The following is a 57,671-nucleotide window of genomic DNA, read 5'->3' as shown; positions in this document are numbered from 1 at the left end:
CCGCTCGACGCCGGGCGCGACGCATCCTGTCTCTACCCGCTGTCGCATGACGAGCACACGAATGCCACCTGGGTCGATATGAAGGTTGGCCCGTTCGCCAGCGAGCAATGTTTCGCCGACCACGTCGCCGAACTGGTGGCCGACAAGAAACGCGCCTTCTTTGCCGTCGCCGGCCTCGACGACAAGCCGCTGGGGTGGCTCTGCCTGATGGAGGCGAGACCCGCCCATCATGTCGTCGAGCTCGGCTATGTGCTCTACACGCCGCCGCTGCAACGCACACGGCTCGCCACCGAGGCGCTCTACCTGATCCTGCGCCATGTCTTCGACGATCTTGGCTACCGGCGCCTCGAATGGACCTGCACCTCGACCAACCTGCGCTCGCGCAAGGCGGCCGATCGGCTCGGCTTCGTCTATGAGGGCACGCTGCGCCAGGGCCTGTTCCTGAAGGGCAAACCTTGCGACATCTGTGTCTATTCGATGCTTTCCAGCGAATGGCCGGACCATCGCTCAGCTTTTGAGGCCTGGCTTGATCCCGGAAATTTCGACGCCGGGCGGCAGCTTCGCTCGGTTGCCGAGATCAGGAGCGGCCTCGGCGCTAAAGGGTTATGCTAGCGAAAGCGTATCATGCAGCGCCTAGTCCTCTAGCATCTTTTGCCCGGCGGCAACGGACCGGCCTGTTCGCTTTCGTTACAGCCAACTAGGCCAGTATTCGGCGATCTATTTTATCAACGCGGACAACCCCGGTCAGGCCCATTGTCACTTCGAATTCTTTACGGATGAGATCGATGGCCTTGGCGACGCCTTGTTCGCCGGCAGCACCCAGACCGTGAACATAGGCCCGGCCGATCATGCACGCCTTTGCCCCAAGAGCCAAAGCTCGCATGACGTCTTGGCCGGAGCGAACGCCTCCATCTACCAGAACCTCAAGGTCGGCCCCCACCGCATCCGCAATTTCGGGCAGCACAGAGATCGTTGACCTGCCGCCGTCAAGTTGACGTCCCCCATGGTTCGAAACCACTAGGCCATGCGCCCCAATTTTCGCCACGTCACGCGCATCCCTGGCGTCGCCGATGCCTTTGATGATCAGTTTTCCAGGCCATATGCTCCGAACCCACTCAACGTCCTTCAAAGTTGGGCTCGTATTGAATTGCTCATTCATCCAGGCGGCAAGCGATTCCATTTTCGAGTTGCCGGATTGTCCGGCGAGATTTCCGAACGTTTTCCTCTTGCTGCGCATTACGCTGGAAACCCATGCCGGCTTGCTCGCAAAGTCGACGAATTTGCCGAAAGTCCACCTCGGCGGCACCGTCATGCCGTTCTTAATATCGGCATGGCGTTGCGCCAACACAGGCAAGTCTACCGTCAAGACAATTGCGTCGCATTTCACGGCAATCGCGCGTTCTACAAGCGATTTGACGAAGCCGCGGTCCTTTAGCAAACTCAGCTGAAACCAGAAGGGCTTTTTGACAGCACCTGCAACATCCTCCATCGAGCAGATGGACATGATCGATAATGTATAGGGGATGCCCGCCGCCTGCGCCGCGCGACACGCATGGATCTCTCCGTCGGCATATTGAAGCCCTCCCAAGCCGACAGGCGCCAGAACCAGCGGCATTGAAATTGCCTCGCCCAGGAGCACGGTAGACGTGCTCCTGTTGGATACGTCGACGAGGACCCGCTGCCTAAATTTGATCTTTTCGAAATCCGCTCGATTCGCGTGCAAGGTCTGCTCGCTATACGAACCGCGGTCGACATAGTCGAAAAATGCTTTTGGCACCCTTTTCTTATGAAGCTGCCGGAGATCTTCGATACAAGTGATCGTTTTTGAGTTCATGTCTTTTTCCTCCCGCTCGGCTGAGAAGGACTGTCCATCCACCCGACAAGTTCCATCACCTGCATGGCCGCGCTCAATACGTCCGCATCGGCTCCCCTTGCGCCGACAATCTGAAACCCGATCGGAAGTCCTCTATTTGTTAGACCAATTGGCACAGAGCATGCGGGCTGCTGACTGAGGTTTATGGGAAAGTTGAAGCATGCCCACTCGGTCCATTCCTGATAAACGGATCCAGGCGGGACATCGTGCATGAGCGGAAACGCCGCGACCGGCGTGGTCGGCGAGATCACCAAATCGTAGATCCTGAGAAGCTGATCCATTTCGGCGCCGAAGGCCGAACGGTGTAACAACGCTTCCGCGTACTCAGATGCTGAGAATCGTCCACCGATTTCCGCTGCACGAAGCAAACCCGGGTCCATTTGAAACCGGTCTTTCTCGGCGATCTTGGACACCCTGTTTGCCGCACCTGCAAACCAGAGGATGTTGAACGTCGCCAATATGTTTCCACCCGGCAGGTTGATCGGCTCGACTGCTGCGCCCGCCTCCTCCAGCAGGCGGGCGACGCGAACGACTGCAGCGAGGATTTCTGGGGCGACTTCGCCAGCGATCGGTGTTGACCACAGGCCGATCCGCAAACCCTGCCATTCCCGCTGCCGGCTGAGCACCGCAGATGCAAATTCTATTGCAGGCTGGTTCCAGTCCCGGGCGTCGCGGACCGTCATGGCGTCGAGCATCAGCGTGGCATCCTCGACCGTGCGAGCGATCGGCCCTAGGTGACCGAGAGTGCCGAACGCGCTCGGCGGATAATATGGCACTCGACCAAAGCTCGGCTTGTGGCCGACTACCCCGGTGAAGGCGGCAGGTATCCGCACCGATCCACCCCCGTCCGTGCCGAGATGCAGGTTCCCACAACCGGTGCGCGCGGCAACAGCCGCGCCTCCCGACGATCCGCCGCATGTCAACGCCGGGTCCCATGGGTTCGACGTCGCTCCGAACATCGGACTATCGGTGACTGCCTTCTAGCCGAACTCAGGCGTTGCAGTCGCCCCTACCAACAAGACGCCTTTCGCTCGCAGTGCTGCGACGGAAGGCGCATCAGCTTGAGAACGCGCACCAGCAATTACCCCACTGCCAAAGCGAGTGGGCCAGTTCTTGACCGTCATCAAATCCTTGATCGTAGCTGGAATTCCGTCGAGGGGGCCAAGCGCCGCCCCGTCTAGCCATCTGCGCTCGGATGCTTTGGCGGCGGCTATCGCCCCCTCATCGTCCAGGAAGGCAAAGGCATTGAACCGTGCGTTGATGCTCGCCGCTCTGGTGAGCACGGCCTGGACGACCTCGACAGGGGATGCCTGTCTCTTCAGATAGAGGCCAGCAAGCTCGGAGGCGGTAAGCCGGCACAAGATATCGGCGTCCGAAATCGTCGCGGCACCGCCGTGTCGAACATCTGTGCCGTTTTCAGGACCAGCAGTCGGGACGTCTTTCATCTCTCCGACCATGTCGATGACCCGGGTCAAAGCTGAAATTTTTGTAACATTTCACCGATATTTCTTGTAGCGCCAAACGACCGAATGTGTCAAGTGTGTTCGGTCGACGGGCTCCACTGCGGCCAACCACGGTTGAACGATGAACAACGAAGGTATTTTCGCTTTGCCGGTGCGGCGGCGTCTGACCGACGAGGCCTACGACCTCATCAAAAACGACGTGATCCTGTGTAGATTGAAGCCCGGGGCTGACGTCACCGAAGCGGGACTGGCCAGCCACTATGGACTCGGTCTGGCACCCATACGCTCAGCTCTGTCGAGACTTAGCCAGGAAGGGCTGGTCAACACCGTCCCGCGACGCGGCTACATCATTGCTCCGGTCAGTGGCAGGACGGCGAACGACGTCTTCGACCTTAGGGTACTGCTTGAACCTGCCGCGGCACGGGCAGCCGCGGGGCGTGTCGATGAGAAGATGCTTCGCACGCTGGGGGCCGGCCCCTTCCTTCGGGACAATGCGCCAGACGATCTGCAATTCCTGAGAAACAACAGAGACTTTCACGTTGCGATCGCCCGGGCGTCCGGAAACGAGCGGATGGTCCGGGTCATTGAGTCTTTGCTCGATGAAATGCAACGATTGCTTCACATCGGATTGTTCTCCAACCGAGATCGGCAGCGTCTGCTGCTGGACCATGAGCTTCAACGACAACAGCATGAGGAATTGATCGACGCGCTTGTGGCAGGAGACCCCAAGGCATCGGAGGATGCGGCCCTGCGGCATGTGCAGCATAGCCGTGAACTCGTCATGAACGCCCTTGGCAATATCCTTTCCGTGACGCTATGAACCGCCGACCCCGATAGGCGTGATCGCGGGCGCGTGTATCTCTCGAACGCGACGGTCCGCAACCAGTTCGTCTTACGGGCATGCTTCGTCAATCACCGGACGACAGACAACGATGTGCTCGAAATAGTGTCCGAAGTGATTGCGGCGGCCGGCGAACTGAACAGTTGAGGTGCGGTCGGCGTGTCATCCTGATGGTCTTGCCAGTAGACGGTTCGAGGCGCTGCCGGCATGCGCCCGATCTATGCCAGCTGTTTGATCCCTGGCTTTGATCGGGCATCATTGTCGTCCTAATCAACGGATGTGCTATGGGCCAAGTTCTTCATGGGAGCGCCACGACGACATAGGCGATCCGCCGAGCGACACAACATAGTCAAGAGAGCCTGAGGACACTGGCCAAACGCTACGGGATCAAACCGGAAGACGGCTCGAAGTGGAAGACGCGGACGTCGGAAGGTCCCGAATTCACAGTGCCGCGTCATCGACCAAGCGGCTGCCGTGACAAGGCGAGGAGCTCGGCCTCGTCGGTGATTCCGGCCATATAGTTGGCGATGATGCGGGAGGCCAGCGCTTCTCGGCTGGCATCAGAGTCGCCCTCACGCTTTGCCTGGTCGAAGACACGCCCAAGAAGTCCCATCTCGGACGGCGTGAAGTTGCCCGCCTCTTTGAGTTTGCGATTGATGGACATGCCGCCTTCCTTCCTTTCGAAAAGTATACGCGCATCTCACGCAAAAAGACCGGACTGAACGAGCGACAGCTTCGATTGCGCCCTTTTTGATTTCGCTCACAACCCGCGATCTTACGCCACCGACCAGCCGCCATCGACTAGAATATTGGCGCCGGTGATCATCGAGGCTGCGGGCGACGCCAGGAACACCACGGTTCCTGCGACATCGATCGGATCGCCGATGCGGCCGAGCGGAATGTGCCCCAAGACATGGGCATGAAAGTCCGGCTCGGCGAGGGACGGCCGCGTGCCGTCGGTCCAGATGAAAGTCGGCGCCACGCTGTTGACGGCGATCTTGTGCTGCGCCCATTCGGCGGCCAGGCAGCGCGTCAAATGGTTGATCGCTGCCTTGCTCATGCAGTAGATCGCCTCGCCCTTCAGCGTCACCGTGCCGGCCTGCGAGCTGATGTTGATGATGCGCCCGGATTTCTGCGCGATCATCAGCCTTCCGACCGCCTGGGTGGTGAAGAACGTGCCCTTGAGGTTGACGTTCACCGTCAGGTCGAAATCCTCCTCGGTGACGTTTTCGGCCAGGTTTTCCGGCCCAAGCCCGACATTGTTGACCAGCACGTCGATGCGGCCGAAGGCGGTGTGCGCCTCGGCGACGGCCTTTCGCACCGTGGCGAGGTCGGTCAAATCCATCTGCACGGCAAGCGCCCGCCTGCCCAAGCTCTCGATCTCGGCGACCAGTTCCGCCCCGTCGGCCTTGCTGCGCACGCCGACGATCATGTCGGCCCCCGACCCGGCACATGCCAGCGCACAGGCGCGGCCGATGCCGCGCGAGGCGCCGGTGACCAGCGCCACCTTACCGGTCAGATCGAACTTTGGTGTGAACTCTGTCATCGTAACCTCCCCTGAAGGTTTTCGGGCCGAAACTGCACGGATAAGTCACGACCTTTACGCTGAACACTATCCGCTCGCGGCGTGAAAGCCAGCCGGCATCTGAAGACAGCTCAAGACAAGAACACGGCTTGCCCCCCGGACTTGACAGCCTGCGCGACGTGCTGGCCGATCTCGGCGCTGTCCGCAAGGAGAAGGCGATGGCTGAGGAAGCCGTCGCCGCATGCCAGGACGCGCTCGTTATCTTCCCGGACCGCAATATGGACGATCTCACCGCCGGTTCGGAAAAAAACTCGCCGAAGCGCTAGCCTTGCTGGCCGCACTGCACCGACGCAGCGATTTCCCTCGGGAGCCAGGCGATTGCAACGACGCGTGACATAGTCGATCGCTTGTCGTATATTGACATAAAGATATCCTTATGTGACATGAGTAGGCTTGTCGCCAAAGGGATAAAAAATGTCGCAGAATTCTGCATCGCTGGACGCATTGTTCGGCCCCGTTGCGGCAAAGCCCGACGGTTCGGAAGTGCTTGCGGCGCTGACGGCGGCAGCGCGCGAACGCATCCTCATCCTCGACGGCGCCATGGGCACGCAGATCCAGGGCCTTGGGTTCGACGAGGGCCAGTTTCGCGGCGAGGCCTTCGCCGGCTGCGCCTGCCACCAGCAAGGCAACAACGACCTTTTGATCCTGACCCAGCCCGGAGCGATCGAGGAGATCCACTATCAGTACGCCATATCAGGCGCCGATATCCTCGAGACCAACACCTTCTCCTCGACCTCGATCGCCCAGGCTGACTACGGCATGGAGGATGCCGTCTATGCGTTGAACCGCGACGGGGCGCGGCTGGTGCGCCGCGCAGCGCTGAGGGCGCAGCAGCAGGACGGCAAACGCCGTTTCGTCGCCGGCGCCCTGGGGCCGACCAACCGAACGGCGTCGATGTCGCCGGACGTCAACAACCCCGGCTATCGCGCCGTGACTTTCGACGATCTGCACCTCGCCTATGGCGAACAGTTGCGCGGGTTGATCGACGGCGGCGCCGACATCATCCTGATCGAGACCATCTTCGACACGCTGAACGCCAAGGCGGCGATCTTCGCCTGCAACGAGATCTTCATCGAGAAGGGCGTGCACCTGCCGGTGATGATCTCCGGCACCATCACCGACCTGTCCGGCCGCACGCTGTCCGGCCAGACGCCGACGGCCTTCTGGCATTCTGTGCGTCACGCCAGCCCGTTCACCATCGGCCTCAACTGCGCGCTCGGCGCCAAGGCCATGCGCGCGCATCTGGCCGAGATTTCGGACGTCGCCAACACTTTCACCTGCGCCTATCCGAATGCAGGCCTGCCCAATGAATTCGGCCGGTATGACGAGAGCCCGGAATTCATGGCCGCGCAGATCGAGGATTTCGCCCGCGAGGGGCTGGTCAATGTCGTCGGCGGCTGCTGCGGCTCGACGCCGGATCACATCCGGGCGATCGCCGAGGCGGTGCGGAAATATCCGCCGCGCGCCATCCCCGAGATCGAGCCGAAGATGCGCCTGTCCGGGCTGGAGCCGTTCACGCTGACCGACGAGATTGCGTTCGTCAATGTCGGCGAGCGGACCAACGTCACGGGGTCGGCCAGGTTCCGCAAGCTGATCACGGCGGGCGACTATGCCGCCGCGCTCGACGTGGCGCGCGACCAGGTCGCCAACGGCGCCCAGATCATCGACATCAACATGGACGAGGGGCTGATCGATTCGAAGAAGGCGATGGTCAGTTATCTCAACCTGGTCGCCGCCGAGCCGGACATCGCCCGCGTCCCGGTGATGGTCGACAGTTCGAAATGGGAGATCATCGAGGCCGGCCTGAAGTGCGTTCAGGGCAAGCCGCTGGTCAACTCCATCTCGATGAAGGAAGGCGAGGAGGCGTTCCTGCATCATGCCAGGCTGGTGCGCGCCTATGGCGCGGCCGTGGTCGTCATGGCCTTCGACGAGGACGGCCAGGCCGACACCAAAGCGCGCAAGGTCGAGATCTGCACCCGCGCCTACAAGCTCCTGACCGAACAGGCCGGCTTTCCGCCGGAGGACATCGTCTTCGACCCCAACGTCTTCGCCATCGCCACCGGCATAGAGGAGCACGACAATTACGGCGTCGACTTCATCGAGGCGACCGGCGAGATCACCGCGACGCTGCCGCATGTCCATATCTCAGGCGGCGTGTCGAACCTCTCCTTCTCGTTCCGCGGCAACGAGCCGGTGCGCGAGGCGATGCACGCCGTGTTCCTCTACCACGCCATCCAGCGCGGCATGGACATGGGCATCGTCAATGCCGGCCAGCTTGCGGTCTACGATACGATCGAACCGGAACTGCGCGAGGCCTGCGAGGATGTCGTGCTCAACCGCGTGCCCAAGGCCGGCGGCACCGCCACCGAACGCATGCTGGAGATCGCCGAACGCTTCAAGGGCACGGCGGGCCAGGAGGCCAGGGAGCGCGATCTCGCCTGGCGCGAATTGCCGGTCGAGCAGCGGATCAGCCATGCGCTGGTTAACGGCATCACCGAGTTCATCGATGCCGATACCGAGGAAGCGCGGCTGGCGGCCGAGCGCCCGCTGCATGTCATCGAAGGCCCGCTGATGGCCGGCATGAATGTCGTCGGCGACCTGTTCGGCGCGGGAAAAATGTTCCTGCCACAAGTGGTAAAGTCCGCGCGGGTGATGAAACAAGCGGTCGCAGGACTATTGCCGCACATGGAGGCCGAGAAGCTGGCGAACGCCGCCAATGGCATCGACAATGGCGAACGCCAGACGGCGGGCAAGATCCTGATGGCGACGGTCAAGGGCGATGTCCACGACATCGGCAAGAACATCGTCGGCGTGGTTCTCGCCTGCAACAATTACGAGATCATCGATCTCGGCGTCATGGTGCCGGCGGCCAAGATCCTGCAGACGGCGCGCGAGCAGCACGTTGACATCATCGGTCTGTCCGGCCTGATCACGCCGTCGCTCGACGAGATGGCGCACATGGCCGCCGAGATGGAGCGCGAGGGTTTCGACATTCCGCTGCTGATCGGCGGCGCGACGACCAGTCGCGTGCACACGGCGGTGAAGATCCACCCGCGCTATACCAGGGGTCAGACCGTCTATGTCACCGATGCCAGCCGGGCGGTCGGCGTGGTCTCGTCCTTGCTGTCGAACGAGACCAAGGGCGGCTATGTCGACGCGGTGCGCGCCGAATACAAGAAGGTCGCCGATGCGCATGCCCGCTCCGAAGCCGACAAGCTGCGGCTGCCGCTGGCCAAGGCGAGAGCCAACGCACACCGGATCGACTGGGCGAGCTACGAGCCGCCAAAGCCGTCCTTCACAGGCGTGAAGGTCTTTGAGAACTGGGACCTCGCCGAACTCGCGCGCTACATCGACTGGACGCCATTCTTCCAGACCTGGGAGTTGAAGGGGCGTTATCCCAAGATCCTCGAAGACGAGGCGCAGGGTCCCGCCGCTCGCCAGCTTTTCGAAGACGCACAGGCGATGCTGAAGAAGATCATCGCCGAAAAATGGTTCGCGCCACGCGGCGTCATCGGCTTCTGGCCGGCCAATGCCGTCGGCGACGATATCAAATTGTTCACGGAAGAAGCGCGCTCACAGGAACTGGCGACCTTCTTCACCTTGCGCCAGCAACTGACCAAGCGCGACGGCAAGGCCAATGTCGCGCTGTCGGATTTCGTCGCTCCGTCGGACAGTGGCAAGCCCGATTATATAGGCGGCTTCATCGTCACCGCCGGCATCGAGGAGGTGGCGATCGCCGAACGGTTCGAGCGGGCGAACGACGACTATTCCTCGATCATGGTCAAGGCCTTGGCCGATCGCTTCGCCGAGGCCTACGCCGAGCGCATACATGAGAAGGTGCGCCAGGAGTTCTGGGGCTACGCGGCAGACGAGAAGCTGGCGCCAGACGAACTGATCGGCGAGCCCTATCGCGGTATCCGTCCGGCGCCCGGCTATCCGGCGCAACCCGACCACACCGAGAAGGCGACGCTGTTCCGGCTGCTCGACGGCGAAGGCAATGCGGGGGTGAGCCTGACCGAAAGCTATGCGATGTGGCCGGGCTCGTCTGTGTCGGGGATCTATCTGTCGCATCCCGAAAGCTATTATTTCGGCGTCGCCAAGGTCGAACGCGACCAGGTCGAGGACTACGCACGCCGCAAGGCCATGCCGTTGGCCGCGGTCGAGCGCTGGCTCGGACCCATCCTCAACTATGTTCCGGCGCACCATGCCGAGGCGGCTGAATAGCGCGGCAAGGTCTGTCGCCTTTTCGCTCTGACAGTCGGTGTGAACGGGACTCAGGCGCAGGTGTTTTGACTCTGGTTCACGCTGTGCCGTCAACAGAATTTGCTCTGGTTGCCGGCTTGTGATCCATGGCGTGGCGGTTACACCTTCGGGGTAGCCGTCTTTGCAGTTGGAGCGCCAAATGACTGTCCTCACACGCCGTAGGCTTTTGAAAACGGCAGCGATTGCCGGCGCCGGCGGGGTAGGCCTCTCGGCCATGGGCAGGTTTGCTGGCTGGGCCGCTGCAGGGCCTGAGCCGGTGGTGCTGCAGACGGCCAAAATCCAGGCGAAGCTGATGGATGTCGGCCAGACCAGGGATGTGCTGAGCTATGGCAACGCCGGAATGCCGCCGGTACTCAGGATGAAAAAGGGCGAGCCCTTCGCCGCGCGGCTTGTCAATGCGATCGACGATCCGACGACGATCCATTGGCACGGCATTCGCGTGCCGAACAAGATGGATGGCGTGCCGTTTCTCGTCCAGCCCTATGTCTATACCGGTGATCATTTCGACTACGCCTTCACGCCGCCCGACGCCGGCACCTTCTGGTACCACCCGCACTGCAACACGCTGACCCAGATGGGCCACGGCCTGACGGGCGTAATCGTGGTCGAAAACCCCGGCGATCCGAAGTTCGATGCCGAGATGGTCCTCAATCTGCGCGACTGGCGGCTCGGCGACGACGGCCAGTTCATCGACCAGTTCCGGCCGCGCGATGCCGCAAGAACCGGCACCTACGGCACCGTGCGTACCGCCAACTGGCTAGATCAGCCCCAATATGATGCGCCGGCCGGCGGGCTGGTGCGGCTCAGGGTCGCCATCACCGACGTCACGCGGATCTATGCTTTTCTCGTCGACGGCGCGGAGGCCACCGTCGTGGCGCTTGACGGCAATCCGGTGCCGCAGCGTTTTACTCCCGATGCTCTGCTGCTTGGACCCGGCCAGCGCATGGAACTGGCCATCCGCATGCCCGACGACGAGGGCGCGATCGTCAGCCTGCGAGACGTCAGGGGCACCAAGCCCAGGGTGCTCGCGACCCTGCGCACGACTGGAAGCTCGCTCAAGCGCGACATTCGTGATGTTGCACCCCTCGAGGTCAATCCGGTGGCGGAGGTGGATCTCACCGCCGCCCAGCATATTTCGCTGGCGCTCAGCGCCACGGCGGAAAACGTCCCGAGCGATGGCATCTGCGGTTCGCTTGGCTACAGTTTCTGGGCCATCAACAAGGTGCCGTGGCCAGGCGATACGCCCGATCCAACCGCGCCATTGGCCGAACTGAAGCTCGGCAAAAGCTATGTCATCGACATGGAGAACCTGACGCCGCAATCCCATCCGATGCATCTGCACGGCATGAGTTTCAAGGTGTTGTCGTCCTCGACGCGCCAGGTTCAGCCGCTGATTTCGGACACCTATCTCATCCAGCCCAACGAGAAGGTGAGCCTGGGCTTCGTCGCCGACAATCTCGGCGACTGGCTGCTGCACTGCCACATCATCGAGCACCAGAAATCGGGAATGACGAGCTATGTCAGGGTGGTCTGAACCCGGTTTCAATGGCTCGGAGATGGGTGGGAAGGTTGTTCTAACGCTGCATTGACGAGCGAGAAATTGCCGCCGGCTTCCGGTTTCGTTGGCAAAAGGGGGCGATTCCCTGCTATTGCCGCCTCCAAATCGAGAAGCATGGAAGCAACTGCATGACCAATGTCGCCTTGACCGGGCTTGCCCGCGATCTCGCCAGGCGTGCCGCCGAGGGCCGCCCGGTGCGCATCGGCGTTATCGGCTCCGGCGAGATGGGCACCGATCTGGTGACGCAAGGCATGCTGATGAAGGGCATTTCGGTCTGCGCGGTCTCGACCCGCCGCCCGCACACCGCGCGCGAGGCCATCCGTATTGCCTATGGCGATGAAGCGATGGCGGTCGAAGCCGACACCGCATCGAAAGTCACCGGCGCCATCGAGAGCGGCAAGATCGCCATCACATCCAACGAGATGCTGGTCACCAACCCGCTGATCGACGTCGTCATCGACGCCACCGGCAAGCCGGGCGTCGCCGCTGATTTCGACCTGATGGCGATGGAACACGGCAAGCACCTGGTGATGATGAACGTCGAGGCCGACGTCACCATCGGCTGTTATCTGAAGCAGCAGGCCGACCGGCTTGGCGTCGTCTATTCCGTCGGCGCCGGTGACGAGCCGTCAAGCTGCATGGAATTGATCGAGTTTGCGTCCGCGCTCGGCTACACCATCGTGTCCGCGGGCAAGGGCAAGAACAACCCGCTCAACCACGATGCGGTGCCGGACGACTATCGCGAGGAAGCGATCCGCCGCAACATGAACCCGCGCATGCTGGTCGAGTTCGTCGACGGCTCGAAGACCATGGTCGAGATGTGCGCCATCGCCAACGCCACCGGGCTGGTGCCCGATGTCCCCGGCATGCATGGCCCAAAGGCCGATCGCGATGACCTCGCCAAGGTGCTCATCCCGCGAGAGGACGGAGGGCTCCTGTTGAAGAAAGGCGTGGTCGACTACACGGTCGGCAAGGGCGTCGCGCCCGGCGTCTTCGTCATCGTCGAGGCGACGCATCCGCGCATCATCGAGCGCATGGACGATCTGCATATCGGTCACGGCCCTTATTACAGCCTGTTCCGGCCGTATCATCTGACCTCGCTGGAAGTGCCGCTGACCGCTGCCCGCATCGTGCTTTTCGGCAAGCCCGACATGGTGCCGCTGCCAAAGCCGGTGGCAGAAGTGTGCGCCGTCGCCAAGCGCGATCTCGCCGCCGGCGAGACGTTCGATGCGATCGGCGAGACCTGCTATCGCTCCTGGACCATGACCACAGGTGACGCTCGCGCCCAACGCGCCGTGCCCGTCGGCCTGCTGGAGGGCGGCAAGGTGCTGAAGCGGGTCCGGAAAGGTGAATTGCTGACCACCGACAATGCCGCGCCCGACCAGACCACGCGGCTGTTCGCCTTGCGTCGGCTGCAGGACGACATGCTGTACGGAACGAACTGAGTTCTTACTTCCCCAGTTCGATCGACCGCAGCCGCGCAGCCTCGACTGCCTGGACAAGCAGATTGGTCAGCCTGTCCTCGCCCATCAGCACGCCAAGCGCGGCTGCGGTCGTGCCATTGGGGCTGGTGACCTGCTGGCGCAGCACGCCTGGCTCCTCGCCGCTTTCGGCGGCGAGCGAGGCAGCGCCGTAGACGGTCTGCATGGCGAGCAGCTTGGCGGTTGCCGTCGGCAGGCCAGCCTTCTCGGCGGCCACGGTCAGTGCTTCGATGAAATGGAAAATGTAGGCCGGCCCCGATCCGGACACGGCGGTCACCGCATCCATCAGGCCCTCGTCGTCAATGGTGGCCACTTCGCCACTCGCCGACAAAAGGTCGGCAACGAAACGCTTGGTGTCGTCGGAGACCAGTCTGTTGGAGAACACCACCATCATGCCCTTGCCGATGGCAGCGGGCGTGTTGGGCATGCAGCGCACAACCGGTGCACGGCTGCCCAGGATTTCTTCGAAAGTGGCGGCCGGTGTCCCGGCAGCGATGCTGACGAAGGTGGTGCGACCGTCGCCGAAGCGCTTGTAGGCGGCCGTCACGTCTCGGATCACTTGCGGCTTCACCGCGATGACGACGAGATCGGGAACGGCATCGGCTGGAATGCCGCCGGCATCGGCTGATGTGCCGCAGCCAAGCACTGCCGCTCGATTGCGTAGGTCGGCATTGGGCTCGACCACGAAGACCGCCGATGGTTGAAGCTTGCCGGATTTCAGCCAACCCGAGAGCATGGCGTAACCCATATTGCCGCAGCCGGCGAGAACGAGCCTGATCGTCATGGAACCCTCCGAAGGAAGGCCTTCACATAGACGCTCGCGGTTCGGTGGGGAAGCCCCGTCAGGACGGACAAGAAGACCGCTAGTCGCGATCGGGATCGCGCACTGCCATGGGCCGCAGCGACACCTGTCTCAGCCCAAGCACGCCGAGCACGAAGAACAGCCAGACCGGGTCGCCGCGATGGAAGAAGAAGCTTTCGAGGAAGGCGTTGAGCGCCGTGAACAGCACCACCATCATGAAGAAGTCGCCGAGATAGATGTTTTCCTTGCGAAGCGGGATACGCATGTAGTCGCGCAGCGGCGCGATGAGGAAGGTGTAGACCGCGACGCAAAGTGCCGGAATGCCCATCAGTACGGCGATGTCGAGATAGCCGTCATGGCCGTGCACGATGGTTCTAATGTCCCACGGTCGGTCGAAGGGCTGGTCCTGGTTGAGCAGCAGCGGCGTGCCCCAGAAGCTTTCATAGCCGTAGCCGGTCCATGGTCTCTTCGCCAGCATACTGCCGGCGAACTCCCACAGCGTCGTGCGCCCGGTATAGGTGAGGTCGGGGAAATAGCTCGCCGCCAGATGCTTCACCGGCGGCAGGAAGACGATGCCGAGCGTGCCGACCGCCGTGCCGATCATCGCCAGCGCAAACAGGACCGGCGTGCCGAGCCGCATGCCCATCAGGCTCGGAAACATGACGATCAGGATCGAGAACGGCACGAGGCCCGCTGTCGTCTTGGAGCCGGTGTGCAGCATGAAGATCATTGCCGCGCAGAAGATCGCCGCCCCCCAACGCCGCTGCCCGCGCCGATAGAGGTACAGGCCGGCGAAACTGAAACAGGCCATGATCGGGCCGGCGATGTTCTTGTGGGTGAACACGCCGCGCCACAGGCCGGCATGTTCGGGCTCCTGCGAGTCGGCGGTGTGCATGGCTTCGTGCGGAAAGACGATGAGGCCGAAATAGGACAGACCCATGACCACGACGGCGGTGAAGATGATAACCTTTGAGAAAGCCTCGGCGTCGCGCGGCAAGACCAGTATCGTCGCCATCGTCAAAATGCCGATCAGCGTGAACGAGGCGGCACGCATCGCCGTGGGCGGGTCGGTTGCCAGCACCACCGACAGGAAAAAGAAGCCCAACATCAGCACCCAGGACGGGCTGAGCAGCGAGCGCACCACGCGCGGATCGGCAAAGGCCATCAGCGAGAAGATCGACATGGCGCCGAGCGAGCCGAAGCCAAGCTGGTTGACGATGTCGCCGCCTTCGCCGGTCAGTTCGGCGCCGGCCGGCTGGAACGGGCGGAAGGACACCATGATGACGGTGAACAGCAGTGCTGCGATCGCGGTCGCCACGCCTTCGCGCGTGAACGCGGCGCTGAGTGGCGCACGCTCAGTTTTTCTCAGGCTGGCGGTATTGCTCATTGGCATATCCGAATTCGGCCAGCACGCGGCCCAGCGCCACATGGACGGGATAGATGGCGATCGCCGGCGATCCTGTCCGCGCCAGCCGGAGCATGCCGCGGAACGGCGAGGCGGCAAGCAGCGCCAGGCTCTTCAGCAACACCATGGCGCCGGCCAGCGGCGTGCCGGCGCGTTTCTTCTTTTCGACCAGTGTCGAGATCACGCCGTTGCGCAGGCTGCGGGCACGGATCCAGTCGGCCTCGACACGCCGGGCCGGAACGGTTTCATGCACTTGTCCCTCGGCGCACCAGCCGAGCACGAAGCCTCTCTGCGCGGACCGGCTGAGAAAATCAGAATCGCCGCCGCCCATGAAGTTGAATTTCAGATCGAGAAAGGGCGGACCCATGGCGATCAGAACGTTGCGTCCGACCAAGAGATTGCCGGACGAATAGAGCGCCGGGACGCGGCCGGTTTGCCGGTAGGGCGGGGCAAACACCGGATGCTCGGCCCATTTCGCATGGGCGGGGTCGGCAAAGTCGGGCACCTGCGGACCGCCGACGATATCAGCGCCGAGCGTTTCGGCTGCTCCGCACATCCGTTCCAGCCATTGCGGATCGGCGATCTCGTCATCATCGATGACCAGCAGATGCCTGAAGTTGGGGAATTGCAGGATCGCTGTCTGCCAGCCGGCATTGTAGGCGCTGCAATTGCCGCGCTGATGGGCGATAATGACCAGACCTGAAATCTCGCCGCGCTCGAACAGCGGCACCGCCGCCTTGGCGCCGGCGCGCGCTTCGGCTTCATTTTCCATGACGATGACGGCAAAGCGCCGGCCGGTTTGCTGCGCACGCAGCGACGCCAGCGTTTCCAGCACCTGCTCGGGCCGCTTGAAGGTCGGCAAGGTGACGACGACTTCGACAGTCTCGGCGTCAAGCCGGGGCGAGCGCCCCGCGATCGATACCGAACCGTCCGATGGCAAAGGGATCATCTGTGTCCAGCCACATGGTGAGTTGGGTTCTGGTATCACCACGGTGATAAGGTTTCGTTAATCACCTTGCACGGAGAAGCCTGCCAGGCAGCGGCTTTCGCTCGTCGATTGTGCTCGCTTAATCAAGGGTTCACCGCACTTTGCTACCGGCTACACCACAGGATAGGTGAGATGCATCTGCTGTTCGCCACATCGATCGTGCCCGACGGCGCTCTTGCCTCGGGCTATGAGATAGCCAACGCTGCAATCATCGCTGCTTTGCGGCGCGCTGGCGCGCGCGTCACCGTCATCGGCTTCACCTGGCCGGGAAAACCCGCGGACGATCCCGAAAACACCGTGGTTTTGGGTGCGATCGACGTGCGCACGGACAATGCCTCTGCACGACAAAAGCTGGCCTGGGTCGGCAAGGCGCTGCTCTCGGGCCTCACCTTCGCCTCGGTCAAGTTGCGCGCAGTGCCCGACAGCGACGTTCTCGCCGCGGTCGCACGCGCCGGTCCGTTCGACGGCTATGTGTTGAATTCCGTGCAGTTCGCCGGCGCCTTCGAAAAGCTGTTCGCCGACCAGCCCTCGATCTTCGTCGCCCACAATGTCGAGCATCTTTCGGCGCAGGAGAATGCCGCTGCCGCCGGCAGCCTCTTCCAGCGCCTGCTGTTTCGCCGCGAGGCGAAGTTGCTCGAGACCATGGAAGAGCGTCTCTGCCGCCGCGCGCGTTTCATCTTCACGCTGGCAGAGGAAGACCGCGCGGCACTCGGTGTCGCCTCCGACGACCGCTCGGCGGTGCTGCCTTTGGTGACGGGCGCGCAGGCGCCGAGCGAGGAAGCTTTGCGCCGTATCGACTGCGAGGCAGCGCTGATCGGAACCTGGACCTGGCAGCCGAACCGTATCGGCCTGGACTGGTTCCTGGGCAAGGTGGTGCCGCATCTGCGGCCCGGTTTCCGCATCCGGATCGCCGGCAGCATGCCTTCGGGCGTCACGTCGAAGCATCCCGGTGTCGAATTCGTCGGCCGTGTGCCGGATGCGCAAGCTTTCGTGCGCAGTGCTGCCGTCATCCCGCTGATCAGCACCGCCGGCAGCGGCGTCCAGTTGAAGACCATCGAGACCTTCGAACTCGGCCTGCCCTCCGTCGCCACCCGCCGCTCGCTGCGCGGCATCGATCATCGCCCGGCCAATTGCGTCGTCACCGACGATCCGGCCGATTTTGCCCGGGCCCTGGAGGCCGCGGCAGCTGTCATCCACGATGTCGACGGCAGCGCTTTCCGTCGGTCGCAGGTCAGGGCGCTCGATGCCGCCATCCGGCTCGGCCTCGAAAAGCTCGGGACGGTCAGGCAGGAGGCGTTTGCATGAACATGCATGCCGCCCGCACCCCGTCGGGGCTCGACACCTCGAAGACGATCCTCGGTATCCCGGTGCTCGCTATCCGCTGGAACGATGCGGTCGGCCTGCTGAACCGCCTGATTGCCGAGCGGCGCTTCACCAAGGTCAGTTTCCTCAACGCCCACAACGCTAACCTCGCCTCCACCGACCCGATCTTTGCCGACGCGCTCGATGATTTCCTCATCCTGCCCGACGGCATCGGTGTCGATCTGGCGGCGAAACTTCTTTATGGAGCGCCGTTTCCGGACAATCTCAACGGCACCGATTTCGTCCCCGCCTTCCTGCAGGCATCGACGACGCCGTTGACGGTCGGGCTGCTCGGCGCGACGCGCGTCAATGCCGAAGCTGCGTCGGCCAAGCTTGCAGCACTTGCTGTGCAGCACAGCTTCGTGGTCATCCATGACGGCTATTTCTCGCCTGCCGAGGAGGCGGGAATAGTCGATCGGATCGAAGAATTGCGGCCGGACGTGCTGCTCGTCGCCATGGGCGTGCCGCGCCAGGAATTGTGGATCGCACGCCATATCGACGCGCGTCACTGCACGCTGCCGATCGCCGTCGGCGCATTGCTCGATTTTCTCAGCGGCGCGGTGCCGCGGGCGCCCTTGTGGATGCGCCGGCTGCGGCTCGAATGGCTGTTTCGGTTGGCCGTCGAACCCGGTCGCCTGTGGCGCCGCTACGTGGTCGGCAATCCCTTGTTCCTGCTGCGCGTTGTCAGGCAGAAACTCTCGCTCATACCGGAAGCTGCGGGAGACATCCATTGAACAGCCGGTTCGTCCCAGGCGCCGCGATCGAGCCAAGCTCGCTTCGGCAGGTACCGACGGCGGCAATAGTGACGGCAAGCTATGCGCCGGATTTCGAGCGTTGCCGGCTGTTATGCGAAACGCTTGACCGCCACGTCTCGGGCGCGGCGCACCACTATATCCTGGTCGAACATCGCGATATCAAGCTTTTCCGTCAGTTGGAGAACGACCGTCGCAGCATCGTCGATGAGCGGGAATTGCTGCCGCGTTGGCTGCATGCCTTCGACGATCCGCTCAGCCTGTTTCGCCGGCGTGTCTGGCTCAGCCTGAAGACGCAGCCGTTGCGCGGCTGGCACGTGCAGCAATTGCGCCGTATCGCGATCGCCGCGCACGCCAGCGAAGACGTCCTGATCTTCTGCGATTCCGACGTCGCCTTCCTCAAACCTTTCGACTGCGGCGCCTTCTGGCGCGAGGGCAAGGCGCGGCTGTTCCGCCGCGACGGGATGCTGGCGGACGAGGGGCATGAGGAGCATCGCATCTGGTCGCGCAACGCCGGTGCGGCACTCGGTATCGACCCCTCCCGGACATCGGTCCATGACTATATTTCGACGCTGATCGCGTGGCGGCGTGACACCGTGCTGGCCATGTGCGGCGAGATCGAGAAGGTCCATGCGCGTGGCTGGGTCGAGGTTGTCGGCTCGGCGCGCAAGTTCTCCGAATGCATGATCTACGGCCGCTATGTCGACGATCTGCTGGAGGGTGCCGGCCACTTCCACGCTTCGGAGGAGTTCTGCCGAGTCCACTGGACCGGGCAAGCGCTGTCGGACGACGAGTTCCGCCGCTTCGTCGCCGCCATGGCACCGGAGCAGGTGGCAATCGGCATGCAGTCTTTCATAGGCACCGATATCGGCCGCATCCGCCGTCTGATCGGGCTCAACTAAAGGCCGGATCCTGAAAGCGGGCCGGGTTGCCGTCCGCAATTGCGTCAAAGCTGGGGAGATAGGGTGGTTCTGCGTTTCTGTGAACGGTGAACCGCCCTAGACCGGCTTTGCCGGCTTGCGCATCGCCGAATAGGTGAGCAGCGTTGAGGCAAGATACAGAAGCAGGAAGACGACGTTGAGCGACAGCACCAGGTTCGGCGTGTCGAGGATGGTCGTCAGCACATAAGTCAGCAGCACCGCCTTCAGCCCGGCAAGCAGGCCGAGATTGAGCGCCCGCACCAGCGTCTGGCCGCGGGCGAACAGCAGCTCCGCTTGGTATTCGACCAGATTGCGCAGTCCCGGGACGCAGATCGCCAGCGCCACCAGAGGAGCGGCCTCGGCGACGTTCTTGCCGAGCGCATTGGGGAAGAAATGCAGCACGATGCCAAGCGTCAGCAGCGCCAGCGTCGAGACAGCGAAAACGCCGCCTTCGATGCCGCTCTTGACCGCCAGCCGTGACAGAAGCTCCGGCGCGCGCATCATGCGCTGCACCAGCATCATCGAGAAGGTGCGGATCGGAATGGCCGTCAGGTCGACCAGCCGCATGATGATGGCGTAGATACCGGCCAGATGCGGTCCGCCGATCGCCAGGACCAGTAGTTTGTCGAACTCCATCTGCAGATAAAACAGCACTTCGGCCCCGGCCACGTAGATGGAGTCAGCCAGTCGCCGAAGATAAAGCTCGATGCGCAGCCGCAAACGCTGGCGCGGGTAGAAGAAGCCGAAGGCAATCAGCGACGAGGCGGCATTGGCGCCGATATAGAACCACGACCATATCCAGACGCTGTGTTGCGCCCAGAACATGAACAGCACCGCGCCGAGCGCCCGCAGCGCCGTCGCCAGGATGGCCAGCAGCGCGGCGCGGCCGAACTTGCCCAGGCCGTTGTTGACGATCAGCGCCACCTCCACTGGCCGCCACAACAGGGCTTCGGCAAAGACGATTGCCGCAAACACCGACAGCGGCACGGTGTCGGCGAAGAAGATCAGGTAAACGCCGAACGAGGCCGCGGCCAACAGCGGCAGCGACAGCAGGCCGAGCAGCAGGAAGCCGGCGGTGAAGGTGCCGATCAGATTGGGGCGGATGGTGGCGGTGCGATAGAGTGCCGAGATGAAGCCGAAGGCGAGAATGCGCGACAGCATGACGCCGGCCGCCGATGCGGTTGCGAACATGCCGAACTCGGAAATCGACAGCGTGTTGGCCAGCGCGATGAAATAGGCGAGTGAAAACACCAGCCGCCCGCCAGCGCCGCTGATCGCCGAGAAATAGTCGCGCAGCAGGCCCCGTCGTTCGGCCAAAAAAATGCCGATCCGGGCGAGGGTAGGCCGCCTTTGCGGTATGTCACTGGCTTGCGTCATATCTCCAGGGAGAGCTTAGGTCGGAAAACTTAACGTGCCGTTCTGGAGTCCAGGGGCGTGTTGAAAAATAGGTACTGGCGGAGGGAGAAACGGGGGCTTCGGCGGGCGAAAATTAACCTTTTGTTTTCCATGCCTGTTTAGCGTGGCTTAACGAATGGCGAAGCGCCGTTTGCAGGCCGCCAAGGGTAAAGCTCCAGACGATGGTCGACAGGGAAAACCGTGAAGACTGGAAGCGCGAGCGTTCGCTGCTGGCGCTTGGCAAGGCTGTGCGTGGCGACGACGAACCCGACGCGTCCCTGGTCTCGATCGGGGACCGGGCGGACCCGTCATGGCGCGAGGATGCCGCCACGCGTCATCGTCTCGCCCGGTCACAGCGCGAAGCGCGGACGAGCCCTTCGCAGCGCGAGGCGCTGTCGAATTCGAAGCTGCCGGATGCCGTTGCAACAGATGGATATCAGGCTGGCTATGAGCCAGCTTCGTCTGCGCAGGTGCCGCCTGAAGGCGGTCGATCCGCTGACGATTATTCAGCAACCAGGTCGGCATCATCGGACTACGCGCAAACCACGTCACGGTCTGCTGAAACCGCAGGCACCACCTATCGCCCCGATCGCATATCCGAACCTTACCATTCAGGCGACGCGCGGGCGTCCCGCAACGACGGCGCGGACAGCCAGCAATGGAAGCCGCTGATCGATCCGATGCAGGTCGTCCGTGGCGTTGGCAAGTCGAAGCTGCTGATCGTGGCGACGACGATATTGGGTGCCGGGCTCGGCATCGCCATCGCGCTGTCGACGCCGAAGAAATACGAAGCCACCACAGAACTGATCGTCGATCCGCGCGACCTGAAGCTCACCGACCGCGACCTCACCCAGTCGGTCGTCGCCTCCGATGCCACGCTGGCCATCGTCGAAAACCAGGTTCGGGTGCTGACGTCCGGCACCGTTTTGAACAAGGTCGTCGACAAGCTCAATCTCGTCAACGATCCGGAATTCAATGGGCAGGGCAGTGGCGGCCTCAGCGTCATGTCGCTCATCCGCTCCATCCTGTCGCGCCACGACGGGCCGGGTGGTGTCGACGAGACCCGCCGCCGGGCGCTTACTGTCGGCAATCTGGGCGAAAGCCTTTCAGTCGAGCGCGGCGGCAAGACCTTCGTCATCACCGTCAGCGCCACCACGCAGAATGGCGAGAAATCGGCTCTCATCGCCAACACGATGACGGATGTCTTCCTGCAGACCTTCGGTCAGATCCAGTCCGATACCGCCGGCCGCGCCACCGACGAACTGACGGCCAGGCTTGATGAATTGCGCAAGGGCGTCGAGGCGGCCGAACGCAAGGTCGAGGATTTCAGGGCCACGCACGACCTCGTCGACGCGCAGGGCCACCTCATCAGCGACGACGAGATGCTGAAGCTCAACGAGCAGCTGTCGGTTGCGCGCGCCCGCACGCTGGAACTCAACGCCCGGGCCGCTTCGGCGCGTTCGGTCGACGTCAACTCGGTTCTCACCGGCACCTTGCCGGAGGAGATCAACTCCAACACGATGAGCGATCTGCGTTCGCAATATGCGTCACTCAAGCAGGAGGCCGACCGCGCCGCCATCCGGTTCGGTCCGCGGCACCCCGAACTCCAGGCGCTCAATGCCCAGCTTGCCGGCGCACGCGACCGCATCGCCGCGGAACTGCGTCGCATCGGCTCGTCGCTGCAGGTCGACCTCAAGCGCGCGGTCCAGCTCGAACAGGATCTCGCCTCTCGTCTGGCGCAGCTGAAGGTTCGCAGCGGCGACGTCAACAGCGACCTGGTGTCGATGCGCGAACTGGAGCGCGAGGCCGCCGCCAAGCGTTCCGTCTATGAACAGTATCTGCTGCGCGCCAAGGAGACGGGCGAGCAGAAAGACATCAACACCGCCAACATCAATGTGATCTCGAAGGCCTTCGCGCCGCTCGAGCCGAACGGGCCGTCGCGGGTCGTGGTGGCGCTTGCCGGCCTGCTGCTGGGCTTTGCCTCCGGCGTTGGCCTCGGCGCCATGCGTGGCGCCTATGAGAGCTTGCGTGACACCGCGACATCGCGCTCGCGCCGCGACCGCAGCATGGACGAACGCCGGACGCCTTACGACGACAAGGCATATCAGGCAGCACCGCCGCCGCCAAAACCACCTGCACCGCAGCCGGCGGCACCGCCACCACCGCCACCTGCACCGCCCCCGCCACCGCCTGCACCACCCGCGCCTGTTCAACAGGCTGACGTCACGCCGACCGACGGTCCCGGTCGGATCAGTGCGTTGCTGTCGAAGCTGCGCAAGGCCATGTCCCGCAAGCAGTCCCCGCAGGACACTATCGATGCCGGTGAGTGGGTCTCATCCTTTGCCGAAGGGAAGCCAACGGAAGATCTGACGCACCCCGCCTATTCCCAGTCGGCAGCGGCCTTTGCGCCCCTGCCGTCGGCCGCGGCAGCCTATCCACCACTGCCTTTCCGGCCCGGCGGCCATGTTCCCTATCCGCAACAGACAGCGCAGCCGCCATTGCCTCCCCACATGATGCCGCAGCGATCGTATTCGGGTCCGCAGGCCTATCCCTATGGGCAGCCGTTAGGCCTTCCGCAGGCGCAGCACTGGCAGGTGCCGCAGCAGCCGGGCTATCCCTACCCGCAGCCCATGCCCGATGCCGGGCAGATGTCTTATCCGCCCCACCCCGCTTCCGCGCCTTATCCGCAACAGCCCACCGCGCCGCAGCAGGCGGCTCAGCCCGACGAGCCATCGGTGGAGGCGCCCCGGGCGGCGGAGGATGTCGAACGGCACGCCCCGATCGACGAAATCCGCGCCAGCCTGCGCGAATTCCGCGAAGCCGTCCGCGAACTTACCGAGACCCGCGCGCGCCGCCGCTACTTCTGAGCCACAAAATAAGTCGCGCTGCCGAACAAAAACATGCCGGTTTCGCGTAAACGGCATGGGACGGCGCTTTGACGGGATTGCGTGTTGGAATTTTCGTGAAAATGCCGCGCTGCATGGTGCCGAAGGCACGCTTCCGAGTTTGATCGGGGCGCGCGGTTTCGCGGCATGCGTCAGACAAGGATCCAGGGTGCCGCATTCATGTTTTCGATGCGGCCGTTTGGGCGGAACGGTGTTGAGGGTGGTCCATGGCCGAAGTGATTGATGGGAAGAGCGTCGCCGAAGACGTGGTGCGGACGGTTAAGACCCTGACGGCCGAACTTGTCGCGAAAGGCAAGGCCAAACCCGGTCTTGCCGTGGTCATCGTCGGTGAGGATCCGGCCAGCCAGGTCTATGTCGCTTCCAAGTCGCGCACCGCCAAGGAATGCGGCTTTCATTCCGTCCAGCACACGCTGCCGGCCGAAACCTCCGAGCCGGCATTACTGAAGATCATCGGTGATCTCAACGCCGATCCGGCCATCAACGGCATCCTGGTGCAGCTTCCGCTGCCCGCCCATATCGACGCCGGCAAGATCATCCAGACCATCGCGCCGGAAAAGGATGTCGATGGCTTTCATTTCATCAATGTCGGCAAGCTCGGCACCGGCGAACTCGAGACCGCCTTCGTGCCTTGCACGCCGGCCGGCTCAATGCTCCTGATCGAGCGCGTGCGCGGCAAGGACCTGTCCGGCCTCAACGCGCTCGTCGTCGGCCGCTCCAACATCGTCGGCAAGCCGATGGCCAACCTCCTGCTTGCCGCCAACTGCACCGTCACCATCGCCCACAGCCGCACCAGGGATTTGCCGGCGCTTGCCCGCACCGCCGACATTCTCGTCGCGGCGGTCGGTCGGCCGGAGATGATCAAGGGTGATTGGGTGAAGCCCGGCGCCACGGTCATCGATGTCGGTATCAACCGCATTCCGGCGCCGGAAAAGGGCGAGGGCAAGTCGCGCCTCGTCGGCGATGTCGCCTATGCCGAAGCGGCGAAGGCCGCCGGCGCCATTACGCCGGTGCCCGGTGGTGTCGGCCCGATGACCATTGCCATGCTGATGGCCAATACGTTAGCCTCTGCCTACCTCGCGGCCGGATTGAAACGGCCGTCCTTCTGACCCACCAGAAAGCCGCAGCTTTGCCGAACCCAACTGTTCCTGTAGAACGGCCGGTCATGACGGATCCCGTTCAAGGCGGCCGGCAGTTCGCTTTCCTGCTGGTCGACAAGTTCTCGATGTTCTCGCTGGCCGCGGCGATCGATACGTTCCGGTCGGCGAACCGGTTGCTTGGCCGCGACTTCTATGGCTGGACGACCGTCTCCGCGGATGGCGATCCGGTGATGGCCTCCAATGGCCTGCCGCTGAAGATCGACTATGCCGTTGCCGACCTGCCGCCGGTCGACATCCTCTTCGTCTCGGTCGGACTGACGACGGAATTTCCCGGCAAGAGCAAGGTGCTGGCGGCGCTGCGCAGCTGGGGCCGGCGCGGCAACGCGCTCGGTGCGCTGTCGGTCGGCTCCTACCTGCTGGCCGAGGCCGGCCAGCTGGAAGGCTATCGCTGCACCATCCATTGGGAAAACCGCGCCGGCTTCGTCGAACGCTTCCCCGACATCAACTGCACGGGCAATGTCTTCGAGATCGACCGCAAGCGCTACACATGCGCCGGCGGCACCACCTCGATCGACCTGATGCTGGAGATCGTGCGCGGCGATTTCGGCTCCAACCTCGCCAATGGCGTCGCCAACCAATTCCAGCACGAGCGTATCCGCTCGGCCGGCGACCGCCAGCGTGTCGGGCCGGAACGCGATCTCACGGGCAAGTCGGAGAAGCTCAGGCGCATCGTCGAACTGATGGCCGACCACCTCGATGAGCCGCTGTCGGCGGTGCAACTGGCCAAGTCCGCCGGCCTGTCGGTGCGCCAGGTCGAGCGCCTGTTCCTGCGCCATCTCAGCGTCACGCCGGGCCGTTATTACATGCGGCTGCGGCTGGAGCGGGCCCGCGAATTGCTGCGCCAGACCAACATGCCGATCCTCGACGTGGCGATCGCCACGGGCTTCACCTCGCATTCCTATTTTGCCCAGAGCTACCGGCTGCAATTCGGCAGGCCGCCCTCGGAAGAGCGCCGCACGACCTACTGAGCGGAGATTTTCGCTTCCGCTCAAAAGTTTGACATTCCGTCCCCTCCCAGCCGCGCCCGGCCTTGTGTCCTGACGCTGCGTCAAATAGCTTCCCGCCCGGATCGGGGCGGATTTGAGGAGATTTCGATGGCGGGATTTGCACGGAGCGTCGCTGCGGCGATCCTCCTTTTGTCGATGACGACGTTCGGCTTTGCCGCAAACAAGGTCATCATCATTCTCGATGCCTCTGGCTCCATGTGGGCGCAGATCGACGGCAAGCCCAAGCTCGAAATCGCCCGTGAATCGCTGAGAACCGTGCTTCAATCGGTTCCCGCCGATGACGAGATCGGCTTCATGGCCTATGGCCATCGCGAAAAAGGCAGTTGCGACGACATCCAGTTGATCGTGCCACCACAGGCAGGCTCGGCAAGCGCCATCTCGGCCGCTGCCGACAGCCTGAAATTCCTCGGCAAGACGCCGCTGACGGCCGCCGTCAAGCAGGCGGCCGAAGCATTGAAATACACCGAGGACAAGGCGACCGTCGTCCTCATCACCGACGGGCTGGAAACATGCGGCGGCGATCCCTGCGCGCTTGGCAAGAAACTCGAGGCGTCCGGCGTCGATTTCACCGCCGACGTCGTCGGCTTCGGCCTCACCGCCGACGAAGGCAAGCAGATCGCCTGCCTCGCGGACAACACCGGCGGCAAGTACATCCAGGCCTCCGATGAGAAGGCGTTGCAGGAGGCGCTAGTCGAGACGGTGGCGGCACCAGCGCCAGCACCCGCTCCTGCTCCTGAACCGGCTCCCGCCCCGACGCCTGCGCCGGAGCCCGCGAAACCGGAATTCAACTTCCAGCCGACAGTGGTGATGGCTGAAGGTGGCGAGCCGATCACCGACGGCAACGCCTGGGAGATCTACAAGGCGAATTCCGACGGCTCGCGCGGGGATTCCGTGACCACCGAATATGGCGCCTACAAGGGCAATCTCGAGCCCGGCGACTATGTCATCGTTGTACGCGACGACGAGGCCAAGGTGGAGCAGAAATTCAAGATCGAGGCCGGCCAGGTCTACAAGCCGCTGTTCACCTTGAACGCGGGCACCATGCTCATTCATCCGCGGCCGAGCCAGGGCGCCGACATCAGTGACGAGGCCCATGTCGACTTCACTTATCCTGGCGGCAACACCACCCACTATGGCGACACCAAGATCATCGTACCGGCGGGTGAACAGAAGGTCACGGTTCAGATCGGCAGCGGTTCGGTGGTCGAGACCATCCAGCTGGCCGCCGGGCAGACGATCGAAAAGGACGTCATCGTCGGCGTCGGGCACGTCGTGTTCAACGCTTATTATGTCACCGGCGGCGACAAGGCCGACAGTTCCGGCCTCGGCTTCCAGATCGTCAAGGCGAAGAAGAAGATCGACGGTTCACGCGACGATGTCGAGCATTCCTATGGGCCGGACAGCAAGTTCTGGCTGCCGCCGGACGACTATGTCGCGCTCACCACGCTTGATCTTGCAACCGTCGAACAGCCGTTCAGCGTCAAGGTCGGCGACAATCAGGACATCAAGGTGCCGCTCGGTGCCGGCGTTCTGGCCATGTCGGCCCCTGGCGCCTACTCGATCGAGGTCCTGTCTCCGAAAAAGGACATCCAGGGCAATCGCAAGGCGCTTGGCCTGAACTATGGCGACGCCTGGCAGCAGACCATTCCGGCCGGCGATTACGTGGTCGTCCGGCACATGTCCGATGGAGGCCATGACAAGGAAATGCCGGTGACGGTCAAGGCTGGCGAGCGTACCGAGATCACCGTTACGCCGTGACTGCCGTATGACCGGCAGCAAAAAAGGGCAGCTGTCAGCCGCCCTTTTTCATCGACAGGACGATGATTTCGTCACGCCGTGCCGAAGGCGCTGGCGCCATGGTCGGCACGGCCGACCAACTGGCGGAAGCCGGCAAACAGCTCGCGGCCGAAACCGAATTCATTGCCGATGAGGTCGGCATCCGCCGTCCGGCGCAGTGCAAACTCGCTGGCCGGCACCAGCACTTCCAGCGTTCCCGCGTCGGCGTCGAGCCGGATGATGTCGCCATCATGGATCCTGGCGATCGGTCCATCCTCGACTGCTTCCGGCGTGACATGGATGGCGGCCGGCACCTTGCCGGAGGCGCCCGACATGCGCCCGTCGGTGACCAGCGCTATGCGCTGGCCGCGGTCCTGCAGGATGCCGAGCACCGTGGTCAGCTTGTGCAGTTCCGGCATGCCGTTGGCCTTCGGCCCCTGGAAGCGGATGACGGCAATGAAATCACCGGTCAGCGTTCCCGCCTTGAACGCCTCGTTCAGTCCTTGCTGGCTGTCGAAGACCTTGGCCGGCGCCTCGATGATGCGCCGCTCCGGCTTCACCGCCGAGGTCTTGATGACGGCATGGCCGAGATTGCCCGAGAGCACCTTCAGACCGCCGGTTGCCTGGAATGCCTTGTTGAACGGCGCCAGCACCTTTTCGTCACCGCTTTCGCGCGGCGAGGCTTCGCGCACCACGCTGCCGTCGACGCCGAGCTTTGCCTCGACCGCATAGGGCCGCAGGCCTTCGCCCCACACCGTCTGCACATCCTCGTGCAGGATGCCTTCGTCGAGCAGTTCGCGGATCAGGAAGCCGAGCCCACCCGCCGCGTGGAAGTGGTTCACGTCGGCGAGACCATTGGGATAGACCCGCGCCAGCAGCGGCACGGCCTCCGACAGATCGGAAATGTCCTGCCAGGTGATGGCAATACCGGCCGCCGCCGCCATGGCGATCAGGTGGATGGTGTGATTGGTCGAGCCGCCTGTGGCGTGCAGGCCGACGACGCCGTTGACGATCGAACGCTCGTCAATCATCCGGCCGACCGGCGTATAGGCATTGCCGAGCGCGGTGATCGCCAGCGCCTGCTTCGTCGCCTCGCGTGTCAAGGCCTCGCGCAGCGGCGTGCCGGGATTGACGAACGAGGCGCCCGGCGTGTGCAGGCCCATGATCTCCATCAGCATCTGGTTGGAATTGGCCGTGCCGTAGAAGGTGCAGGTTCCCGGCCCGTGATAGGACTTGGACTCGGCCTCCAGCAGTTCGGCCCGTCCCGCCTTGCCTTCGGCATAGAGCTGGCGGACCTTGGCCTTTTCGTCGTTCGGCAGGCCGGTGGTCATCGGCCCTGCCGGAATGAACACTGCGGGCAGGTGGCCGAAGGTGAGTGCGGCGATCACCAGACCCGGCACGATCTTGTCGCAGACGCCCAGATAGACGGCAGCGTCGAACATGTTGTGCGACAGGCCGATCGCCGCGGCCATGGCGATCACATCGCGCGAAAACAGCGACAGCTCCATGCCGGGCTGGCCTTGGGTGACGCCATCGCACATTGCCGGCACGCCGCCGGCCACCTGGGCGATGCCGCCTGCCTCGCGCGCCGCGTCCTTGATCAGTGCCGGAAAGGTCTCGAACGGCTGATGCGCCGACAGCATGTCGTTGTAGGAGGTGATGATGCCGAGGTTCGGCACCGTGTCCGCACCCAGCGCCAGCTTTTCCGAGGGGCTGCACACCGCAAAGCCGTGGGCGAGGTTGCCGCAGGACAGCACGGCTCGGTTGGCGGTGCGGTTCGACGCTTCGGCGATGCGGCCGAGGTAGCGCTCGCGGCCCGGTCTGGAACGCTGGCGGATGCGCTCGGTGATGGCTTCGATGTCGCGTCTGGCGGTCATGATGTCGGTCCTTTCAGGCGAGGTCCCGGAACACCCTCCGGCTGTCTGCCGGGACCCTCAGCACGTTCAAATCAGGGCGCCCAGAAAACCTCTACGGGCTTGGGTGCGGCGTCGAGCACGGCGCGGATCGGCTTTCGCGGTCCAGGTGCAACCGCACCGTCGAAGGCGGTGCGCTTGTCCTCGCCTTCGATGTGGAGCGCGATGAAGCCGGCATCGACAATGCGCGCCAGCGACAAGGTCAGCCGCGGCTCGACGGCACTCGCCGCATGAACCGGCAGCACGATCCTGTCGGACGACGGGTCGAGCAGCTTTGCCAGATCATCGGCATCGGGAAAGAACGAGGCGGTGTGGCCGTCCGGTCCCATGCCGAGCACGACGACATCGAGCGGCCAGGGCAATGACTGCAGCGCTGCGTTGTCGGACGCCGCCGCATCCTCGATGCCGACGGCTTCGTGATAGAGCGGTACGAACCGTGCCGCCTTGGCCGCGTTCTGCAACAGATTGGCGGCCACCAGCCCGGCATTGGAGCGCGGCGAGGAGGCCGGCACGAAACGCTCGTCGACCAGCGTCACAATCACTTTGTCCCAGGCGATGGGTATCACCGAAAGGGCGACGAAGAATTTGGCCGGGGTGGTGCCGCCGGAGACGGCGAGCAACCCTGTGCCGCGCTCGGCGATTGCCTTGGTCAGGCGCCCGGCGACATGGCCGGCAAGGGCGGCCGCCAACTCCTGGCGCCCGGCGAAGCCGTTCCAGCTATAGGCAACGCTGTTCAATTGCTCTCGTGCCATGTCCGCCCGTCACGTTCGATCAGCGCAATGGAAGCCGACGGTCCCCAGGTGCCTGCTGTGTAGCCCTGCGCTTCCTGTCTGGCGCTCTCCCAGGCGTTCTGGATCGGGTCGATCCATTTCCACGCCGCCTCGACTTCGTCGCGACGCATAAACAGGGTCTGGTTGCCACGGATGACATCCATGATCAGCCGTTCGTAGGCGTCCGGAGCGCGGCCGTCGAAGGATTGCGCGAAGCTCATGTCGAGCGAGATCTGGCGCAGCCGCATGCCGCCCGGACCCGGATCCTTGATCATGATGAACTGCTTGACGCCTTCGTCCGGTTGCAGTCGGATGACCAGCTGGTTGGCGAAGATCGGCCCGGCACTGTCGCCGAAGATCGAATGCGGGATCGGCTTGAATTCGATGACGATTTCCGAAACCCGCGTCGCCAGCCGCTTGCCKGTCCGCAGGTAAAACGGAACGCCCGCCCAGCGCCAGGTGCCGATCTCGGCCTTGATGGCGACGAAGGTCTCGGTGTTGCTGTCGTGGGCAAGCTCCTCGACATAGCCCTTCACAGCGCCGCTGGCCGAGGCGCCGGCGCGGTACTGGCCACGCACGGTGTGCTTCGGCGCCTCGTTGCCGTTGATGCGCTTAAGTGCCCTGAGCACCTTCAGCTTCTCGTCGCGCACCGCGTCGGCGTCCATCGACGAGGGCGCTTCCATGGCAACAAGACACAACAGCTGCAGTATATGGTTCTGCACCATGTCGCGCAGCGCGCCGGCCTTGTCGTAATAGGTGACGCGGTCTTCCAGACCCACGGTCTCGGCCACTGTGATCTGCACGTGGTCGATATGGGCGGAATTCCACAGTGGCTCGTAGAGCGCGTTGGCAAAGCGCAGCGCCATCAGATTCTGCACCGTCTCCTTGCCGAGATAGTGGTCGATGCGGAAGATCTGGCTTTCGTGGAAATCGTCGCCGACCAGGTCGTTGAGTGCTTGCGCCGAGGCAAGGTCGCGGCCGATCGGCTTCTCCAGCACGATGCGCGAGTTCGGCGTGATCAGCTTGTGCTCTTTCAGCTTGTGCGAGATATCGCCGAACAGCGCCGGCGCCACCGCCAGGTAGAAAGCGCGGATGCGGTCGCTATCGCCGATCGCCTTCTTCAGCTTGTCGAAGCCGGCGCCTGTCGTCGCATCGGCCGAGACGTAGGAAAGGCGGGCGAGGAACGTCTTCAGTTCCTTGGCGTCGATATCGTCAGCTTTGACGTGGTCCGAGATCGCCTGTTTGGCGAAGGCCTGGAATTCCTCGTCGGTCATCTTCGAGCGCGACGTGCCAATGATGCGCGTCGGCTCGGAGAACTGATGGTCGCGCTGGCGATAGTAGAGCGACGGCAGAAGCTTGCGTTCCGACAGGTCGCCGGTGCCGCCGAAAATGATGAAGTCGAAAGGATCGACGGGGATGATCTGGCTGGTCATGGTCTGTCCGCTCTGACGCCGGTCGCTGTGACGCGGCTGATATAATCTAATCGATTTAAATTTACCAGTGCCATGGTGTCACATCTGAGTGTTGCGCCTGCCTCTTGACAGCCCGATACCTCGGAGGCTTGTCGACAGGCGCGGCCCCGGAAGCCTTCGCAGTTGCAGCATAGAGCGGGATCGAAGCGAAAGCCAAAGGAGAAATCGGCGATGACCGCACATCTTTCGACCAAGCCGGTTGGAAGTCGTGGGCCGGCTAGAAGCCGTGGCCCGATCAGAAGTCGTGGCTTTGCGTTTGCCGCGGGCACTCCGGTCGAACGTTACCAATCATGAGCGGGAAAAGCATGCGTCTGGAAAACAAGGTTGCCGTCATAACCGGTGCGGCGGCGGGCTTTGGCGAGGGCATCGCCAGGCGCTTTGCGCAGGAGGGCGCCAGGGTCGTCGTCGCCGACCTCAACGCCAAGGGCGCGGAGCGTGTCGCCAGCGAAATCGGCGAGGCGGCGATCTGGACCCAGACCGATGTTTCTCTGCGGTCCGAATTCGACGAGATGGTCTATGCCGCCAAGAGCGCCTTCGGCCGTATCGACATCATGGTCAACAATGCCGGCTACACCCATCGCAACGGCGACATGCTCAACGTCGACGAGGAAACCTTCGACCTGATCACCGCCGTCAACATGAAGGCGATCTATCACGCCGCACGCGCCGTGGTGCCGATCATGGATCGGCAAGGCGGCGGCGTCATCCTGACCACGGCTTCCACCGCGGGTCTGCGGCCGCGGCCCGGTCTCACCTGGTACAATGCCTCGAAGGGCTGGGCGATCACCGCCACGAAGTCGATGGCGGTGGAACTGGCGCCGAAGAACATCCGTGTCAACTGCCTCTGCCCGGTTGCCGGCGAGACCGGCATGCTGGAGAAGTTCATGGGCGCCGACACGCCTGAAATCCGCGAGAAGTTCCGTGCGTCGATCCCGCTCGGCCGGCTTTCGACACCACTCGACATCGCCAACGCCGCACTCTGGCTGGCGTCGGACGAAGCCGCCTTTATCACCGGTGTGGCATTGGAAGTCGACGGCGGACGCTGCATCTGAGAGCGCCAATGCCCCGAAAATCGGTACCGATTTTCGGAAAGGCTCATGGGCAAATCAAAATGCTGCACGGAGGCTGCGTTTCAGCGACGGGTCTATCTCTTATCTTGACGGAATTCGCTCAGGGAAAGCGCTATGCGCTTTTCCCGGGGAAACCGCTTCACACTTTTCCTGAAATTGCTCGAGTCGTCAGGCGCCGGTTTTGATGTAGGTCTTGTAGATCCAGCCGATCTTGCCGTTGTAGGTGATCTGGCACCACTTCTTGCAGCTCATCACTTGCACCGAGCTTTTGGCCGGCACCGTGAGGATAGCGGCCGCATTTTTCTTCGGGCCGCTGCGCATGGTCACGGCCCGCAGGATCAGTCCGGTTCCGGCGGCCTCGACTTTGCGTGGCTTCGACTTGGCCTGGCTGTCGTCGTCTTCAGCCGCTGCGGGCTGCTCTGACGGCACCTGCGGCTGCACCGCCGGGATGGCGGCGGTTTTCGCGTCATCGGGATGGCTACCCGCCGGCGGAGTGGGGGCGGCAACCTTGGCAAGTTCGCTGGCAGCATCGCTATCTGCCGCCGGTTGCGCGAATGCCACCGCGGCTTTGTCCGGTGCCTGTTTAGCCTGGTTCGCCACCTGGCCGGGAGCAGGCGTACCGGCAGCGGATGCGGCCTTCGACTGCGAACCGGTCCAACGCGGATCATTGGCTGGCAGCGCCGGTATGGTGGCTTGCGCGGCCGCCACGGTCGGCAAAATCTTGTCCGACTTGCGCGCCGCCTGCGGCACGGCCGCTGCAGCCACAGTTGCTCCCGACGGAGCGATTTTCGTCGTTTTCACCGGAATGGTTGGAATGGTCTGCTCGGGGCTCGCCGCCGCTTGCCTGTCATTGGCCGGCAATGCCAGCCACAGCGCCACCGCGGCGACACCAAGCAGTGCGGCGGTGCCGATCGCGGCGATCACCAGATGCGAATTCGAGCGGACCTCCTGCCAGAAGGACGGCCGCATGTCATATCCGAACTGCATGGCAAAGCGCCGACGTTCCGGCGTACCGAAACTGAAGGGCTCTCTCACTCTTGCCACCTCCATAAGCGGGCCGATGTTCTTCCGATCAAATGCCAAGAACCTGGCGCCAGATCTGCATCAGTCCCAAGAATCAAAGCGGGCAAGCCCGCAGAATTCCCCGTCAGTAACCCACAACCGGCATCTTTATATCGCTGATTGTGGCATCACTACGCCCTCATCAGGGATTCTGCTCCTTTGGAGGGGATTCTGCAATGTGCCGTTACGGCAACAAATATTACAGCAATATTACATAGATGAGAGCGATCCTGTCCGTCCGGACCACGATCCCGAAAAGTGACCATGCGGTTTTCGCAGGAGATCAGGCTCCCAATTCCACCGGGACAGGAACAGCTTCTAGATCCTGTCGCGCAACGCGAACCAGTTGAGCGCCAGGAACAGTAGCGGCGCGCGGAAGCGCCGGCCACCGGGGAATGGCGGGATCTTCAGATCCTCGATCAGCTTAAGGCGGTCGCGGTTGCCGGCGACGGTTTCGGCATAGAGCTTGCCGAAGAAGTTCGACAGCATGACGCCGTGGCCGGAATAGCCGCCGGCCGAGATCACATTGGGCATCACTTCGCGCACGAACGGCTTTCGCGGCACCGTGATGCCGACATAGCCGCCCCAGCCATGCGTGATCTCGACATCCCTGAGTGCCGGATAGAGTTCGACGATCTGACGGCGGATGTGGATGTGGATGCCCTTCGGATCGTTGACGCCATAGACTTCACGTCCTCCGAACAGCAGCCGCCCGTCCTTCGATCTGCGGAAATAGCGCACGACGAAGCGGGAATCGTCGACCGCCTCGCCGCCCTGCAGCACTGTCGAGTCCGCGCCCAGCGGCACCGTTGCGCCGATGAACGAACCGATCGGCATGGTGTGCGCGGCACTCACCGGCTCAAGCGTGCCGCCATAGGCGTTGACCGCGATCAGGCATTTCTGCGCTGTCAGCGTGCCTCTCGGTGTCGAAACCTTGACCTTGCCGCCACTTGAAATGATGCCGGTCGATGGCGTTTCCTCGAACAGTTGCGCGCCGGCTTGCGCCGCCACCCGCGCGGTGCCGATCACCAGCTTCATCGGGTGGATGTGGCCGGTGCCGGTGTCGCGCGTTCCGCCGAAATAGGCGGTCGAGCCCAGCCGCTCCGCCGTCTCCTTGGCATCCATGAACGAGATATGCGGGTAGGAAAAACGGCTCGCCATGATCTCGGCATGCGCCTTGTAGTCGTCGACATAGCGCGGCTTGTGCGCCACCGAGAGCTGGCCCGGCATATAGTCGATATCGATCTGGTTGGCGGCGGCAAACTCAAGGAGATGCGCCTTGGCCTCTTCGGCAAGGTCGAACAAAGCCTTGGCGCGGGAGAGGCCGTATTCGGCTTCCAGGTCCTCGACCCAGGCGCGCTGGCCGGTGCCAAGCTGGCCGCCATTGCGCCCGGAGGCGCCATCGCCGAAGCGGTAGGCTTCAATCAGCACGACATTCGTGCCTGCCTTGGCAAGGTGAGCAGCCGCCGACAGGCCGGTGAAACCACCGCCGATGATGACGACATCGCATGTCTTGTCGCCATCCAGCGCCGGATATTCCGGCCGTGGGCCGGCGCTGTCCTCATACCAGGAACGGCCGGGAGAAATCGGGGATTGGTAGGGCATGATGGAGGAAAGACTCGGTGATTCAGAAGGAGGAGGAAAAAAGCGAATAGCGAATAGCGAATAGAAAAATATCGGGCACCTTCGCTACTCGCTACTCGCTACTCGCTACTCGCTACTCGCTACTCGCTAAACATTCAGCAGCAGATACTCCCGCTCCCACGGACTGATCACTTCCATGAACGTCTCGAATTCCGCCCGCTTGATCGCCGCATAGGTCGCGGCGAAGGACTTGCCGAGCAGTGCGCAAAGTTCCTCATCGCCCTCGAACAGGTCGACTGCTTCGAGCAGGCTGCGCGGCAGGTCGATCTCGGCCGCGTTGGCAGTGGTCAGCACGGGAGGCTCGGCCTTGATCTTGTTGGTGATGCCGATCAGCCCGCAGGCAAGCGATGCCGCCAGCGCGAGATAGGGATTGGCATCGGAGGAGGGGATGCGGTTTTCGACGCGCCGCGCCGCCGGATCCGAGCGCGGCACTCGGAACGCCGTGGTGCGGTTGTCATAGCCCCATTTGTTGTTGACCGGAGCCGACGCTGCCTGTGTCAGCCGGCGGTAGGAATTGACATAGGGCGCGAACATCACCAGCGCGTTCGGCACATGCTTCTGCATGCCGCCGATGAAATGGAAGAAGTCTTCGGTCTCCGAGCCGTCCTCTGCCGAAAAGATGTTCTGTCCGGTCTTCTTGTCGATGATCGACTGATGGATATGCATGGCTGAGCCCGGCTGCCCCTGGATGGGCTTGGCCATGAAGGTGGCGTAGATCTCGTGCTTCAGCGCGGCCTCGCGAATGGTGCGCTTGAACATGAACACCTGGTCGGCCAGCTCGATCGGGTCACCGTGGCGCAGGTTGATTTCGAGCTGACCGGCGCCCTCCTCATGGATCAGCGTGTCGATCTCCAGGCCCTGGCCCTCGGAGAAATGGTAGATGTCGTCGATCAGTTCGTCGAATTCGTTGACGCCGGCGATCGAATAGCCGGCGCCGCCGCCGATGGCGCGCCCCGAACGGCCGACCGGTGGCGTCAGCGGATAGTCCGGATCGGGGTTCTTGCGCACCAGATAGAACTCGATCTCGGGCGCCACCACCGGCTTCAGTCCACGCTTGTCGTAGGCGGCAAGCACGCGCTTGAGCACGTTGCGCGGCGTGAACTCGACAGAGCGTCCGTCCTGGTGGACGAGGTCGCAGATGACCGCGGCCGTCGGGTCTTCTTCCCAGGGCACCACCGTCAGCGTCGACAGGTCTGGCATCAGCTTGAGGTCGCCATCGTCCTCCGGATAGTGGAAGCCGTTGCCATCTTCGGGATAGCCGCCGGAAATCGTCGTCATGAAGACAGCCGACGGCAGTGCCAGCGAGGTGTTGGAGGTGAATTTTTTTGATGGCATCATCTTGCCGCGTGCGACGCCGGCCTGGTCAGGTGTGATGCACTCGATGTCCTCGATGCCGCGCCATTCCAGCCAGGCGCTGGCTTCCTTCCAGTTCTTGACGCCACGTTGGTTTTTCACGAAGGCAGGCGTACGCGCCCGTCCTCCGCGGCTCGACGGACGGACTTCCTTTTTTGCAGGCGGCATCATTCACCAGATTGGGTTGCGGATTGTGGAGTATAGCCGTGCGCCCCTGTGGAAGGGAAGGGGAGCCACGTCGGGCATTGGCCAACACGGTTGAAAATCACGCCAATCGGCTTAGTTTCCCAATCCCAATCGAGACCCCGATCCCAATCGAGACTTTGCATGCGGCACGACAGCAAATTGACGACGATCGGCTTCGATGCCGACGACACGCTCTGGCAAAACGAGCAGTTCTTCCGCATGACGGAGAAGCGCTTTGCCGCCATGCTTGCCGATCATGGCGAAGCCGAGCACATCTCGGCACGATTGCTGGAGGCCGAAAGACGCAACCTTGCCGTCTATGGCTTCGGCATCAAGGGATTTACGCTGTCGATGATCGAAACGGCGATCGAGGTCACGCAAGGCCGTGTGCCGGCTTCGGTGATTTCAGAAATTCTCGATGCCGGCCGCGAGATGCTGAGCCATCCGATCGAGGCACTGCCGCATGCGCGCGAGACGATCCAGAAGCTTGCCGGCGCATTCCGCCTTGTGCTGATCACCAAGGGCGACCTCTTCGACCAGGAGCGCAAGCTGGCTGGATCAGGCCTCGGAGATCTGTTCGACGCGATCGAGATCGTCAGCGACAAGAGTGCCGCCACCTATGCCCGCCTCTTCAGCCGCCACGGCGATGGTCCGGCAAGAAGCATGATGGTCGGCAATTCGCTGAAGTCGGACGTGGTGCCGGCCATCGAGGCCGGTGGTTGGGGTGTCCACGTGCCGCATGAACTCACCTGGGTGCTTGAGCATGTAGAGGCTCCGGTGACCGAGCCACGCTTCCGTGAGATATCCGATCTCGGACAACTGCCCGGACTGGTCGAAAGCATCGTCAATCCGGACTGATCGCGGGGCCTTCCTATTTTGCGCAATTCCGGACGGAAATTGCTTAGCGGTTGATCAGGCGATCGATCACCGGCTGCAGCCGTTCGGGTGTGATCGGCTTGGCGACCACCACGTCTATGACGCTCGACAGGCCCAGGCTCTCCGGCGTGCCATTCTTGGTTGAAAGCAGGATCACCGCCGGAAGCGATTTGCCGGAGGCTCGCCTCAACGCGTCGATACTGGCCATCAGATTGTCGCAGTCCTTGTTGTCGGCGCCGCCGTCAAGGACAACCGCACCGGGAATGAGGGACCGCAGGATCTTTACCGCCATGTCGGGAGATTCCGAGATTGGCTTGAGCCCGGATCGCTCTACGATCTTTGAAATCACCACGCGATTGATCGGCGATTTGCAGACGACGAGCACTTGCGATGGATCGCGGATCGTCTCTGTGTTCGAGTCGCGGGCAACAAAATTCAGGTGTCTTGGAGTCTCGCCTTCGCGGTTCACTGGGCACACAAGTCGGCCAAGAAGCTCGCCCCTATTTCAATGCAGAGTTGAATCTGGAGCGCAATTGGCGTGAGATCGCCGCCTATGTCAAGTTGAAATAAAAGTCCCCCAGATCATCCCTGGGAACAGTGAATTTCAAGCAACGCTACTGTACTCAACTGTCCACAGGTGGGCTTCATAAAAAGAAAATTCACCTGCGCAGAGACTGCGCAGGTGAAGGGTCGGTTGCGCGCGTTCGATCAGCTGTTGCTCTGCTGCGTGACGATCACTGGGATTAAGAGATCGCCCCAGTTTCCGTCGCCGCCGTGATGCCGTGCCGAGCGCACGAGCTCCACCGAGACGCCGGCCTCGACTGCCTTCATCACCGACTGGTTGAGGCGGTGTAGATCATTGGCCAGCATGCGGATCGTCGCTTGCTGGTCGACGGTCATCGTTGTGGCCTGTTCTTCGGCGCGTTCCTTGACACGGCTTATCGATGCCATTGGTCTTCTCCTTGTGTTCCAAGCCCTGTTGGGCGTTTCCTCTGTGTTGTTCTGTTTGCTATTCGGCGGCCGGCTTGAACTGCGCGTGCTCGGTCGACTCGTGCATGGCGGTGGTCGACGACTGGCCGCCGGTGATCGCCATCGACACGGCGTCGAAATAGCCGGTGCCGACCTCGCGCTGATGCTTGGTCGCGGTGTAGCCATTGGCCTCCGCCGCGAACTCAGCCTCCTGCAACTCGGAATAGGCCGCCATCTGCCGTGCCTTGTAGCCGCGCGCCAGTTCGAACATGCCGTAGTTGAGCTGATGGAAGCCGGCGAGCGTGATGAACTGGAACTTGTAGCCCATAGCGCCAAGCTCCCTCTGGAATCTGGCGATCGTCGCGTCGTCGAGGTTCTTCTTCCAGTTGAACGATGGCGAGCAATTGTAGGCAAGCAGCTTGTCGGGGTGATGCTTGCGCACGCCCTCGGCGAATTTCTTGGCCTGCGCCAGGTCCGGCTTGGAAGTCTCGCACCAGATCAGGTCCGCGTGAGGCGCATAGGCGACGGCGCGGGCGATGCAGGGTTCGATGCCGTTCCTGACGTGGTAGAAGCCCTCCACGGTGCGCCCGGCGCCGTAGTCGACGAAGGGCTGGTCGCGTTCGTCGATGTCGGACGTCAGCAGCTTGGCGGCTTCCGCATCGGTGCGCGCGACGACCAGGGTCGGTGTGCCCATCACGTCCGCCGCCAGACGCGCGGCATTGAGGTTGCGGATGTGCGCCGCGGTCGGGATCAGCACCTTGCCACCGAGATGGCCGCACTTCTTTTCCGACGCCAGCTGATCCTCGTAGTGGACGCCGGCCGCGCCCGCTTCGATGAAGGCCTTCATGATCTCGAAGGCGTTGAGCGGCCCGCCGAAACCGGCTTCCGCATCAGCGACGATCGGCGCGAACCAGGTCTCGACCGAAAGCCCGTTGCCTTCCGAGGTCTCGATCTGGTCGGCGCGCTGCAGCGTGCGGTTGATGCGCTTGACCAGTTCGGGCGCGGCGTTTGCCGGATAAAGCGACTGGTCCGGATACATCGCGCCAGCCGTGTTGGCGTCGGCGGCAACCTGCCAGCCCGACAGGTAGATCGCCTTCAGCCCGGCGCGCACCTGCTGCATCGCCTGGTTGCCGGACATGGCGCCGAGTGCGTTGACGAAGTCCTCCTCGTGGATGAGCTTCCACAGCCGGTTGGCGCCCATTTCCGCGACGCTCTGGCGGATCTGCACCGATCCACGCAGCCGCTTCACATCCTCCGGCGAATAGGGCCGTTCGATGCCGTCGAAACGACCTTCCGGCGCCGAGGGGACAAGGTTGTAAAAGTCAGTCATTGGTCACTCCGAAGGATTGCTGCACCCGTGTCCGGCGCCAATGATCTGCGCGCCGGGATATGACTGAATTTACATTGCGGTGCGAAATGGGCCAGGGAAATCAAGGAAATCAGCTTGAAATAGGGGAAAACCTGTGTTGTGTTTGACAGGAAGCCGTTGTAAATTTGTCATGACTGTAAAAGATACGCGCGTAAGGTCTCTGCGAAAGTGGTGTAAATTCTTGTCAAGGACAGTTGATGGCTGACCAGAAGATCTTTGCCGGGCCGCGCATTCGCCGTATCCGTAACGCCAAGGGCCTGACGCAGACTGCGATGGCCGAGGGGCTCGGTATCTCGCCGTCCTATCTCAACCTGATCGAGCGCAACCAGCGGCCGCTGACCGTGCAATTGATCCTCAAGCTGGCGTCCGTCTACAAGGTCGATCCGCACGAACTGCAGGGCGAGGCGAGGGGGTCCGTCGCTGCCTTGAAGGAAGTGTTCACCGATCCTCTGCTGGTCGGCGAGTTGCCGGGAGATCAGGAGTTGATCGAGCTTGCCGAGGCGGCGCCCAACGCGTCGGCGGCGGTGATAAAACTGTTCCGCGCCTATCGCGAGCAGGCCGAGCGCCTGTCCGACCTCAACGAACTCCTGGCGCGCGAAGGTCGGGCGACCGCACTTTCCGGGGCTCGCTTGCCGATAGACGAGGTGCACGAGATTTTCGAGCGCCGGCCCAACCATTTCGCGGCACTCGAGGAAGAGGCCGCGGCGTTCACCTCGGTGCTTGATCCCGGCGACGATCTGTTCGGCGCGTTGAAGGCCTGGCTGAAGCGCGAATACGGCATCGTGGTCAAGGTGCTGCCGGTCGCCACCATGCCGAACTGGCGCCGCCGTTATGATCGCCACTCGCAGCGCCTGTTCCTGTCCGAACGGCTGTCGCCGTTCGATCAGCTGCGCGAAGTGGCGATGGAAGCCTGCCTGATCCGCATGACGGTCGCGGTCGCTGGCGAGATCCAGGCGCTCAAATTGACCACCGACGAGGCCCGCCGTCTCGCCCGTTTCGAACTCGGCCGCTATGCGGCGCATGCGCTGATGATGCCCTACCAGGCCTTTCATGCGGCTGCCGTTCGTGCCCGCTATGATATCGACGTTCTGCGTTCGCGCTTCGGCGTCTCCTTCGAACAGGCGGCGAACCGGCTGACCATGCTGCAGCGGCAGGGCGTCCAGGGCGTGCCGTTCTTCATGCTGGAGGTCGACAATGCCGGCAACCGCTTCCGCAAGGCCGGCAGCCAGGGCTTTCCGCAAAGCCGCTTCGGTGGCGGCTGTCCCAAGCTGCCCGTGCATGTCGCTTTCACCCAGCCCGGCCAGATCTTCGTCGAGGCGGTGGAAATGCCCGACGGCGCCGAGTTCCTGTGCATTGCCCGCACGCTGGAAGGTCCGCAAGGCGCCTTCTCCGAGCGTCCGCGCCGCACGGCGTTGCTGCTTGGCTGCGACATCGGCTTTCGCGACGACATCGTCTATGGCGCGGCACTTCCCGGCGCGGCTGCCACCGCGAAGGCGAGCAGCGTCACGGCAACGCCGGTCGGGCCCGCCTGCCGGCTTTGCGAACGCGTCGGCTGTCTGGCGCGTGCCGAGCCGCCGGTGACGCGTCCACTTGGCCTCGACGAGATGGTGACGGGCCTGAGTGCCTTCGACTTCCAGTGACGCTGGCCCCCAGTGACGCCGGGCCGGGTGCCACAATTGTCGTCGATCTCTGGCTCACCCCCGGCCTTCGCCTTTGCGTTACGCGAACGGAGCATCTTTTTGTCGTCCCTTGCGCATCGTCCCGTCCACAAAAGCCCGACAGTCGCGCCCATGACCGACACAGCACCATCACCGAGCGTTGTTTTGTCGACCGTCTCGCCGCGCGAGGAACGCGTCGGCATGCTTTTGGTGTTCCTGTCGGCGCTGATGTGGAGTTTCGGTGGCACCATCGCCCGCTTCATCGCCGTCGGCGACAGCTGGACGGTTATTTTCTGGCGCTCCGTCTGGGCAGCGGCCTTCCTGATCTGCTTCATGGTCTGGCGCGACGGCTGGCGCGGCACGCTGAAATTGTTCCGCGACATGGGTCTGCCCGGCCTGGCCGTCGGGCTCTGCTTCGCCACGGCATCGACCGCCTTCGTCGTCGCACTTGCCTACACAACCGTCGCCAACATCCTGCTGATGCAGGCCGGCGTGCCGCTTCTGGCGGCGCTGTTTGCCTGGGCGTTGTTTCGCGAGAGGGTGAGTGTCGTGACCTGGCTCGCGATCGCCGCCGTCATTACCGGTGTCGCCATCATGGTGTCGGAATCGCTCAATGGCGCCGTCTCGCCGATAGGCGACGGGCTGGCGCTCTTGATTGCTGTCATGTTCTCGATCGCCACCGTCATTACCCGGCGGTTTTCCAGCGTTCGCATGACGCCGGCGACCTGTCTCGGCACCATGCTTGCGGCGGGCTTTGCCGCCTCGCAGGCATCGACATTCGCCGTGTCGGCCAGTGACATGGGCTTTCTGTTTGCCTTCGGCGTGGTCAATCTCGGTCTTGGCCTGGCCTTCTTTGCCACCGGGGCGCGGCTGATCCCGGCGGCCGTCGCAGCATTGCTCGGCACGTTCGAGCCGATCCTCGGCCCGATATGGGTCTGGCTCGTCCATTCCGAAGTACCGTCGGAGCGCACCATCATCGGCGGCGGGGTGGTGGTGACGGCGCTGCTCGTCCATATCGGGCTCGAATTCAAGCGCCAGGCACGACCCGAGCGTGCAGGGGTCACAGGGGTGCCATCGCCTAATTGATGCGGCGTGCATGCTTTGCCATTGACAAATTCGCTGCCGCGCGGGCAGGCTGAGACTACGCAACAACAAGACAGGCGTATCTTGCCAAGTCTCCCTGCCGGTCAGATCGAGACCGGACCACATCGTCGTATCTCTGCCCCCGCCACGGCGAAAGCCTTTGACGGTATCCGCACGCCTCCCAGGCAGCGACAGGGACACAAACCCACCACCCGCCGCTCATCGAACCGCCCGCATGCTGTCGGCGGTTGGCGCTTGTTGCTTCCTGGAAAGCTCAATAGTCTGAAACAAATGCCCGGCCGCGCGGGGTCCGCGTCGAGCCGGCGAAGGAACACTCATCAAAGGAGAATAGCATGATCCGCAAAGCGCTCTGGCTTTCGGCGACCTCGGTATTTCTGACGCTTTTCACCGTCGGCGGCCATGCCGAAGATCGCGTCGTCAACGTCTTCAACTGGTCGGATTATATCGACAGTTCGATCATCGATGATTTCACCAAGAAAACCGGCATCAAGGTCGTCTATGACACCTTCGATTCCAACGAAATCCTGGAGACCAAGCTGCTTGCCGGCGGCAGCGGCTATGACGTGGTCGTGCCCAGCGGCAACTTCCTCGCGCGCCAGATCCAGGCCGGCGTGTTCCAGAAGCTCGACAAGTCGAAACTGCCGAACATTTCCAACATGTGGGACACGGTTTCGGAACGAACCGCCAAATACGACCCCGGCAATGAATACTCGGTCAACTATATGTGGGGCACGGTTGGTCTCGGCTACAACATCAAGAAAGTGCAGGCGGCACTCGGCACCGACAAGATCGACAGCTGGGATGTGTTCTTCAATCCGGACAGTCTGGCCAAGTTGAAGGACTGCGGCGTCTATGTGCTGGATTCACCGGCCGACATCATCCCTGCGGCGCTGAAATATCTCGGTCTCGACCCCAACAGCACCTCGCCTGACGATATTGCCAAGGCCGAGGAGGCCCTGCTCAAGGTCCGGCCTTACATCAGAAAGTTCCACTCCTCGGAGTACATCAACGCACTCGCCAACGGCGATATCTGCCTGGCCGTCGGCTGGTCGGGTGACGTGTTCCAGGCTCGCAACCGCGCGGTCGAGGCCAAGCAGGGCGTGGAAATCGGCTATTCCGTGCCGAAGGAAGGCGCTCAGATGTGGTTCGATCAGATGGCGATCCCTGCCGATGCGCCGCATGTCGCCGAGGCGCTCGAATTCATCAACTACATGATGACGCCGGAAGTGATCGCCAAATCGTCGAACTATGTGCTCTACGCCAACGGCAACAAGGCGTCGCAGCAGTTCGTCGACAAGGCGCTTCTCGACGACCCGTCAGTCTATCCCGACGCGGCGACCTTGCAGAAGCTCTATACGGTCCAGCCTTACGATCCCAAGACCCAGCGTCTGATCACACGCAGCTGGACCAAGATCGTCACCGGCCAATAGCAATCCGAGACGGTCCCGGCAGCCACCTGCCGGGACCGATTCTTTCTGGGGCAAGAAGCAAGACACAGGACGGAGTGGGACATGAAATCGCTTGGCAGCATCCGCAGGGATTTTGCGCCGTGGAACGACCCGAACGCCAAGCCATACATCCAGTTCGACAATGTCACCAAGAAGTTCGGTGACTTCACCGCCGTCAACAATCTGTCGCTGACCATCTTCGAGCGCGAGTTCTTCGCCCTGCTCGGCGCGTCGGGCTGCGGAAAGTCGACGCTGCTCAGGATGCTCGCCGGATTCGAGGAGCCGACAGCTGGCCGCATCCTGCTCGATGGCCAGGATCTGCGCGGCATTCCGCCCTATCGCCGGCCGGTCAACATGATGTTCCAGTCCTATGCGCTGTTCCCGCATATGACGGTCGAGAACAACATCGCCTTCGGCCTCAAGCAGGACGGCATGCCGAAGCCCGAGATCGCGTCACGCGTGGCCGAGATGCTGAAGCTGGTCAAGCTCGAACAGTTCGCCAAGCGCAAGCCGCATCAATTATCCGGTGGCCAGCGCCAGCGCGTCGCGCTCGCCCGCTCGGTTGCCAAGCGGCCGAAGGTGCTCTTGCTCGACGAGCCGCTAGGCGCGCTGGACAAGAAGCTGCGCGAGGAGACCCAGTTCGAACTGATGGACCTGCAGCAGAATCTCGGCCTGACCTTCGTCGTCGTCACCCACGACCAGGAAGAAGCGATGACCATGGCCGACCGCATCGCCATCATCGACAAGGGCGAGGTGATGCAGGTGGCGACGCCGGCCGAAGTCTATGAAGCGCCGACATCGCGCTTTGTCGCCCATTTCGTCGGCAACGTGAACATGTTCGAGGGCAAGGTCGCCGAGCAGACCGCAAACACGACACGCATCGCGGGTTCGAGCGGAGCCCAGATCGTCGTCGACAACGCCGCCAAGACGGCTGCAGGCGCCGATATCGTGTTCGCCATCAGGCCGGAAAAGATCAAGATTTCGTCGAAAAAGCCGGCCGATGCGGTGAATGCACTTGAAGGCGAAGTCTACGACATCGCCTATCTCGGCGACATGACCGTTTTTCACGTCAGGCTGGATGACGGGCAGATGGTGCGCGCCAGCACCATGAATGCGGCCCGCATCACCGAGGATCCGCTGAGCTGGAACGACCGCGCCTGGGTTTCCTTCCGGCCCGACGCCGGCGTCGTGCTGACGCGGTAGGGGGCGGTCATGTCGAACGCCGCCGCAACCGCCTCATCAGCCCCGGCAACCAATGCCGACAAGTCCATCCTGGCCAGGCTGGGAGCGGCTTTCGTCGGCCGCCTGGTCATCATCGTCCCCTATGTCTGGCTTCTTTTCTTCTTCCTCGTTCCCTTCATCATCGTCTTCAAGATTTCGCTGTCGCAGACGGCGATCGCCATGCCACCCTACACGCCGGTGCTCGACTTCAAGGACGGTATCTCCGGGTTCTTCGCCGGCTTTGGCGCGCTCAGCTTCGACAACTACGCCTGGCTGACGCAGGATGCCCTCTACTTCAACGCTTATGTGACAAGCGTCATCATCGCCGCGATCTCGACGGTCCTGACGTTGATCGTCGGCTACCCGATCGCCTATGGCATGGCACGCGCGCCGGCAACGATCCGCCCGACATTGCTGATGCTGGTGATCCTGCCGTTCTGGACCTCGTTCCTGATCCGCGTCTATGCCTGGATCGGCATCCTCAAGCCGGAGGGGCTGCTCAACCAGCTGCTGCTGGCCACAGGCATCATCAGCCAGCCCTTGATCATCCTCAACACCTATACGGCGATCTTCATCGGTATCGTCTATTCCTACCTGCCGTTCATGGTGCTGCCGCTCTATTCGTCGCTCGAAAAGATGGATTATTCGCTGATCGAGGCCGCAAAGGATCTTGGTTGCCCGCCGACCAGCGCGTTCTGGAAGATCACCTTCCCGCTGTCGCTGCCCGGTGTCATCGCCGGCTGTCTGCTGGTGTTCATCCCCGCCGTTGGCGAGTTTGTCATTCCCGATTTGCTCGGTGGATCGCAGACGCTGATGATCGGCAAGACGCTGTGGAACGAGTTCTTCGCCAATCGTGACTGGCCGGTCTCGTCGGCCGTGGCCGTCATCCTTCTGCTGCTCTTGACCGTGCCGATCATGTTCTTCCAGCAGGCCCAGGCGCGCGCCCAGGAGCAGGACAAATGAACACCACCTGGAGCCGATTCAACGTCACCTCGATCGTGCTGGGCTTTGCCTTCCTGTACCTGCCGATCGTCCTGCTCATCGTCTTCTCCTTCAACGAGTCGAAACTGGTAACCGTCTGGGGCGGTTTCTCGACCAAATGGTACGTTTCGCTGTTCCACAACCAGGGCCTGATGGACGCCACCTGGGTCACAGCGCGCGTCGGCGTCATTTCGGCCACGGTGGCGACCGTGCTCGGCACGCTGGCGGCGCTCACCTTGACCCGCTACACGCGCTTCAGGGGCAGGTTGCTGTTTTCAGGCATGGTCTTTGCGCCGCTGGTCATGCCGGAAGTCATCACCGGCCTGTCGCTGTTGCTGCTGTTTGTCGCCGTCGGTCTCGACCGCGGTTTCCTGACCGTCACGCTCGCCCACATCACGCTCACCATGTGCTTCGTCGCCGTCGTCGTGCAGTCGCGCCTGGTCAGCTTCGACCGCTCGCTGGAAGAAGCTGCGATGGATCTTGGCGCAACGCCGGTGAAGACCTTCTTCCAGATCACGCTCCCGGTCATCATGCCGGCGATCGTGTCCGGCTGGATGCTGGCCTTTACGCTTTCGCTCGACGATCTGGTCATCGCCAGCTTCACCTCCGGGCCTGGAGCAACAACGCTGCCAATGAAGATCTACAGCCAGGTGCGTCTCGGCGTGACGCCGGAGATCAACGCCGCTTGCACGATCCTGATCGCCGTTGTCGCGGTCGGCGTCATCATCGCCTCGGTCGCCAACAAGCGGCGTGAGGTGCAGCGCCAACTCGACGAGCGGGCCGCACAACGCGGCTGAGGCAATTCCGGGAAAAGCGCGCAGCGTTTTTCATAGGGAATTGCTTCAGGATAAACCGGCGGTAAGGTCTATTCGCCAGAAACGCCGCGGCTGATCGGGGAAATGAACGGCGTGCTCCACGTTCCTCCGACGAAGAAGGATGACTGGATCGGGCCTTGCTGGCCGTTGGCCTGCGTTGCCGCCTGGTCCGGCTGAATGATACCGCCGGACAAGGCCAGTCCTCGTCCGGTGTAGGACGCGATCCCGGACAGCCAGAGCTTGTACTTCGCCGAATTGGCTTCGGCCTTGTCGATCCGCGCCACGCCCTTCGTGATGCTGGCCTTGATCTCGGCACCGTCGATCGGCAATGTTCCGTCGGAGACGTCGTCGAGCGCGAAGAAGCCGCCTTGTTCGGTATGCTTGAGGAAGGCGGGCAGGTTGAGCTTGCTCAACACACCCGGTCCGAACGTCGCGGAGACCGAGCCGTCGGCATTGTCGAAGATGGAGTCCCAGGTTCTGCCTGGTCCCTTGAGGATCACCGAGACCGTTCCGGTGGCGACCGGCACCAGCCGGGTCATCCCAGCCGCCGTGCCGAAGGCGCCGCCATCGATGTCGGACGCCAGCAGCTTAATCTCGACCTGCGAGCCTTCCGGTTTGCGGTCGAAGCGAAGGCTGCTCTGGATGTTGCCGCCAAAGGCCGAGGCATCGGAGATATCGAAGACGGAAAGACCATCCTTGACCTGGGCGGTGGCGGCGACGTCGGCGAGTTGGATAGGCCCCGCCGTAGCGTGCGCTGCCGACAGCCTGAGATCGAGGTTGACCTTGTCGGCGAAACTTGTGTCGATGTCGCCGGGTTCCGCCCCTCCGGTCGGCGCCAGCGGCGTGAAGGCCGAGAGAAACGATCTGAGGTCGAGCGTGTCGAAGGCGAGCGTCCCGGAGATCACCGGTTGCGCCTCGCCCAACGAGAGATCCAGCGCGCCCATTCCCGGATTGTTGTCCAGCGCGATCGCGGTGTTGTCGAATTTCACTCGCCCTGCCGTCGCGGTGATCTTGCTCGAAATGCTGACCGAACCGATCGCAGCACTCGGCGCAATGCCGGCCTGCGACCACTCCAGGACACGCCGCAGCGAAGGTGCCGAGAATTTCGCCTGGCCGTCGAAGTAAGCGTTTTCGGACATGCTGGCCGTGCCGTCGAACGAGAAGGTCGCGGGCGCCGCCTTGAAGGACAGCGTCAGCGGTGCTGTACCGCCGGCAAACAGGACAAGCGGCTTCGGCGAGGCTACGTCCAGCGCGACGCTTTCGCCGCGCCAGATCCCGGTTGCCGACAGCGTCGCATTGCTGTTCATCGCCGCCCAATTCGCCTGGCCGGACAGGCTGCTCAGGATCTCGACATCCTTGCCGGCGATGGACGCCACCATGCGGCCGTCGCGGAACTCCACCGTGCCGAACGTGTCGGCCGGCAGCTTGTCGAGGTCGGGCTTGGCGGGGTCGGCATTGACCACGCCGCGCGCCGTGTCGATGGAACGCGTGATGCGCCCGCCGGTCGGGACGGCGGGCAGGAAAAAGCCGGCCGGCGTTCGCTCAACCCGGATCGTCGGCCGCACCAGCCGCGCCGTCGAAAACTCCACGTCGCCGCGCAAGGCCGCCATGGCGGAAAGGTCAACCTCGACCCGCTCGGCCTCGACCACCGGCGGCGCCTCGGTGTCGGTCCATTGCGAAAGCGTCACATCGGTCAGGATCGCGCGGAATTTCGGCCAGACCTCGATGCGCGGCGAGCCGTCGATGGCGACCCGGAAGCCGCTCCACGCACTCATTTCCCAGGCAATGCGGTCACGCACGATTCGGGTGGAGGCGATCAGCGGCAGGGCGGCAACGACCAGCGCGATGACGAGCACGGCAGCGCCGATCGCCCATATTCCGCGCCGGATCAAAGTTGATGGCATATCGCCCCGTATGTTTCCATTCCGACAAAAATCGCCTGACGGGTGTAACCCCAGTCGTCACTACGACTTAGGGCTGAGGCATTTCAAGTCTTTATGGCCCGGCGATGGCATTTGCGCACATCTGGTCTCACTGACCGAACAAAATCTTGCTCTGCTGCGCTGCGATATGCATAAGCGGTGGCGACCGTGGAGGAACGATCATGGCTGCCGAAGTACCGCTCTGGACCCCGACGCAAGACCAGATTGATGCAGCACCCTTGACCGCTTTCGCAAAGGCTGCGGCAGTGAAAGCCGGCGTAGCGTTTTCTTCGTATTCGGAGCTCCACCGCTGGTCGGTCGAGGACCGCGACGGGTTCTGGAACCTGGTCTGGGACTTCGGCGGTATCGTCGGCGACAAGGGGACCAATGGGGGCGAGCGCGTGCTCGTCGACGGTGACAGGATGCCTGGTGCCTCGTTCTTCCCCGACGCTACGCTGAATTTCGCCGAGAATCTGCTGAAGAAGACCGGCGCTGGTGAGGCAATCGTGTTTCGCGGCGAAGACAAGGTCGAGCGCCGACTGTCGTGGAACGAGTTGCAGGCGCTGACGTCACAGCTGCAGCAGCTTTTCCTGTCGCTCAAGGTGAAGAAGGGCGATCGCATCGCGGCGATGATGCCCAACATGCCGGAGACCGTCGCCGCCATGCTGGCTGCCGCCTCGATCGGCGCCGTCTGGTCGTCCTGCTCTCCCGATTTCGGCGAGCAGGGCGTGCTCGACCGCTTTGGCCAGATCGAGCCGGTGGTCTTCATCGCGCCCGATGGCTACTGGTACAATGGCAAGGCGATCGAGGTCGCCGACAAGATCGCCGCGGTTGCGGCCAAGCTTGGCACGGTGCGCAAGGTTCTGGTCGTCGACTATCTCGGCACCTCGAGCGATGTCGCTGATGTCATCGACAAGGCCGTGGCGCTGGAAGAGGCGCTTTCGCCCTTCGCCGTCAAGCCAGTCACCTTCGAGCGGCTGCCGTTCGCGCATCCGCTCTACATCCTGTTCTCGTCGGGAACGACCGGCATTCCCAAATGCATCGTCCATTCGGCCGGCGGCACGCTGATCCAGCATGTCAAGGAACATCGGCTGCATGCCGGTCTCACCGACGGCGACCGCTTCTTCTACTTCACCACCTGCGGCTGGATGATGTGGAACTGGCTGGTTTCGGGGCTCGCCTCGGGCGCGACGCTGCTGCTCTATGACGGCTCGCCCTTCTACCCCGACGGCAATGTGCTGTTCGACTTCGCCGATGCCGAGAAGATGACCTTTTTCGGCACCTCGGCCAAGTTTATCGATTCCGTGCGCAAGGCCGGTCTCAAGCCGATCCGCACGCATGATCTGTCGAGCGTGCGGGCGATTTCCTCCACCGGGTCGCCGCTGTCACCGGAGGATTTCCGCTTCGTCTATGACGGCATCAGCAAGGACGTCCATCTGGCGTCGGTCTCCGGCGGCACCGACATCGTCTCCTGCTTCGTGCTCGGCGTGCCGACACAGTCGGTGTGGACCGGCGAGATCCAGGGACCTGGCCTTGGCCTTGCCGTCGATGTCTGGGACGACGACGGCAAGCCGATCCGCCAGGAGAAGGGCGAGCTGGTCTGCACCAGGGCGTTTCCATCTATGCCGATCGGCTTCTGGAACGATCCCGAGGGCAAGAAATACCAGGCCGCCTATTTCGAGCGTTTCGACAATGTCTGGTGCCATGGCGATTTCGCCGAATGGACCGTGCATGGCGGCATGATCATCCATGGCCGCTCCGACGCCACGCTCAACCCGGGCGGCGTGCGTATCGGCACGGCGGAGATCTACAACCAGGTCGAACAGATGCCGGAGATTCTGGAAGCTCTGTGCATCGGCCAGGATTTCGACAACGACGTGCGCGTCGTGCTGTTCGTGCGGCTCGCGGCCGGCGTCGAACTGGATGACGATCTGGAAAAACGCATCCGCTCCAAGATCCGCAGCGGGGCGAGCCCGCGTCACGTGCCAGCCAAGATCGTCGCTGTCACCGACATCCCACGCACCAAGTCAGGCAAGATCACTGAGCTCGCCGTGCGCGACGTGGTGCATGGCCGCGTCATCAAGAACAAGGAGGCGCTCGCCAACCCCGAGGCGCTGGAGCTGTTCAGGAACCTGCCGCAGCTGGCCGAGTGACCGGGCAGGCATGGTTAACCAAATATGTCGCGAGAATTTACCTAGATTTCATGAGTGGTACACATTCGTAAACTTTCGGCGGCGCCGGTAAGGAGTTGTTAAGGCCCGGCGTCGATAGTCGCACGTAACTTGAGGGAGAAATCCCGTTCCTCTGCCCCCGGAGGATCTGAATTCGCTCAAGCCCCGTTGTGACAGCAATCCCATCTCTTAAGGCGTCCTCTTGGGCGCCTTTTCTTTTGCTGCTGCATGCCGCCCAAAAGTGCTCCCGGTTTGGGAGAACGACATGCACAAGGATAAAGACCGAAAGCGCATCGCCTGAATCTGATCGGACGCGCTGCGCTGTAGGTCGGTCTGTTTTCCGGAATTGCTTATTCGGCGAGCACGCGGGTCGACGGAAACGCGACCTCGACCAGGGTGCCTTCACCCGGTGTCGAGTTGATGGTGAACCGGGCGCGGTTGGCTTCCACCATCGCCTTGGTCAGCGGGAGTCCAAGCCCCGTGCCGTCGCCACGTCCGCGCTTCAACGCGTTGATCTGCTTGAACGGCTTCAGTGCCTGCTCGATCTCGGCGTGGCTCATGCCGATGCCGGTGTCGCGCACCCGCATGACGACGTCGCCTGACGTCTCATAGGCGGTGGAGACGATCACCTGGCCGCCGGCCTGGGTGTAGCGAATGGCATTCGACAGGATGTTGAGCGCGATCTGGCGCACGCTGCGCAGGTCGGCCACCACTTCCGGCAGCCGAGACGCGAAGCTGGAGCGGATAATGACGCGCTCGCGGTTGGCCTGCGGCTGCATCATCGCCACCGTCTCGGCCAGCGTGTCGTTCAGCGACACCGCCTCGTAGGCCATCTCCTGCTGGCCGGCCTCGATCTTCGAGATGTCGAGCAGGTCGTTGACGAGGTCGAGCACATGGTTGCCTGAGCGATTGATGTCGCGCAGATAGTCGCGGTAGCGGTCATTGGCGACCGGTCCGAACTTCTCGTCCACCATCAGTTCGGAAAAGCCGATGATGGCGTTGAGCGGCGTGCGGATCTCGTGGCTGATGCGGGCGAGGAAATCGGTCTTTTGCGAGGACGCACGCTCGGCCACCGCGCGTGCCTGGGTCAGGTCCTCTTCGGCCCGTTTCCACTGCGTGATGTCACGCACGACGGCACAGAAGCCGCTGTCGTTGGGCAGCCGGCCGATGGTCATGAACAGCGGGATGAAGCGGCCCTGCGCCTCGCGCCCGATCACCTCGCGGCCGTCATTCATGACGCTCGCCACGCCGGGCTCGGACAGTCCGTTGAGATAATCGCGCGCCGCACGCTGGCTTTCTATCGCAAACAGCGAGGCGAACGGCTTGCCGGTCACTTCGTCGCTGTCGAAACCGAACAGCGCTTCGGCCGGCCGGCTGATCGAGCGGATGGTGCCGTCACGGCCGATCAGCACGACCCCGTCGGTGGCGGTGTCGATGATGGTGCGCATCTCGGCGATGCGTGCCTTGAGCTCGGGAATGTCGGGCTGCGTCTGCTCGTCGCCAACCACATGCAGGGCCGCCGGCGCGTCATCTTCGCCGGTGCGGCGCACGACCAGCATCAATGCCTTGCCGTCACGCCAGGGGACGGAGCGCAGGATAGCCTCGATCGGGAATTCCTGCCGATCGCGCGTCTTCAGCCGCAAGGCGCGATCGGTGCCGTCGGAGGTCCCATCGTGGGCGTAGGGGTCGGCAAACAGCGCGCCGAGGCCGCCGGCATCCGCCAGGTCGTCGAGCGCCTCATAGCCGGTCAGGTTGAGGAATTCCTCGTTCGCATAGTGCAACTGGTCGCCGGAATGGATGAGCAGCGGCACGGGCAGTTTGCTCAGAAGCGAGGTATCGGGAGCCTTGTGCTCATCTCCGGCCGAAAAGGCCGACGGCACGAACCCTTCGACCTTGAGCGGCGGCACATTGAGGCGTGGGCGCGCGATGCGTGCTGCGGCGCCGCTTGCGCCGGCAGTTCCCGCGACGGATGCGGACAAATGCTCGTCAGAGGCAGCGGCTTCTTCGTCGGGCTGTACCCAATCCTCACTATCCTCGGCATCGCGAAAATCCGCCGATGTCATGCTGTCGTTATCGACGGCGTCATGTGTCGCATCCGCGCCAACCGGCTTTTCACCTGTGGCGGCGGGCTTGTTGATCTCTGGTGGCGCCGCCACCGGTTCGGAAACCGGGGCCCCGTCGCTGTTGTCCGCGACAGGACCGCGTTCATCATCACGGTCGGCATAGCCGAGCAACGAACCCGGCAGGGTGTCGGAGGGTGCCTCGTGACCCGCTTCGTCCGGGTGACCGCCGTCAAGCCGCGCCAGATCCGCTTCGTCCTCGGCATCGACATCCGTCTCGGCCGTCTCGGCCGGCATCGTCTCTGGCTCCGCCGCCGGGATTTCGCCGGCAAGCGTCGGCTCTTCGTGCGAGGCCACATCCGCTGTTGATGGAATCTCGCCGACTGCCGCAGCTTCGACAGGTGTCTTGGCCGCCCGTTCCCTGGGATTGTCGAGGCTGGACTTCTCGGCCTCCGGCGACTCGACCGGGGAACTGTCCTTCTTCAGCCGTTCGCCGATCTCGCGGAACGCGCTTCGCTCCAGCGTCGACAAGCCCTTATCGTTGGCTGGCTGGCGATGCTCGGCCAGCCGGATCACCTTGTCGGCAAAGCGTCGCTCCGGTTTCGGCACGATGGTCAGCGCCGGCACCTCGCCCTGGAACGGGTCCGATGCCTTCGGCTCCTCGACCTTCGGCTCCTGGGCTTTCGGCGCTTCAGCCTTGGGCTGTTCAGGCACGGGTTCCACGGCTTGCGGCTCCGGCGTCTCCGGGGCCTTGCCGTTGGGCACCAGCGCCATGCCGATGGCTTCCGGATCGACGACCGCGTCACTGGCCCGGGCAACGCCGAAGCCACGGAAGCCTTCGAAAGCACGGCTGCGGCCATAGACAGGCAGCGCCGCCAGGTCGACCGGGATCTTCAGATCGGATCCGGCGACCGGCCACAGCACGGAGCGGCCGGACCAGGTATCGCGCCGCTCCAGCAAGCCGGCGATCTCGCCGGAGGGATCGAGGCCGAAAGTGGCCGCCACATCCCTGAAGCGCCGCCCGATCACATCGGCGGCCGGCTTGCCGACAATGTCGGCGAATTCCGGAGACAGCGTGCTGAACTTGCCATCGGCATCGGTGCGCCAGACGAAGCGCAGTGGCGCCGCCGTGCGGTCGATCGACCGCACGACCGGGCGTTCGACAGGGGCGGTGGCCTTGGTGTCGTGCCGCGTCGGGATTTCCGCCGCACCCTCCGCGACGGCGGCAGGGGGCTCAACCGGCTCGGCTGCAGCGGCCCGGCCGGCCCGTTGCCTGTCTTCCTCACCGGCATTGAAGTACCAGTGATCGTGCTGCGCTGCCGTAGCGGCGGCAGTTCCCGGGTCGTTATCCGCCGCCTCCGCAGGCTGCCCCGCTGGATCGGCATTCTCAGGCGCTGGCGGAATGATCTCGGCGGCTTCCGGAACGCTCGGTTCGTCCACGGCCGGGTGTTCGATGTCGATTGCCGGTCTGTTGTCCTGGTCCGGTTCCGACTGGGCAATCGCGCTTACCGCAGCCGCGGTTTCAACCTGGGCTGGCGCTTGCGTGTCCGCGACACTGTCGTCGGCAGCGGACGTGTCGTCGAGTTGGTCCTCGTCGATCACCACCAGCAGATGCCGTTCCTCGGTCAATCTTGCCAGGCCTGCCGGATAGGAGGTTGCGCCGCCGGGAACGAGGCGCTTGACGATGCGGTCGCCCTCATCCGCGACGTCGGCAACCAGCGCCGCCAGCGTCTCCGGCAAGATGCCCAGTGCCGAAAATCCTTCCGAGGCGGCCTCGACGTTTCCGCTGGCATCGACAAAGGCAATGAAATGGCCGTCTTCGGTAAAGCCGCCGATGGCGCGAGCGGCGATTTCGCCGGCGCTGCGCGAGCCCGTCTGCGCCGCCGGCACGGTCAGCATGATCGCCTTTTCGGCGTCCGGCATGGTCACGGCACTGGCCAGGAAGCCGACGGCACGGCTCGTCATGCCCGTTGCCAGCCGCACCGTGATGGCGCGGTCGCCGCTGATCTCGGGAAATCCGCTGGTCGCCATGATCTGGCGTCTGGCGATCAACGGTAGTTGCGCGGAGGCGCCGATGATCGCCTCGATGTCGGGGTAGCCGAACACCGCGGCTCCTGGCCCATTGGCCCAGATCACCTGCTCCAGATCCGTCGAAAGAATCGCGATCGCGTCGCCGGCGGCAAAGCGCTGGCGGACTGCTTCGAGCACGGCGACGTCGAGGAAGGAATATTCGGACGGCATGCGCTTGGCGAACCCTCACGGAGCGGCAAATTGCGGTTAACGCTTTGTTAATAAAAGCCGGCGGCGCGAAGGTCCACAAGCCAGAACGTGCAAAGGCTGGAATCTGGCCTCTTGGTTAACGGCCCGAAGAAAATTATGGTGCACTGCAACAAAGATATTGCAATGCACAAAATTTGCCTTTATATTGCCATCATACATGAACGAGACGGCTTTCTGTCAAAGCCGCTGACGCTGAAAAGGATGGAAAATGTCCAGGACCAAAACTGCCGACACGATCGAAAACGTTGAATTCCCGAGCTTCGACGCTTCCAAGGCTACCGACCAGATGCGCGCTTTCGCCGAAAAGGGCGTTGAGCAGTCGAAGGAAGCCTACGCTAAGCTGAAGACCGGCGCCGAGGAGACCCAGAAGGCTCTGGAGTCGACCTACGAGACCGCCAAGACCGTTTCCAGCGACCTGTCGCTCAAGACCATTTCTGCTCTGCGTGCCAATGCCGAGGCCGGTTTCTCGCACCTCGAGGCCCTGATCGGCGCCAAGTCGCTGTCGGAAGTCGTCGAGCTGCAGACCGCCTTCCTGCGCAAGCGCGTCGAAATGACCGTCGAGCAGGCCAAGGACTTCCAGACCGTCGCCTCCAAGGCGGCCGAGGACGTCTCCAAGCCGATCAAGACCGCCTTCGAGAAGGCGATGAAGGAAATCAAGGTTGCCTAACATTTGCGCATGATCTGAAGATGCAACAAAGGTCGCATTTTCTTAAAAACGATCAGGCGTATGATGGTAGCCATCAAGGAATACCCGGCGAGTGGAACCTCCTCCCTCTGCTCCCGGGGTGACCAGCCAGCACCTCCTCCCGCTGGCTCGTAACAGGAAAAGGCCGGCACCTCCTCCCGCCGGCCTTTTTCTTTGTCCGGCGAAAAGTCGATGCTGTTTGTGGGCAAGCGACCTTTGCCTAGCAAAAGTCTTGAATTAAAATCCATTAGCCCGTAAGGACGCATCGCCGAACGACGGAGCGGATCACGGAAAGCGCGCTTTCCACGTGGTCCGGCTCGGTGAACGTGCCGTTGTAGCTCAGATGGTTAGAGCGCCGGATTGTGGATCCGGAGGTCGCTGGTTCGATCCCAGCCAACGGTACCATCGGATTTATGGCTAAACAATTGAATTCATTATAGAATTTTCGTCCGCCGCTGAGCGGCGAGTTTGCCACCCTCGGCCCGGGATGTATCTTTCAGCCGACGGAACGTTTGTAACAGTCCGGTGGTGTACCCATGATCCCCGCATAGGGATCATAAAGGGCGTTGCCCCTCCTGGCCCTAGTTTGAGTCCGCTGTCTCCCCGGCAGCGGACCCAACGATTTCGGTGGCATCCTCTAAACGCAAATGCCCAACGAACTAGCTGGATTCGCGCCACAGAATCCTTTCCTGGCCACCCATCTCGAACGACTGCTTCGCGCCTCATCTCGGTCGTAGAGGTCAGCCTCGCCGCTTCACGAAAGCGGACATGCTTGCGACCACTTGGAGGTCGTGATTACGCCAGGATCGGGCATTTCCCCTTGCCGGATTTGAAGGCAGTCGATCGGCTCGCATTCTAACCGGCAGCCTTCAGGAGCCCGGCCGAAATGCAGACTGTGGACTGACGTGCATGCTCCATCTCGAGCCGACCGTCTTATGAGCTAACCTCCAAGCTATTCCATTCGAGCAAGTCGCCGTTGACAACTGTGCGCCTGCTCGTGTTCTATTTCGCAAGCGCACATTTTTCCGCGTAACACATCGCGTCCGGCAAGGCCGGACAAGGGCAGCATGGCCCCGCCGCGTCTCATCGAGCATGGGGTGCGTGTGGG

General features: G+C 62.8%; 41 protein-coding genes, 1 tRNA gene and 2 pseudogenes (1 of these 44 running past the window's edge). 25 read left to right on the top strand and 19 right to left on the bottom strand.

The window, feature by feature from the left end; genetic code table 11:
• Positions 1-612 carry the 3' portion of a GNAT family N-acetyltransferase gene (locus tag AC1D2G_RS05305; protein ID WP_477412511.1) on the top strand. 93 nt of this gene lie to the left of the window's left edge, so only the last 612 of its 705 coding nucleotides appear in the window; the start codon falls outside the window, past its left edge; the stop codon is at positions 610-612.
• An 85-nt stretch (positions 613-697) separates the two neighbouring features.
• On the opposite strand, the gene AC1D2G_RS05300 is transcribed toward AC1D2G_RS05305, so the two are convergent.
• Together AC1D2G_RS05300 and AC1D2G_RS05295 are read right to left on the bottom strand one after the other, a co-directional pair.
• A complete protein-coding gene (locus AC1D2G_RS05300; protein WP_477412509.1) occupies positions 698-1,834 on the bottom strand; it encodes an alpha-hydroxy acid oxidase in 1,137 nt (378 codons plus the stop codon).
• A pseudogene (locus tag AC1D2G_RS05295) lies at positions 1,831-3,318 on the bottom strand (amidase). Before AC1D2G_RS05295 ends, AC1D2G_RS05300 begins: the two are co-directional and overlap by 4 nt.
• Positions 3,319-3,457: 139 nt before the next feature.
• Here AC1D2G_RS05295 and AC1D2G_RS05290 point away from each other — a divergent pair.
• A complete protein-coding gene (locus AC1D2G_RS05290; RefSeq protein ID WP_477412507.1) occupies positions 3,458-4,156 on the top strand; it encodes a GntR family transcriptional regulator in 699 nt (232 codons plus the stop codon).
• A 347-nt stretch (positions 4,157-4,503) separates the two neighbouring features.
• A pseudogene (locus AC1D2G_RS05285) lies at positions 4,504-4,605 on the top strand (IS481 family transposase); the annotation flags it as partial.
• 26 nt (positions 4,606-4,631) lie between these two features.
• Here the strand turns inward: AC1D2G_RS05285 and AC1D2G_RS05280 are convergent.
• A complete protein-coding gene (locus AC1D2G_RS05280; RefSeq protein WP_095088617.1) occupies positions 4,632-4,841 on the bottom strand; it encodes a hypothetical protein in 210 nt (69 codons plus the stop codon).
• A gap of 111 nt (positions 4,842-4,952) precedes the next feature.
• Positions 4,953-5,723, bottom strand: a complete 771-nt coding sequence (locus AC1D2G_RS05275; RefSeq protein ID WP_477303045.1) for an SDR family NAD(P)-dependent oxidoreductase — start codon at positions 5,721-5,723, stop codon at positions 4,953-4,955.
• A 128-nt stretch (positions 5,724-5,851) separates the two neighbouring features.
• Here AC1D2G_RS05275 and AC1D2G_RS05270 point away from each other — a divergent pair, with 128 nt between their 5' ends.
• From AC1D2G_RS05270 to AC1D2G_RS05255, 4 genes are all read left to right on the top strand, one after another.
• Positions 5,852-6,028, top strand: coding sequence for a hypothetical protein (locus tag AC1D2G_RS05270; RefSeq protein ID WP_477412505.1), 177 nt, complete (start codon positions 5,852-5,854; stop codon positions 6,026-6,028).
• Between the two features lie 148 nt (positions 6,029-6,176).
• Positions 6,177-9,986, top strand: a complete 3,810-nt coding sequence (metH, locus tag AC1D2G_RS05265; RefSeq protein ID WP_477412503.1) for a methionine synthase — start codon at positions 6,177-6,179, stop codon at positions 9,984-9,986.
• 178 nt (positions 9,987-10,164) lie between these two features.
• Entirely contained in the window at positions 10,165-11,559 is a 1,395-nt protein-coding gene (locus AC1D2G_RS05260; RefSeq protein WP_477412501.1) for a multicopper oxidase family protein, read from the top strand.
• A 152-nt stretch (positions 11,560-11,711) separates the two neighbouring features.
• Positions 11,712-13,028, top strand: a complete 1,317-nt coding sequence (locus tag AC1D2G_RS05255) for an NAD(P)H-dependent oxidoreductase (RefSeq protein ID WP_477412499.1) — start codon at positions 11,712-11,714, stop codon at positions 13,026-13,028.
• A gap of 4 nt (positions 13,029-13,032) precedes the next feature.
• Here the strand turns inward: AC1D2G_RS05255 and proC are convergent, their stop codons facing one another.
• The 3 genes from proC to AC1D2G_RS05240 form a co-directional block, all read right to left on the bottom strand.
• Positions 13,033-13,848 (bottom strand): pyrroline-5-carboxylate reductase, encoded by an 816-nt coding sequence (gene proC / locus AC1D2G_RS05250; protein WP_477412497.1) that lies wholly within the window; start codon positions 13,846-13,848, stop codon positions 13,033-13,035.
• A 79-nt stretch (positions 13,849-13,927) separates the two neighbouring features.
• Positions 13,928-15,253, bottom strand: a complete 1,326-nt coding sequence (locus tag AC1D2G_RS05245; protein ID WP_477412495.1) for an O-antigen ligase family protein — start codon at positions 15,251-15,253, stop codon at positions 13,928-13,930.
• Entirely contained in the window at positions 15,222-16,220 is a 999-nt protein-coding gene (locus tag AC1D2G_RS05240) for a glycosyltransferase family 2 protein (RefSeq protein ID WP_477412493.1), read from the bottom strand. Before AC1D2G_RS05240 ends, AC1D2G_RS05245 begins: the two co-directional genes overlap by 32 nt.
• Before the next feature lie 171 nt (positions 16,221-16,391).
• On the opposite strand from AC1D2G_RS05240, the gene AC1D2G_RS05235 reads away from it, so the two are divergent.
• Genes AC1D2G_RS05235 through AC1D2G_RS05225 form a run of 3 tightly spaced genes read left to right on the top strand, consistent with a single transcriptional unit; the run spans position 16,392 to position 19,275 of the window.
• Positions 16,392-17,564, top strand: coding sequence for a glycosyltransferase family 4 protein (locus AC1D2G_RS05235; RefSeq protein ID WP_477412491.1), 1,173 nt, complete (start codon positions 16,392-16,394; stop codon positions 17,562-17,564).
• Positions 17,561-18,355, top strand: a complete 795-nt coding sequence (locus AC1D2G_RS05230; protein WP_477412489.1) for a WecB/TagA/CpsF family glycosyltransferase — start codon at positions 17,561-17,563, stop codon at positions 18,353-18,355. Before AC1D2G_RS05235 ends, AC1D2G_RS05230 begins: the two co-directional genes overlap by 4 nt.
• Positions 18,352-19,275 carry a DUF6492 family protein gene (locus AC1D2G_RS05225; RefSeq protein WP_477412487.1) on the top strand — a complete coding sequence of 308 codons (924 nt, stop codon included), beginning with the start codon at positions 18,352-18,354 and terminating at the stop codon, positions 19,273-19,275. The genes AC1D2G_RS05230 and AC1D2G_RS05225 overlap by 4 nt, the downstream gene beginning before the upstream one ends.
• A 96-nt stretch (positions 19,276-19,371) precedes the next feature.
• On the opposite strand, the gene AC1D2G_RS05220 is transcribed toward AC1D2G_RS05225, so the two are convergent.
• Entirely contained in the window at positions 19,372-20,670 is a 1,299-nt protein-coding gene (locus tag AC1D2G_RS05220; RefSeq protein ID WP_477412486.1) for a lipopolysaccharide biosynthesis protein, read from the bottom strand.
• Between the two features lie 200 nt (positions 20,671-20,870).
• On the opposite strand from AC1D2G_RS05220, the gene AC1D2G_RS05215 reads away from it, so the two are divergent.
• The 4 genes from AC1D2G_RS05215 to AC1D2G_RS05200 all read left to right on the top strand — a co-directional run bounded on the left by AC1D2G_RS05215 (position 20,871) and on the right by AC1D2G_RS05200 (position 27,516).
• A complete protein-coding gene (locus tag AC1D2G_RS05215; protein WP_477412485.1) occupies positions 20,871-23,555 on the top strand; it encodes a GumC family protein in 2,685 nt (894 codons plus the stop codon).
• Between the two features lie 245 nt (positions 23,556-23,800).
• Positions 23,801-24,700, top strand: a complete 900-nt coding sequence (gene folD, locus AC1D2G_RS05210; RefSeq protein WP_477412484.1) for a bifunctional methylenetetrahydrofolate dehydrogenase/methenyltetrahydrofolate cyclohydrolase FolD — start codon at positions 23,801-23,803, stop codon at positions 24,698-24,700.
• 56 nt (positions 24,701-24,756) lie between these two features.
• Complete coding sequence (locus AC1D2G_RS05205) at positions 24,757-25,719, top strand: GlxA family transcriptional regulator (RefSeq protein WP_013530232.1); 963 nt, start codon at positions 24,757-24,759, stop codon at positions 25,717-25,719.
• A 126-nt stretch (positions 25,720-25,845) separates the two neighbouring features.
• Positions 25,846-27,516 (top strand): vWA domain-containing protein, encoded by a 1,671-nt coding sequence (locus AC1D2G_RS05200; protein ID WP_477412483.1) that lies wholly within the window; start codon positions 25,846-25,848, stop codon positions 27,514-27,516.
• A 71-nt stretch (positions 27,517-27,587) separates the two neighbouring features.
• Here AC1D2G_RS05200 and edd read toward each other — a convergent pair whose 3' ends face one another.
• The 3 genes from edd to zwf form a co-directional block, all read right to left on the bottom strand.
• Positions 27,588-29,411, bottom strand: a complete 1,824-nt coding sequence (gene edd, locus AC1D2G_RS05195) for a phosphogluconate dehydratase (RefSeq protein ID WP_477412481.1) — start codon at positions 29,409-29,411, stop codon at positions 27,588-27,590.
• 71 nt (positions 29,412-29,482) lie between these two features.
• Positions 29,483-30,199 (bottom strand): 6-phosphogluconolactonase, encoded by a 717-nt coding sequence (gene pgl / locus AC1D2G_RS05190; RefSeq protein ID WP_477412479.1) that lies wholly within the window; start codon positions 30,197-30,199, stop codon positions 29,483-29,485.
• A complete protein-coding gene (gene zwf / locus AC1D2G_RS05185) occupies positions 30,181-31,650 on the bottom strand; it encodes a glucose-6-phosphate dehydrogenase (protein WP_095088578.1) in 1,470 nt (489 codons plus the stop codon). Before zwf ends, pgl begins: the two co-directional genes overlap by 19 nt.
• Before the next feature lie 344 nt (positions 31,651-31,994).
• Between zwf and AC1D2G_RS05180 the strand changes: the two genes are divergently transcribed.
• Complete coding sequence (locus AC1D2G_RS05180) at positions 31,995-32,741, top strand: SDR family oxidoreductase (RefSeq protein WP_095088868.1); 747 nt, start codon at positions 31,995-31,997, stop codon at positions 32,739-32,741.
• A gap of 186 nt (positions 32,742-32,927) precedes the next feature.
• Here the strand turns inward: AC1D2G_RS05180 and AC1D2G_RS05175 are convergent, their stop codons facing one another.
• The 3 genes from AC1D2G_RS05175 to AC1D2G_RS05165 all read right to left on the bottom strand — a co-directional run bounded on the left by AC1D2G_RS05175 (position 32,928) and on the right by AC1D2G_RS05165 (position 36,989).
• Complete coding sequence (locus AC1D2G_RS05175; RefSeq protein WP_477412477.1) at positions 32,928-33,794, bottom strand: SH3 domain-containing protein; 867 nt, start codon at positions 33,792-33,794, stop codon at positions 32,928-32,930.
• A 345-nt stretch (positions 33,795-34,139) separates the two neighbouring features.
• Positions 34,140-35,426, bottom strand: a complete 1,287-nt coding sequence (locus AC1D2G_RS05170) for an NAD(P)/FAD-dependent oxidoreductase (RefSeq protein ID WP_477412475.1) — start codon at positions 35,424-35,426, stop codon at positions 34,140-34,142.
• Between the two features lie 126 nt (positions 35,427-35,552).
• Positions 35,553-36,989: a glutamine synthetase family protein gene (locus AC1D2G_RS05165; protein WP_477225436.1), complete on the bottom strand. Its 1,437-nt coding sequence runs from the start codon at positions 36,987-36,989 to the stop codon at positions 35,553-35,555.
• 156 nt (positions 36,990-37,145) lie between these two features.
• Between AC1D2G_RS05165 and AC1D2G_RS05160 the strand changes: the two genes are divergently transcribed.
• Positions 37,146-37,862, top strand: a complete 717-nt coding sequence (locus AC1D2G_RS05160) for an HAD family hydrolase (protein WP_095088571.1) — start codon at positions 37,146-37,148, stop codon at positions 37,860-37,862.
• Between the two features lie 43 nt (positions 37,863-37,905).
• Here the strand turns inward: AC1D2G_RS05160 and AC1D2G_RS05155 are convergent, their stop codons facing one another.
• The 3 genes from AC1D2G_RS05155 to aceA all read right to left on the bottom strand — a co-directional run bounded on the left by AC1D2G_RS05155 (position 37,906) and on the right by aceA (position 40,179).
• Entirely contained in the window at positions 37,906-38,358 is a 453-nt protein-coding gene (locus AC1D2G_RS05155; protein ID WP_457152492.1) for an ANTAR domain-containing protein, read from the bottom strand.
• Between the two features lie 230 nt (positions 38,359-38,588).
• On the bottom strand, positions 38,589-38,831 hold the full coding sequence (locus AC1D2G_RS05150) for an SMc00767 family acetate metabolism repressor (RefSeq protein WP_477412473.1): 243 nt from the start codon (positions 38,829-38,831) through the stop codon (positions 38,589-38,591).
• 58 nt (positions 38,832-38,889) lie between these two features.
• Complete coding sequence (gene aceA / locus AC1D2G_RS05145) at positions 38,890-40,179, bottom strand: isocitrate lyase (protein WP_457155320.1); 1,290 nt, start codon at positions 40,177-40,179, stop codon at positions 38,890-38,892.
• Positions 40,180-40,415: 236 nt separating this feature from the next.
• Between aceA and AC1D2G_RS05140 the strand changes: the two genes are divergently transcribed.
• From AC1D2G_RS05140 to AC1D2G_RS05115, 6 genes are all read left to right on the top strand, one after another.
• Positions 40,416-41,858 carry a helix-turn-helix domain-containing protein gene (locus tag AC1D2G_RS05140; RefSeq protein WP_477412470.1) on the top strand — a complete coding sequence of 481 codons (1,443 nt, stop codon included), beginning with the start codon at positions 40,416-40,418 and terminating at the stop codon, positions 41,856-41,858.
• Between the two features lie 150 nt (positions 41,859-42,008).
• Complete coding sequence (locus AC1D2G_RS05135; RefSeq protein WP_457153776.1) at positions 42,009-42,962, top strand: DMT family transporter; 954 nt, start codon at positions 42,009-42,011, stop codon at positions 42,960-42,962.
• 350 nt (positions 42,963-43,312) lie between these two features.
• The gene (locus tag AC1D2G_RS05130; protein ID WP_095088560.1) at positions 43,313-44,410 is read left to right on the top strand and encodes a polyamine ABC transporter substrate-binding protein; all 1,098 of its coding nucleotides are present in this window, start codon (positions 43,313-43,315) and stop codon (positions 44,408-44,410) included.
• 81 nt (positions 44,411-44,491) lie between these two features.
• Positions 44,492-45,631 carry an ABC transporter ATP-binding protein gene (locus AC1D2G_RS05125; RefSeq protein ID WP_095088558.1) on the top strand — a complete coding sequence of 380 codons (1,140 nt, stop codon included), beginning with the start codon at positions 44,492-44,494 and terminating at the stop codon, positions 45,629-45,631.
• A 9-nt stretch (positions 45,632-45,640) separates the two neighbouring features.
• Positions 45,641-46,612, top strand: a complete 972-nt coding sequence (locus tag AC1D2G_RS05120) for an ABC transporter permease subunit (protein WP_477225441.1) — start codon at positions 45,641-45,643, stop codon at positions 46,610-46,612.
• The gene (locus tag AC1D2G_RS05115) at positions 46,609-47,427 is read left to right on the top strand and encodes an ABC transporter permease (protein ID WP_095088554.1); all 819 of its coding nucleotides are present in this window, start codon (positions 46,609-46,611) and stop codon (positions 47,425-47,427) included. The genes AC1D2G_RS05120 and AC1D2G_RS05115 overlap by 4 nt, the downstream gene beginning before the upstream one ends.
• Positions 47,428-47,495: 68 nt before the next feature.
• Here the strand turns inward: AC1D2G_RS05115 and AC1D2G_RS05110 are convergent, their stop codons facing one another.
• Complete coding sequence (locus AC1D2G_RS05110) at positions 47,496-49,349, bottom strand: AsmA family protein (protein WP_477225443.1); 1,854 nt, start codon at positions 49,347-49,349, stop codon at positions 47,496-47,498.
• Between the two features lie 200 nt (positions 49,350-49,549).
• Here AC1D2G_RS05110 and AC1D2G_RS05105 point away from each other — a divergent pair, with 200 nt between their 5' ends.
• On the top strand, positions 49,550-51,520 hold the full coding sequence (locus AC1D2G_RS05105) for an acetoacetate--CoA ligase (RefSeq protein ID WP_477412468.1): 1,971 nt from the start codon (positions 49,550-49,552) through the stop codon (positions 51,518-51,520).
• Positions 51,521-51,888: 368 nt separating this feature from the next.
• Here AC1D2G_RS05105 and AC1D2G_RS05100 read toward each other — a convergent pair whose 3' ends face one another.
• Positions 51,889-55,839, bottom strand: a complete 3,951-nt coding sequence (locus AC1D2G_RS05100; RefSeq protein ID WP_477412466.1) for a PAS domain S-box protein — start codon at positions 55,837-55,839, stop codon at positions 51,889-51,891.
• A gap of 247 nt (positions 55,840-56,086) precedes the next feature.
• Between AC1D2G_RS05100 and AC1D2G_RS05095 the strand changes: the two genes are divergently transcribed.
• Positions 56,087-56,545: a phasin gene (locus AC1D2G_RS05095; protein ID WP_095088547.1), complete on the top strand. Its 459-nt coding sequence runs from the start codon at positions 56,087-56,089 to the stop codon at positions 56,543-56,545.
• A 346-nt stretch (positions 56,546-56,891) separates the two neighbouring features.
• Positions 56,892-56,968, top strand: a tRNA-His gene (locus AC1D2G_RS05090).
• Positions 56,969-57,671 lie beyond the last annotated feature (703 nt).

Source organism: Mesorhizobium sp. P2_C7 (assembly GCF_056404515.1).
This window is presented reverse-complemented; position numbering and strand designations above follow the sequence as displayed.

Coding starts and splice junctions, on each gene's coding strand:
- AC1D2G_RS05300 (WP_477412509.1), bottom strand. CDS start 1,834: ATGAACTCAAAAACGATCACTTGTATCGAAGATCTCCGGCAGCTTCAT.
- AC1D2G_RS05290 (WP_477412507.1), top strand. CDS start 3,458: ATGAACAACGAAGGTATTTTCGCTTTGCCGGTGCGGCGGCGTCTGACC.
- AC1D2G_RS05280 (WP_095088617.1), bottom strand. CDS start 4,841: ATGTCCATCAATCGCAAACTCAAAGAGGCGGGCAACTTCACGCCGTCC.
- AC1D2G_RS05275 (WP_477303045.1), bottom strand. CDS start 5,723: ATGACAGAGTTCACACCAAAGTTCGATCTGACCGGTAAGGTGGCGCTG.
- metH (WP_477412503.1), top strand. CDS start 6,177: ATGTCGCAGAATTCTGCATCGCTGGACGCATTGTTCGGCCCCGTTGCG.
- AC1D2G_RS05260 (WP_477412501.1), top strand. CDS start 10,165: ATGACTGTCCTCACACGCCGTAGGCTTTTGAAAACGGCAGCGATTGCC.
- AC1D2G_RS05255 (WP_477412499.1), top strand. CDS start 11,712: ATGACCAATGTCGCCTTGACCGGGCTTGCCCGCGATCTCGCCAGGCGT.
- proC (WP_477412497.1), bottom strand. CDS start 13,848: ATGACGATCAGGCTCGTTCTCGCCGGCTGCGGCAATATGGGTTACGCC.
- AC1D2G_RS05245 (WP_477412495.1), bottom strand. CDS start 15,253: ATGAGCAATACCGCCAGCCTGAGAAAAACTGAGCGTGCGCCACTCAGC.
- AC1D2G_RS05240 (WP_477412493.1), bottom strand. CDS start 16,220: ATGATCCCTTTGCCATCGGACGGTTCGGTATCGATCGCGGGGCGCTCG.
- AC1D2G_RS05235 (WP_477412491.1), top strand. CDS start 16,392: ATGCATCTGCTGTTCGCCACATCGATCGTGCCCGACGGCGCTCTTGCC.
- AC1D2G_RS05230 (WP_477412489.1), top strand. CDS start 17,561: ATGAACATGCATGCCGCCCGCACCCCGTCGGGGCTCGACACCTCGAAG.
- AC1D2G_RS05220 (WP_477412486.1), bottom strand. CDS start 20,670: ATGACGCAAGCCAGTGACATACCGCAAAGGCGGCCTACCCTCGCCCGG.
- AC1D2G_RS05215 (WP_477412485.1), top strand. CDS start 20,871: ATGGTCGACAGGGAAAACCGTGAAGACTGGAAGCGCGAGCGTTCGCTG.
- folD (WP_477412484.1), top strand. CDS start 23,801: ATGGCCGAAGTGATTGATGGGAAGAGCGTCGCCGAAGACGTGGTGCGG.
- AC1D2G_RS05205 (WP_013530232.1), top strand. CDS start 24,757: ATGACGGATCCCGTTCAAGGCGGCCGGCAGTTCGCTTTCCTGCTGGTC.
- AC1D2G_RS05200 (WP_477412483.1), top strand. CDS start 25,846: ATGGCGGGATTTGCACGGAGCGTCGCTGCGGCGATCCTCCTTTTGTCG.
- edd (WP_477412481.1), bottom strand. CDS start 29,411: ATGACCGCCAGACGCGACATCGAAGCCATCACCGAGCGCATCCGCCAG.
- pgl (WP_477412479.1), bottom strand. CDS start 30,199: ATGGCACGAGAGCAATTGAACAGCGTTGCCTATAGCTGGAACGGCTTC.
- AC1D2G_RS05180 (WP_095088868.1), top strand. CDS start 31,995: ATGCGTCTGGAAAACAAGGTTGCCGTCATAACCGGTGCGGCGGCGGGC.
- AC1D2G_RS05170 (WP_477412475.1), bottom strand. CDS start 35,426: ATGCCCTACCAATCCCCGATTTCTCCCGGCCGTTCCTGGTATGAGGAC.
- AC1D2G_RS05165 (WP_477225436.1), bottom strand. CDS start 36,989: ATGATGCCGCCTGCAAAAAAGGAAGTCCGTCCGTCGAGCCGCGGAGGA.
- AC1D2G_RS05160 (WP_095088571.1), top strand. CDS start 37,146: ATGCGGCACGACAGCAAATTGACGACGATCGGCTTCGATGCCGACGAC.
- AC1D2G_RS05150 (WP_477412473.1), bottom strand. CDS start 38,831: ATGGCATCGATAAGCCGTGTCAAGGAACGCGCCGAAGAACAGGCCACA.
- aceA (WP_457155320.1), bottom strand. CDS start 40,179: ATGACTGACTTTTACAACCTTGTCCCCTCGGCGCCGGAAGGTCGTTTC.
- AC1D2G_RS05140 (WP_477412470.1), top strand. CDS start 40,416: ATGGCTGACCAGAAGATCTTTGCCGGGCCGCGCATTCGCCGTATCCGT.
- AC1D2G_RS05135 (WP_457153776.1), top strand. CDS start 42,009: ATGACCGACACAGCACCATCACCGAGCGTTGTTTTGTCGACCGTCTCG.
- AC1D2G_RS05130 (WP_095088560.1), top strand. CDS start 43,313: ATGATCCGCAAAGCGCTCTGGCTTTCGGCGACCTCGGTATTTCTGACG.
- AC1D2G_RS05125 (WP_095088558.1), top strand. CDS start 44,492: ATGAAATCGCTTGGCAGCATCCGCAGGGATTTTGCGCCGTGGAACGAC.
- AC1D2G_RS05120 (WP_477225441.1), top strand. CDS start 45,641: ATGTCGAACGCCGCCGCAACCGCCTCATCAGCCCCGGCAACCAATGCC.
- AC1D2G_RS05115 (WP_095088554.1), top strand. CDS start 46,609: ATGAACACCACCTGGAGCCGATTCAACGTCACCTCGATCGTGCTGGGC.
- AC1D2G_RS05110 (WP_477225443.1), bottom strand. CDS start 49,349: ATGCCATCAACTTTGATCCGGCGCGGAATATGGGCGATCGGCGCTGCC.
- AC1D2G_RS05105 (WP_477412468.1), top strand. CDS start 49,550: ATGGCTGCCGAAGTACCGCTCTGGACCCCGACGCAAGACCAGATTGAT.
- AC1D2G_RS05100 (WP_477412466.1), bottom strand. CDS start 55,839: ATGCCGTCCGAATATTCCTTCCTCGACGTCGCCGTGCTCGAAGCAGTC.
- AC1D2G_RS05095 (WP_095088547.1), top strand. CDS start 56,087: ATGTCCAGGACCAAAACTGCCGACACGATCGAAAACGTTGAATTCCCG.